This is a genomic window from Microcoleus sp. T3_D1 (genome assembly GCF_036700405.1).
Classification (GTDB): domain Bacteria; phylum Cyanobacteriota; class Cyanobacteriia; order Cyanobacteriales; family Microcoleaceae; genus Microcoleus.
Window position 1 is genome coordinate 1 of sequence record NZ_JAUBOV010000007.1, and the last position, 50766, is coordinate 50766.

Consider the following 50766-nt stretch of genomic DNA (forward strand, 5'->3'; position numbering starts at 1 on the left):
ACCATATTTTGTAGGGGCGGGTTCCACCAAAAATATCTAACAATTACCAACAATTTAGATAAACCCGCCCCCACACCACGAATAATTCACTTTGCTTTTTTCTGAGCAGCCGCATAATGCTCACTCATCAACTGATTAACTTCTGGATTGTAAATCCGCAGATAATTCCAGTAATTCTCAAACACCGATTTCACGTATCCTTTCGTTTCAGGAAACGGAATCTTTTCCGCAAAAGCATCCGGATCACTAAAACTAAACCTCTTCAACCAATCTGCTACTGCATTTGGCCCGGCATTGTAACTCGCCACAGCTAACATCGAGTTATTCTTGTACTCGTCGTGAGTGTGATCCAAATACCACGTACCGAGTTTAACGTTGTCGTCCACATTCTCCAATGAATACTTTTTGAGGCTGATTTGTTGAGCAACCCAAGCTGCTGTTTCCGGCATTACTTGCATTAAACCGGTGGCGCCAACTGATGATTTTATGGCGGGCATAAAGCGCGATTCTTGGCGGATTAATGCTGTTACTAATACTGGATTTATTTTGCGATCTTGCGACCATTTGACAATGGTTTCTAAGTAAGGAAAAGGATAAAGTGCTTGCCAATAAATCGGTTGCTGTCTGAGCTCCAGGTATTGGGTTCTATCATCGGGTTTATCGCGCTGCCGCAAACTCCCAACCATCCACAAACCGTCTAAATTGTCTCCGACTGCTACTCGCATTAAACCGTCGGTAAACTGTTCGGCAATACTTGGTTCTACGCGGTCGATAAATTCTACTTGCCACAGCGTCCAAGCATCTCTATCTTGACCTAATTGATAGAGCTCTTTCAACGCAGGAGAACCGGCGGTTGGTTCGGGGCGCTGAGGCGGCCGCACTACATTGGGAGACAAATCTCGGACTGTGGTAAAGTCGCCTACGGGCCAGCCGAGAAGTACAGCCGATCGCCACGCAAAATATGATTCTGGATAGCGTAAGATCGTGTAGTCAAATGCAGTCTTAGCGTCTTGTTGGCGGCCGAGTTGCTGTGCCCATTTCCCGACCCAAAATGCTGCTTCTGGAGCTTGTTCGCTGTCGGGATTGTGGGTGGTTAATTCTCTCGCCCACTGCCAAGCTGATTTTAAATCTCCGCCTTTGGCAAACTGCTGGGCGATCGTCCACCGCAATTCGCCTGCTTTATCAGAATTATTGTATTTTGTCAATAGCAACTTGCGGGTATCTGAGGCGGATTGACCGCTGCCTGCTTTGTCGAGAAGTTGGGATTTATCTAACAAAGCTTCGGGGGCATAATTGGGGAATTTGCTAATAACTCGATCGAGCAAAACGATCGCTTCTTTGGGTTCGCTCAGCCGCGACAGGCGAATTAAACCCAAACCAGTATCTTCGGCATCGGGAAACTCGCGCACTAATTCTTGATAGGCAATTCTCGATTCCGGGATTTTTCCGTCTAGCCACAAACCGCGAGCTTTGCGGTAAAGATTTTTGGCGTTGCGGGGAGCTTTCCCGTAAGCAATAGCTCCTTTGCCGTAATTTTGTTTTTCCCAATAGCCAAAGGCAATTTCTTCCCAATCTTCCGGTTTCAAAGAGGCGCTGTTTCGCTGCACCAGTTGTTCCAAAATTGTCCCGTAATCTTTGACATAATGACCGTGTTTTGCTACGAGCAGCATCAACTTCGGCTGATTGGGATTTTCTTTTAACTTGCGGAGGGCAATTTCTACGCTGCGGGGATGACCAGGAAATTCAGTAATTGCCTGTTGCCAATATTCCGGTTTTGACTGGCCTAAAACATATAAAGCTTCTGCTGCTACCGGGTCGTTCGGATAGTTTTTGAGCAGTTCCTGCCAAGCTTTTTGAGTTTTGCCTTTGTCGCCGCTTAATTGGTAAGCTTGCGCCCTTTTTAGGGCAATGTGAGCAGCTAAAACCGGATATTCTTGCTCTAATTTGTCCAATAATTTTAATGCTTTGGCCGCATTTCCTTGCTGGATTAAATCGCTGGCAAGCAGGTAGCGGGCGCGGCTTTGAGGGGAGATTGGCTGCTGCGGGTTCGTACTTGCAGACTGACTAGCTGCGAGTTCAACTAATTTCGCCGATCGCTCGCTCGGTGACAGCGACACCAGCATCTTGACTTCCGATTCGGAATTCGCTGCATTCTGGGGCTGCTGAGCCTTCTGGACCGAGCCAAAACCCATCCATTTCATCGCAGCAACCAAAGAGCCGATCGCAATAACGCAAACTGAAACGCTGATTAAAACAGAAAATCGGGCCCGGCGTCGTTTTAGCATGGGAAAATTTAAGAGAATAAGATATAGAGAACCGATCGTTTGTCAAGAGCCATCAGAGGCAGGATGGGTGTTCTACGCCATCACAGGCAGGATGCCTGTTCAAGGAGAAATAAATGTTAATAGTGGGGCAAAAACGGACAGCCGACCCCCAAACAGATGATTGAGATTGGTGGAAGATCCGATCGCAGGCGGACTTGGCTGATATAGTAGCAGAATTTATTTCGATGCGGAGCGGAGAATTTGTGCGATCGATCTATTTCCCCGCACCAAGAAAAAAGCCCAAACCACCCAGTACAAAGTACAATCAAAAATCTAAAATCTAAAGTGTAAATCAAAACATGGAATTTCTAGTCACCGATACGCCCCGCTCTGTTTGGACAGGAGACGCCCTGGCAATTGGTCTATTTGAGGACGGCTTGGAACTCACCGGCGAGCTGGCACAATTAGATGAAAAGCTTGCAGGCACTTTGAAAGAGCTGCTACTGGAAGTAGATTTTAAGGGCAAAGTGGGCACAAGCGCCATCACCCGCGTCGGCGGCAATAATCCCATTCGCAAAATTGCGATCGTCGGTTTGGGCAAAACAGAGGACTTAAAATTAGACACCGTGCGGCAAGCTGCGGGCGTTTGCGCCAAGTTAGCCAAAAAAGAGAAATGCAAAACCCTCGGAATTAGCTTTCCGGTGTGGAAAAACGCGCCGGATTCTACAGCAAGCGCCATCGCCGAAGGTGTAGAACTCTCCCTGAATCAAGACAACCGTTTCAAATCGGAAAAGGAAGACAAAAGCCCGCAACTCGAACAAATTCATTTGCTCGGTTTTGCCGGTACCGAAAGTGCGATCGCCCGCGCCCGCCAAATCACTGCCGGAGTCATTTTAGCACGGGAATTAGTCGCAGCGCCGGCAAATTTTGTCACCCCGATTACAATGGCAGAAACCGCTCAAAGTCTAGCTGCCGAATGCGGTTTAGAATTAGAAATATTGGAGCGGGAAGACTGCGAAAAACTCGGCATGGGAGCCTTTCTCGGCGTTGCCCTAGCATCGGATTTACCGCCTAAATTCATCCACTTAACTTACAAACCAGAAGGCACACCGCGCCGCAAAATAGCAATTGTGGGCAAAGGATTGACCTTTGATTCTGGCGGTTTGAACATCAAAGGTGCGGGCAGCGGCATTGAAATGATGAAAGTAGATATGGGCGGCGCTGCGGCTACTTTCGGAGCGGCAAAGGCAATCGGACACATCAAACCCGATGTGGAAGTTCACTTTATCAGCGCCGTCACTGAAAACATGATCAGCGGCCGCGCCATGCGCCCAGGAGACATCCTCACAGCTTCCAACGGCAAAACAATTGAAGTCAACAATACCGACGCTGAAGGTCGTTTAACCCTGGCTGATGCTTTGGTATTTGCTGATAAATTGGGAGTTGACGCAATTGTAGATTTAGCAACTCTAACCGGGGCCTGCGTAATTGCTTTAGGCGACGATATCGCGGGTTTGTGGAGTCCTCAAGATAGCGTCGCCGGCGAAATAGTCGCCGCCTCAGAATTGGCCGGCGAAAAATTTTGGCGAATGCCGATGGAAGAAAAATATTTTGAAGGCTTGAAAGCATTGCACGCCGACATGAAAAACACAGGCCCGCGTCCCGGCGGTTCGATTACGGCGGCGCTATTTTTGAAGCAGTTTGTAAAGGATACTGCTTGGGCGCATTTAGATATTGCCGGCCCGGTTTGGACTGACAAAGAAAATGGCTACAATGGCCCTGGCGCTACCGGTTTTGGAGTTCGCACTTTGGTGCATTGGGCGCTGGGCGGTGCTTAATTGTGGATTGCCAGCGGAAAAATTGAGATTTTCTCTGCCTTAAAAGTCTGCTAGTCCATCTGTGAGCCAGGGGTTAAAAACCCCTGGCTCACTGCTTAAGTCATCTAAAAGAAAATTTAATAGCGATCATTAACAATTTAAATGTTTCGGAAGCAATAAGTAGGCGAACCTATGTATTCCGTCACAGGGAGCAACGTCAGCGTTGCTAGCCGTGACCCTCCCCATTGCTCATACTTGGGCAAAGCTTCCTTCCCAGGGCCCCACCTCGACAGTTTTGACATTTCCTGAAAAAATAGCTGTTTCATAAAAAATGAAAAAAGTATATAATTATGTAAATATTTCACTAGCCGAAATCAAATAATTAGATTTGCTCAGATTTGCATTGGTACAGATAATTTTTTCTTGAACTTTATGCAAGAACAATTAACAATTTTTTTTTCAACACTTGCTTTATCTTCTACACTAGCCTCCAACGTGGTGCCGGAGTTGCGACTGTACGCTGTTTTTGACTCGCTGACGGCACTGGCTTATTGCTCGATCGCCCTATCTTTAGTTTTTTTTACCCGCCAAGGTTCTCACCGCAAGATTTTCCGGCTGTTTGCGGTTGTTTTTTTTGCCTGGGGCGCTGCTAAATTGACGGAAGTTTGGACGCTTTGGCATTCCATATATTGGCTGTCGGTAACTCTCAAAGCTACAAGTGCTTTGATTTCTTGGCTTTTAGCCGCAATCGCCCTCGCCCTCATGCCAAAAGCACTTGCCGAGTCTGGTTTAAATCAAAAAGAAAAATTTCCACAAATCTCGTTAAAACAGTTAGAACAAAATCAGCCCCAACATGATATCGAGAAAGGAGAATTGGCAAAACAATCGATCGATCTTTACCCTTCAGATACTATTGTCGATCGCACTTTAGCTCTTAATTCGCTTAACCAACAGTTAGAAAAAGAAATTGCCGATCGCCACCGGGTTGAGGAAAAGTTGCAACTGACTCAATTTGCGATCGACCGATCGGCAGATGCGATATTCTGGATCGGGCCCGACGGTAAATTTTTGTACGTCAACGACGCTGCTTGCACTTCATTGGGATATTCTGAAGCAGAATTGCTCTCGATGACGGTGCACGACATCAATCCAGATTTTCCCCAAACTGCTTGGAGTTTGCACTGGAAAGTCTTAAAACGCTGCGGTTCGGTTAATATTGAAGTTCACCACCTCACTAAGTACGGTCGCATTTTTCCGGTAGAAATTACGATCGACCATTTGGAATTTAACGGCAAAGAATATCAGTGCGCGTTTGCTCGCGACATTAGCGAACGCAAGCGGATTGAGGCAGCTTTGCGAGAAAGAGAAGAAGAATTTAGGTCATTAGTTTCTAACATTCCCGGTGCGGTTTATCGGTGCAGTGCTGCAGGGCGATCGATCCTAACTTTTATCAGTAATGGCATAGAAGCTATTTCCGGCTATCCTGCTGCTAACTTTATGCAAAAACCGGTGCAGGCTTTTCCGAGTATAGTTCATCCCGATGACGTTGAGCAGATCGAGACAATTATCGCTCAAGCTATTAAGACAAAACAACCTTACATCATCGAATATCGCCTAATTCACTGCGACGGAAATGTGCGGTGGGTTGTAGAGAAAGGTCAAGCCATTTTCAACGCAGACGGTAAAGTTTTATCCCTCAACGGCGCCATTTTTGACATAACAGAGCGCAAAGCAGCGGAGGATGCTTTGCGGCTCTCCGAGGCGATCGCCAACAACAGAGCCCAGCAGCTAGAAATCGCTCTCAAAGAACTTCGAGAAACTCAAGCTCACCTAATTCATACCGAAAAAATGTCAAGTCTCGGTCAAATGGTAGCGGGAGTAGCTCACGAAATTAATAACCCTGTCAGTTTTATCTACGGCAATATTTCCTACGCCAGCCAATATATCCGAGATTTGTTGCAGCTTGTGGAACTTTACCAAAAACACTATCCTCAGCCCGTGGTAGAAGTTCAAGAATGTATTGACAATATCGATTTAGAATTTCTGAGAGAAGATTTACTCAAAATATTATCTTCGATGAAAATGGGAGCCGATCGCATTCGCGAAATAGTTCTGAGCTTGCGAAATTTCTCGCGTTTAGACGACTCGGTAAAAAAGCCTACCAACCTTCACGAAGGCATAGACAATACGCTCCTAATTTTGCACAACAAACTGCGCGCCAGAGGCGACTATCCCGAAATTCAAATAATCAAAAATTATGGTAAAATCCCTTTAATTGAATGTTATGCAGGTCAGCTAAATCAGGTATTTATGAACCTGCTTAGCAACAGTATTGACGCCTTGGAAGATGCTTGCAACCAAAAAAGGCGAGCGGCAGCCGTCGGCGACGATTGGAAACCAACTATTAGCATTCGCACAGAAGCCCTGAACGAAAATAGTATTTGCATCCGCATTTCCGATAATGCGATCGGCATGACAGAAGACGTGCGTAGCCGATTATTTGACCCGTTTTTCACGACAAAACCGATGGGAAAAGGCACTGGTTTGGGGTTAGCCATCAGTTACCGAATTGTCGCGGAAAAACACGCCGGAGCCTTGATCTGCCGTTCCACCGTAGGAGAAGGTACGGAATTTGCGATCGAGATTCCTTTATGAATTAGTGCGACGGAAGAATCAAGAATTTGGCAAAAGTTATCGCTCCCTATAAATTGTAAAGTGGGGTGTAAAAAACTTTTAAGTTTCAAGAAAAATCCCCAAATTGGCTATAATATCAAATCCGGTAGCATCGGAATTATTCATCTCTGTATTCTCTCCCTCTGCGTTCTCTGCGCCCTCTGCGGTTAAATCATTCCGATGCAACCGGAAACGATATAAATTACCAAGGTAATGCTCAACATGGCAGTGAAATTATAAATTCTGTACCTCTACCTAAAGTTGAGTTGACTTCGAGCATACCAGAGTGTTTCTCAACTACAATCTGCCGTGCGATCGCCAAACCCAATCCCGTGCCTTTACCCACACCTTTCGTTGTAAATAAGTGGTCAAAAATATGACCTTTTATCTCATCTGCTATCCCTGGGCCGTTGTCATAAATGCGAATTGTTACCCACTCCTTAGACTGTCTTTCTGTGCGAATCGTGATGCAATGGGCTGGGGCTTTAATCTTCTCTAAACTCGGTTCCCGATTTGATTCTTCCAGTGCATCAATGGCATTTGCCAATATATTCATAAACACCTGATTTAATTGTCCGGGGAAGCAATCCACTGAGGGCAAGTTCCCGTAGTCTTTGACAACTTCAATCGCTGGACGCTGTTCGTTCGCTTTCAATCTGTGTTTGAGAATCAAAATCGTACTGTTAATTCCGTCATGAATATTGAAAGGAACTTTGTAATCTTTGTCGGCGCGGGAGAAGGTACGAAGACTGGTGCTGATACCTTGAATGCGATCGCACCCGACTTGCATCGAATTCAACATTTTGGGTAAATCTTCTAAGAGATATTCGATATCGCTCTCTTCAGCTTTTTCTTCAATCTCCTCACCCGGACTGGGAAATTTTTCTTGATAGAGTTGCAAGTATTCTGTAATATCTTTGACGGCGGCGATCGCTTCATGAATATTGCCAGAAATAAATCCGACGGGATTATTAATTTCATGGGCAACCCCGGCCACTAAATTCCCCAACGCCGACATTTTTTCGCTCTGCACTAATTGCAGTTGTGATTGTTCCACCTGGTGGGCGTAGTCCTGGGCTTGCTGATACAATCGCGCATTTTCTAAGGAAATGGCAGCCTGAGTGCAGAGGAAGTTGAGGATGAGGAGACGATCGCGAGTAAACACTCCTTTTGTCGAGCTATGTTCGAGATAGAGTATCGCAACTAAGCTCCCGCGATCGAGAATCGGAGTACATAGCATACTCTGAGAGTGATACTGGAGCGTACAGTCATTCATTAAACCGGGAATATCGGTCTTGCCACCTTCAATAACCACAGTTTCCAGGGTGTGTTTGACATAATAAACCAGCTTGAGGGGAATCACCACCGAGCCATCTAGAGGTTGGGTTTGCAGCAGGGTTGTGGGTAACTCGTTATCTGGATTGATGTGAGTTATTGCCCGGATTTGCCATTCATCCCGATTGGGGAGTAGCAAAGCACAAGTTTCGGCCCCAGAAGTTTTCAAAATAATTTGGTTGAGGGTGTCGAGCAATTCATCAATCTGAATTTTACTGGATAAAGCTTGAGCAGCTTGCACAATAGATGCGAAATCCAGGGCATCGGAAATACTGGTGCTGCTATTACTGGAAGTCTGCGAAGAGTGGCTAATCGTTGCCAGCGTCTCTAGAGGATTAAAGCGAAGTTTTGGCTGATTCAGGATAGGCTGAAGTAATTGGCGATAGCGTTGTTCTAAGTCTTCAACCTTGGCTAGTGCTCCCCAACGGGCATAACAGTAATATGCCTCCTGCATATAGCTTGCAGCAACTTTTTCTTTGCCCCAGTCAAGGTAGAACTTGGCAGCTAATTCGTTGGCGAGGGCTTCTTCTTGAAGATATGCGTTTTCTTTGGCTCCTGCGATCGCCAGGTCATAGAATTCTATGGCTTCTGTTTTTTGATGGAAAACGCGATGTTTTTCAGCTTCAACTAAATAGTATTTATGGTCGTAGTTCATCGGAGCGTGCTGCATCCAAAGCTGCATTTTTTCCTGATTGGCATCAACCTGACTTAGGTAGTGCGATCGCTCTTCCGAATCGACGTTAGAATAGTTCGCCAGCAGTGCCAGCGATTGGTATAAGTGCAGGGTGACAAAATATTCAGCGCCTGCGCCTGCGCCAGAGTGTTTGACTCCATTAGCGGCACTATCAACTGCTCGGTCGAACTCTTCCAACAAATAGAACAAAATTGTCTTGGCTAAATAGCCCATAAACAGGGCGTAGTGGCTGTTCTCGGCATGGAGGCGGGGAAACATAGTTGATTCATCAAAACTCTCACCCATTAACTTGAGTGGATTTGCTGCCTTCCCCAACAGATTTAACAACAGTTGATGCCATATCTGAGACAAACAGATGGCGTGTTCCTGTTTCAACTTCAACAACAAGTCTTGGTATTTTACCTGTTCTTGTTCAAGCGTTTCCAAGTTTTCTCCTACCAAGAATTTGTAGAAGCAGTAGTTGGTGGCACAGTAGCCAGCATATTCGTTGTTTCCGCTTTCCAGACCGCTCTGGAAGCCCTCAACGAGGGGAGATAGGCTTTCTCGTACAGGCTCCTTCCAGTGCTGGATGAAGGAATAGAACATATTGTAGGTGACGACTTTGTTATCCCTAGCATCAAGCAGTTGCAGCCCCAGTCGCCCTGCCTGATATCCGAGATCGATATTGCCAAGCCCGCCACACAGCAGGGTGCCGTACCAGGCATAGGTACTTGATGCCAGCGGAGAGTAACCGTATTTGATACACAGTTTCACTTGTGTCAGGACTACTGGCAGCAGAATTTGCGGTCTACCTGCGAAAACGGAAGTCAAACTGGCTTGAAGAATCCGCATGGCTGCTAGTTGTGCCCGATCGGTCATTATCGGGTAATCTTCCAGCTCTTCTATAGCGGGCAGTTCCACCAAAAAGTCCTGCTCGTTCAGATTAACGGGGTAGCCTAGTAGTTCTAATGCGTGCAATCCCGTGTCAATGGCATCGTTAAATTGGTGTTGCGCGATGTGAACTTGCATCTTGAGTTCGTAAGCTGGGATGCGATCGAGCAGCGTTTTTCCCTCCTGCAACACCAATTCAAATAAAGTATTGGCGGCAGCGAAATTGATATTGAGATATTGGGCCTCTGCCGCTTCTACAAAGATGTCTAGGGTCAAATCATACTGAGTTTCCCAGCGATCGCCTGAGAGCAAATCCATCGCCATACTTAGGTATTTCACTGCTGCTGCATAAGCTGTGGAGGCTTTTGCTTTCCGTCCTGCCGTCAAGTTCAACCGCGCTAGTTCTTCGAGTTCCGCTGGTTGAAAAATTAACTCCCATCCTATATTCAATTGGTTGACAATAGCAAAAATCTGCTCTTCCCGTTCTTGAATTGGGGTATTTTGGAGCAACAGTTGCCCGATTTTCAGGTGAGTTGCCTGTTTTTGGTCAGCAGCAATTAAAGAATAAGCAGCTTGCTGGACGCGATCGTGCAGGAATTTGTAATTGGCATTAGCAGCAATTTGGTTGACAGTGGCGATATCGTCACTTTGGGTGAAGAATTTATAGACTTCGGTGGTGGGGATAAGCAAGCCTTCTTGCAGGGCTTTCCACAAATCAGCCGCCGTTTCTTCGGGTGATTTTTCTGAAACGATCGCTAAAGTATCTAAATCAAACTGCGCTCCAATACAAGCCGCCAACTTCAGTACAGCCTGAGTTGCGATCGGTAGCTTCTGCAATTGCAGTGCCATAAACTCTACCACATCATCAGTGATAGCTAAAGCTTTGACTTGAGCAATATCGCATTGCCAATACCGTATATTCTCATCAAAGGTAATCAGGCGATCGTCATGTAATGCTTTGAGGAACTGGGTGGCAAAGAAGGGATTACCCTTAGTTTTTTGATACACCAATTCTGTCAAAGGTTGAGCCAGAGGCAAATCGCAAATCAGCGTATGTGCCACCAACTGATTCATATCCGCTAAACCTAACGGTTGCAGCGTAATAGTATTCACCGTCGCTCCAGCTTTGACAATCTCATCCACCGTCAAGATAAACGGGTGAACGGGGGAGACTTCATTATCTCGATAAGCACCCAACACCAATAAATGCCCCGTATCCTCCATCAACAGTTGTAATAACTTCAAAGATGCGCCATCCGCCCACTGTAGATCGTCCAAAAACATCACTAAGGGATGTTCGGCTGTGGTAAAGACTTGCACAAATTTCTGCATTAGCAGATTGAAGCGATTCTGTGCAGCACTTCCCGACAATTCTGGTGCAGGAGGTTGAATGCCAATGATGCGTTCTAATTCAGGAATTACCTCGATCAAGACTTGCCCATTGTCTCCAACTGCTGACAAAATCTTGGTTTTCCAAGTTTGTAACTGAGCGTCCGATTCTGATAGCAACTGCCCCATCAAATCCCGAAATGCTTGCACAAAAGCCGAAAAGGGAATATTACGCTGAAATTGGTCGTATTTGCCTTTAATAAAATAACCGCGTTGACGAACGATCGGCTTATGAACTTCATTCACCACTGCCGTTTTGCCAATGCCAGAAAAACCTGCCACTAGCATCATTTCTGTATTGCCTGCGCTGACTCGTTCAAATGCCGCTAATAGATTAGCAACTTCAGTTTCTCTGCCATATAGCTTTTCGGGGATGAGGAAACGGTCTGTAATATCCCGCGTTCCTAATACAAACGTCTCAATGTTACCCGTTTCTTGTAATTGAGCCAGACAAATTTCTAAGTCATGCTTCAATCCCAAGGCACTTTGATAGCGTTTTTCGGCATTTTTTGCCATCAGCTTCATGACAATATCCGACACCCCCTGCGGGATTTCTTTGCTGTTTATTGCAGGAGGTTGTTTGGCAATATGGCAGTGAACCAACTCCATCGGGTCGTCACATTCAAATGGCAGTTTTCCTGTCAGCAATTCGTAAAATGTGGCTCCCAGAGAATAAAAGTCGGTGCGGTAGTCGATGCCTCGGTTCATTCGTCCCGTTTGTTCGGGAGAAATATAGGCGAGGGTTCCTTCTAAAACGTTGGGATTTTGAATTTCTTGAGTTTCTCTCGGAAGTAGGGAGGCGATGCTAAAGTCAATCAGTTTGACTTGTTTAGTTTCGGGATGTATTAGGACGTTCGCTGGCTTAATATCTTTGTGGATGACTCGATACTGATAGAGTCCATGAAGAATGTCAGTTATTTGAATGGCAATTTCCAATATTTCTGCCAGAGTCAGCGAGTGCTCTTGGGCGTACTCTCGCAGAGAAATACCGCCAAAATCCTCCATTACTAGGGCATAGCTGTGGCGATAGGACTCCAAATTGTAGGGTTCAACTACTCCAGGCAGACGTAGGTTTTTGGCGATGGTATACTGGTTGCGGAATTGCAGCAGTTCGCTGAAGCTGGGATAGTCTCGATTTAATAGTTTGATGACAACCGGAAGGTGGTCTTTTTCTCGGATGGCTCGATAAACTAGGGTTCTCGAACCGCAGTATAGTTCCTCAAGCAGATGATATCCTGAAATTCGGTTCGTTAAATCCACTACTGCATTCATCTGGATTACTCCATCTCAGACATTGACTCTTGTAACTAAGTATACACATTTATTGGTCGAGTCTGAGGAAAATAGAACTGCGAAATCCCTAGCAGACAGACTCTACCGCTTTTATTCTTTTTCACTTTTGAAGAGAAAGATTGCCATCTATCAAGATAGTCTTATCCTTTCATTGGCAAGAAAATTATAAACTCCGTCCCTTCTCCCAATACAGAATTTACCTCGATTGTACCGCCGTGTTTCTCAACTACAATCTGCCGTGCGATCGCCAATCCCAACCCCGTCCCTTTCCCGACTTCTTTGGTAGTAAATAACTCATCAAAAACCTTCTGCCGCACCGTCTCACTCATGCCAATACCGTTATCTTTGATACGAATTATTGCTTTCTGCCGATCTTCCGATAATTCAGTCTTGATAATAATTTGATTAGGATTAATTTTAATTTCAGCATAACTACGTCCAGTATTTGATTCTTCTAAAGCATCGATCGCATTAGCCAACAGATTCATAAATACCTGATTTAATTGTCCTGGATAACATTCTACTTGTGGTAGATTCCCATACTCTTTGATCGCTTGAATGTCTGGACGAGTATCAGAAGCTATGAGGCGATGTTTGAGGATCATAATTGTACTATCAATACCATCGTGAATGTTGCAAGCAATGGGGCGATCGCTATCAGCACGAGAAAATGTCCGCAAGCTGGTGCTAATGTCTTTAATCCGGTTTACTCCTTCTTGCATTGAGCCAATTAACTTGGGTAAGTCTTCGCGGATGTATTCGAGGTCAATCGCATCAATTTCCTCTTGAATTGCCGCACTGAAATTAGCAGATTCTTGCTGAACTAAATCCAGCAATCCAAACAAATCTTTGATATAATCTAAAGCGGGCTGAATATTGCCATAAAGAAAGCCAACAGGGTTATTAATTTCGTGGGCAACACCAGCCACCAAGTTGCCCAGAGCAGACAATTTTTCGCGTTGAATGATTTGGAGCTGAGCTGCTCGTAATTCAGCAGCTTTTTGAGCCACTTGCTGTTCTAAATTTTGAGTCAAGAGACGCAACTGTAAATGAGTTTTCACTCGCGCTAACACTTCTTGTTCTTGGAAGGGCTTGGTAACGTAGTCTACTGCACCAAGGTTAAGCCCTTTAACTTTGTTGTCTACATCAGCCAGAGCAGTCATAAACATAACTGGAATATCGCAAGTTTTGGAATTAGCTTTAAGGCGTTGACAGGTTTCAAATCCATCAATTCCCGGCATCATTACATCCAGTAAAATCAGATCGGGCGGTCGCCGCTCAACTTGTTGCAGAGCGCGTTCGCCACTGGTAGCGATCGCCACCTTATACCCCGCATTACTCAACGCTTCTGAGATGACATCCAGATTGGTGGGGGTATCATCAACGATTAAAATTAAGCCAGTTAAACCCGTCGTCATAGTCATCCTTCAATCTTAAGTATCAGTAAGGTGTTCTTGAATCAATTGCTCGATCTTCTCTGTTTGGAATTGCTTAGCTAATTGTATGACTTCCTGAATAAAGGGCTGATAGCGCTCATCCTTTTGCCCAATTTCTGCAGCGGTTTCTGCCAGTTCTCTCAGCAGACCATCCTGTGCTAGTTCCAGTAAAATTTGCAAGTCCGCCGCCGATGGGGGAATTAGTTCTGTAGCGGATACTTTATTATCGCTTGTGCTTAACTCAGTTGCGTCATATTTCCAGATGAGTTGTAAATGCTTGGCCACCAACATCAACAACTCCTCTGCCTCAACGGGTTTGGTCAGAAAATCATCCCCTCCTGCTTCTATACTCATCTGTTGATCTATTTGCGCTACTGATGCTGACGATACAAGCACTTTCAAGTGTTTTAACTCCTGTGAGCTGCGTAATTTTTTGAGGAGTTCAAAGCCATCCATTATCGGCATCACTAAGTCAGTGATGACCAAATCCGGCAGTTTTTCTCTAGCTTTTTCTAAGCCTGCTTGACCATTCTCCGCTTCGGTAAATATGAATCCCAGCGGCTCTAGTAGGTTCACCAATACTGAGCGATTTTCCCAGCGGTCATCCACAATTAGAATATGACGCGATGCACCTTCATAGCCGATGATGGTGCGTCCGTCTTTGACTGAACTTTTTTGTGCCCAGTCTGTGGCGATTGGCAGTGCTACCTCAAAGTAGAAGGTGCTGCCTACCCCAAGCTGACTCTCAACTTGAATTTCTCCGCCCATTAATTGCACAATTCTTTGGCTGATGGCTAAACCTAAGCCTGTGCCTTCCGATTGGCGTTTGCGATCGCCTACTTGTTCAAAGGCTTGGAATAGTTTGTTTACTTGGTCAGATGCGATGCCGACTCCTGTATCTATCACTTGGAATTTGAGCCGAGGCAATGGCATAGTGGCATTTGGTTCTATCGCTTCTACTTTGAGGGTGATGCTGCCTTTGTCGGTGAATTTAATTGCATTTCCTAGGAGATTGAGCAGCACTTGGCGAAGTCGTTTTTCGTCAGTTTCAATCCCTGTGGGTAAGTTGGGATCTGGTTGATAAATGAAATTGATCCCTTTTTGGTCAGAACGCACTCGACAGATTTCTACTACTCCTTGCAGGAAGGATGGTAAATGAATGGCTTTGGGGGTAAGTTCGAGTTTACGGGCTTCGATTTTGGAGAGGTCTAAAATGTCGTTGATTAATGTCAGTAAGTGAGAGCCGCACTGGTGAATAATATTCACACCGTGACGTTCTTTCTCGGGGATAACTTTGGAGCGGCCCAGAATTTGGGCATAACCGAGAATCCCGTTGAGAGGTGTGCGGAGTTCGTGGCTCATGTTAGCTAAAAATTCGCTTTTAGCTTGGTTGGCCGCATTGGCATAGTCCTTTTTTGCCTCCAAATCGCGATAAGATTCTGCTAACTTGACAGTCATGCGGTTGAACTCGCTGGCTAATTGCTCGACTTCATCACCAGTCTGGATGTCTAATCTGTAGTCCAGATTACCCTCTCTAATTGTCGCTACTCCTGCCTGAAGTTTTTTGATAGACCAGACAGCAGGCAATAGAATTAAGAAAAACTGCCCCGTAAGAATTAGCAAAGTAAAAACAAGGATTCCCCACTTGACGATTTCCTCGGTTTGATTGAGATTTTCCCCTTCTTTAACGGCTTGTTTTTGCTGTTCTTGAAAAATTTTAATAATCTTAGAAGTAAAAAAATTAATGTCTCTGTTAAAAGTGTTGATAGATCTATAGTCTTCCTTAACCTCTGCTAGAGGTCGAATCTTTTGGGCAATAACCGATTGACTAATTTCGGTAGCCAACCGATCAAAAGTTTGATATCGACGATACACAATATCTAATTCTTTAGTGGCGGGACTGATTTTTTGCATTTCATCTAATATAGATAAAAATTGTTCCTTCTCCGTTTCATATTCGGCAATTTTGACTTGAGGATTTTCTAGCACTAACAAATCTTTTAATGTAATAATTTGACGCGCTAAGAGAGAATCTATAGTTTGAGCATTCCCCATCAACTTCAGGCTTTTATAATGTGCCTTTTCTACCACATTACGTGCGCGTCCCAGCACTATGTTACTCATTCCTAGGGCAATGACAATCATCCCTAAAGTTATTACCGAAGAACCAAAAAATTTTTGCCAAATTTTCATTTTTTATTACCCAATTTTTCCTCTAATTGTTTTTTGACTTGCTTGACCTGATAATAGTCCGAGTCTTGCACTAGGGTATATCCATTAGAAGGAGTACTATTAAGATTCAGCATTCCAACAGGGGCGCTGAGAAATGCCTCTTTCAATTCATCAATAAGCTGGGGAGATAGTTTCTGAGAAACAACAATAGGAGATTCGGGAATTGGTTCCGATTCCCAAATGATCTGATAAGAATCATTAATTGTGCCAGCTTCTTTAGTTTGATTATAAACGTCTAAATTAATGGCTATGGCATCAACTTTCCCATCTAGCAGCGCAGCTAAGGTGTTCTCTTGACTTTTAAAGAACTGAACCGAGGCAAAATCGGTATCAAAGGTGAAACCTAGACCTAACAAGTGAACTACAGCAAACATATAGCCTGATGTTGATAGTTTACTGACAAAGCCAAGCCGCTTGCCCTTAAGATCGTCGAGGGTTTTGATCCCATTCGCAGAATTAGCGACAATAGCTGATTTATACCAAGGCCGGCCCGTACTTTTATTGATATGGGCAACGATCGGCTCGATTTGCGGATTCCGTTGCTTTGCCTCAATATAAGAGAGTGGCCCTAATACGGCGACTTGCACCTTTTCTTCTACCAAGAGGTCAACTGTACGATTGTAGTCTTTGATCCCTTGGATAGATACAGGTCGTTTCAGGGTTTTAGTTAGGTATTCAGTTAAAGTTCGTAGTTGTTCCTGTTGCTGTTTGTCATTCCTTGAAGGGATAGATGCGATCGTTAAAGTTGAGGGCAGGCTTTCAGCGCTAACTTGGCTAGTTGCCGTTGGCTGAGGCTTATTGTTAATAGAAGTTTTAGTAGTGCAACCTGTACTAATCACTATTAATGTAGGGAGGGTTAAAGCAATAATTGCAATTTTTCCCTTAATCAATGAATGGAGTTGTTGCTGTAAATATGCTTGCATAGCTGGACGCTCCTTAAATTGGATATTAATACTAATATTTGGGAGGTTTAATTAAGCGGACATTAAACATCTGGTATAATTAGTAACTTTCTCTATTGCATAGCACGTTATCAGAGTTTTGTCAAGTATAAAAACATACAATCACAGCAATTTTATCAACTTAATCTAATGTTAAGGAATTGGTAATAACTCATCTTGTGTTCGCTAGTTTTTTAAGGGTAGGACGATCGCAAACTCCGTCCCTTCTCTCAATACAGAATTTACCTCTATTGTACCGCCGTGTTTCTCAACTACAATCTGGCGGGCGATCGCCAATCCCAACCCCGTACCTTTCCCGACTTCTTTGGTAGTAAATAACTCATCAAAAATCTTCTCTCGCACGGCCTCACTCATGCCCACACCGTTATCTTTAATGCAAATTATCGCTTGTTTTTTGTCGCTCGAAATGTCGGTTTTAATGGTAATTTGATTGGCAATTTCTGCAGAATGTCGTCCTTGATTTGATTCCTCCAAAGCATCGATCGCATTACCTAACAAATTCATAAATACTTGATTCAACTGTCCGGCATAACACTCCACGGGTGGCAAATTCCCATATTCCCTAATCACTTTGATTTCGGGACGAGTATCGTTAGCCTTGAGGCGATGTTTCAGGATCGTAATGGTGCTATCGATGCCATCGTGGATATTGCAAGCTACGGGATAGTTAGTATCCGCACGGGAGAATGTCCGTAGACTGGTACTAATATCCCGAATCCGCTTCACGCCTTCCCGCATCGAACCTACTAATTTCGGTAAATCTTCCCGGATGTATTCCAGATCGATGTTCTCGATTTCTTCTTGAATCTCTGGATCGAGTTGCGGATATTTTTCTTCATACAAATCGAGCAATCCAAACAAATCTTTGATATAATCTAAGGCGGGTTGAATATTACCAACCAGAAAACCAACGGGATTATTAATTTCGTGGGCAACCCCAGCTACTAAGTTTCCCAATGCTGACATCTTTTCGCTTTGAACTATTGTTATTTGTGCCTGCTTGAGAGCTGTAAGTGCTTGTTGAGATTCTTGATACAAACGGGCATTTTCTAAGGAAATAGCAGCTTGAGAAGCCAGCAAATTTAGCACTTCAATGCGATCGCTCGTAAATGCCCCAACCGTCAGGTTATTTTCTAGGTATAAAACTCCTATCAACTGCCCCTGATTAAGAATTGGAATACAAAGAATACTGATCGGCTGGTGCTGTTCAATATAGCGATCGCTCCCAACCTGGGAACTTACCCTAGCATCAACTATTACCACAGGTTTCAAACTGCGCTTGACAGTGTTAACCAAACTAATTGCTACATCCTTAGTGGATTCTAGAGGTATTGATGGTAATAGCTCAGGTTCCTGTCCCTCTGCTACAAGCGCCGCTACCTGTAAATACTGTTTTTGTTTGAGCAATAAGACACACTTAGTGGCGCCAGCATTCGCGATCGCTATTTTTAGGAGAGTAGTCAGGAGTTTATCTAGTTCAATCTCCCCAGAAATGGCTTGAGAGGCTTGCATCAGAGTAGGCAAATCTAGAAAATCAGAGTTGCTGCTAGAAGAGTGAGTAGAAGTAATCGTTCCCCGGGCGATCGTTTCCTTAAAAGAACTAAAGGATTGAGCTTGCTGAAGGATAATACCGAGTAGGCGAGGATAACGTTTTTCCAAATCGTCTATTTTGGCTTTAGCTCCCCATCGGGCATAACAATAATACGCTTCAATCATGTAGGCTTGAGCTACTTTTTCTTTGCCCCATTCCAAGTAGAATTTCGCTGCGAGTTCGTTGGCGAGGGCTTCTTCGTTGAGGAAGAGATTTTCTTGAGCTAGTCGGATGGCGCGATCGTACATTTCAAGTGCATCTGCCTTGTAACCCAAAACCCGCTGCCGTTCTGCTTCCACTAAATACCACTTATGCAGATGATTCATGGGAGCATTTTGCGCCCATTGATGCAGAGTGGTTTGATGGGTTTCCACGAGGGCAAGAGTTTCAGCTTGCTCGGTTTCGGGTTGTGTGGAAAACACTGCCAGGTACGTCAGGGCTGCATAGAAATGGAAAATGGGAACATGAGCCAATCCCGATAATGCCATCAAATACGGCTTGACTTGGCAAATATGGTTTAAGGCAGCCGGATAATTGCCGCCTAAGTAGGCAAGCAGCAGTTTGTAAATATATACAAGAGCGATCGCACTGAATTCACGATCCTGATAGTGCTTAGGAATCATCACCGTTTCATCATAGGCAGTTCCCATTAAGCAATCCGACAGAGTACGAACTTCCCTCAAGTTATGCAACATCTGCTGCTCCATACGCAAATAAGTCTGAGCAGAATATTGCTTCACCTGAGCCAAGGTAGCACTGTAGACTGCAAGTTCCGGTTCCCAAGTATCCAGTTCTACCCCACCGTAAAAGTTGATGTAGCTGTAAGTAGCTATGTTGTAGCCAGCGTTGAGAAAATCCCCAGTTTCCATGCCAGCCATAAAGCCCTCTTTCAGCGTTGGTAGCCCTGCCCTCATAGCATTTTGATGGTGCTGAATAAATGCCCCAAACATATTATGAGTAATGCACTTAAATTCTCGTGCATTTACCCGATCGAGCAAATTCAATGACAATTTACCAAAGCTATAGCCCGTTTTTGCCTCTCCCAAAAAGGCACTTAATACAAGTCCGTGAATCGCATAGCCCACCGTTGATGCGGGTGCATTCCCAAAGGAGAGCGATAAACTTACCATTGTGGAGCTAAGTAGGGGTACTAAGCCTGGAATTCCCTGAAGAATGGGTGCAAATAACATGGCCAATATTGGCATAGCTGCCTGAGTCTGAGGATCGCTCATCACAGGCAGATCGATTAGTTCCTCAATCTTTCTGCCGCCGAGGGAGCCCGCAAGGCTCTGTAGCGCTTTACCAATCAAGGCTTCGTCAGCTTCGGTGGGGAGTTCAACCCCCAATTGCCAGAGTGCATCTCTGGCTACTGCAATGGCTTCTAACGTCTTACTCTGTGCTGTCTGTGCGACGATTTGAATTTCGTAAATTTTGATTTTGTCTAAGATTGTCTGTGCATTCTGTAACACCCGTGCGCCCATCTGTTCCATGCCATCAAAGTCAGCATTCAAATAGGCGACTTCAGCAGCCGCAACATAGAGGTTCAGGGTTAATTCATACTGGCTTTGCCAGCAGTTGGCTGTTAGTAGATCGATGCCTGTTTGCAGATAAACTCTGGCTGCCGTGTAGGCGGTAGAATTTCTGGCTTTACAACCGGCTTCTAAGTTCAGTTTAGCTAAGGCTTCTCGTTCGCTCGCTTGGGTGATTAACTCAATTCCTCGATTCAAATGCCCGACGATATCAAACAGTTTTTCCTCTAGCTCTATTTTTGAAGAATTTTGCTGAAGTAATTGTCCGATTTTGAGATGCGTTGCTTTTTTCTGTGAATCGGGAATTAGCGAATATGCGGCTTGCTGGACGCGATCGTGTAAAAATCGATAAGTTGGATTAGCTGAAGCCTTGAAAACTTCATCACTATCCGATTCCGTAAAGAACTTATAGATTTTGGTCGTGGGAATCACCAAACCTTCCTGTAATGCTTTCCATAAAGCGGTAGCCAGCACTCCAGCAGATTTCTCACTGACAATTACTAACGTATTCAAATCAAACTGCGATCCTATACAAGCAGCTAAGGTGAGAACATCCTGGGTTTCTCTGGGCAACTTCTGCAATTGCAATGCCATGAATTCAACGACATCATCAGTGATAGCTAAGGCTTTGACTTGGGCAATATCACACTGCCAATGCCGAATATCCCAATTAAAGCTAATTAGCTGATCGTCATGTAATGTCTTGAGAAACTGAGTTGCAAAGAAAGGATTTCCCTGAGTTTTTTGATATACTAACTTTGTCAAAGGTTGGGCAAGTGATGATTCGCTAGTCAGCGTATCCGCCACCAACAAATTCATATCTGGTTGGCTTAAAGCTTGCAAAGTAATCCTATTCACTGTTGCCCCCGTTTTAACTATCTCATCCACTGTTAAGATAAATGGATGCACGGGCGAAACTTCATTATCTCGATAGGCCCCCAATACTAATAAATATCCTGTATCCATCATCAATAATTGTAGCAAATTCAGGGAGACTGAATCCGCCCATTGCAAGTCATCCAAAAACATCACTAAAGGATGTTCTTTGCTCGTGAAAACTTGCACAAACTTCTGCATTAGCAGATTAAAGCGATTTTGGGCGGCACTTCCTGACAATTCTGTTGCAGGGGGTTGAGCGCCAATTATACGTTCTAACTCAGGAATCACGTCAATCAAGACTTGTCCGTTGTCTCCCACTGCTGCTAAAATCTGGGTTTTCCATGTTTGCAGTTCGGTATCAGATTCTGATAGCAATTGACCCATTAAGTCGCGGAAGGCTTGCACAAACGCACTGAAGGGAATGTTGCGTTGAAATTGATCGTATTTGCCTTTGATAAAATAACCGCGCTGACGGACAATGGGTTTATGAACTTCATTGACAACGGCGGTTTTCCCAATTCCAGAAAAACCTGCTACTAGCATCATTTCGCTGCTACCTGTGCTGACTCGCTCAAAGGCAGCTAATAGTCGATCGACTTCTTTTTCTCTACCGTAGAGCTTTTCCGGGATAGTAAAGCGATCGCTAATATCTCGTTTTCCGAGTTCAAAAGATTCTATCTTGGCTGTTTTTTGTAACTGAAATAAACACTTTTCTAAATCGTGCTTTAGTCCTAATGCACTTTGATAGCGTTTTTCTGCATTTTTCGCCATCAGCTTACTGACAATTTTCGATAAAATTATGGGAACTTCTGGATTTGTTAGATGGATCGGTTTCGACTGTTGAGCGAGGTGACAATGCACCAATTTCATCGGATCATCAGAGATAAATGGCAACTGTCCTGTTAACAATTCATAAAAAGTCACACCCAGGGAATAAAAGTCACTACGATAGTCAATGCCTCGATTCATCCGTCCTGTTTGTTCGGGGGAGAGATAGGCTAATGTTCCTTCTAAGATATTAGGGTTCTGAATTTCTTGGGTTTCTCGTGGTAGGAGGGATGCAATACTAAAGTCAATTAGTTGAATTTGTTTGGTGTCTGGATTAATGAGAATATTAGCGGGTTTAATATCTTTGTGAATGACTCGGTTTTGGTAGAGATAGTGAATAATGTCTGTTAGTTGTATGGCGAGTTGGAGAAATTCTGCTAAAGGTAAAGCTTGAGATGGTTGGGTTTGATTTGTTGGTGTTTTGAGATAAGTAGATAGGGAGACTCCGCCAAAGTCCTCCATTACTAGGGCATAGCTATTCTGGTGTACTTCCAGCGTCAAGGGTTTGACGATGTGAGGGAAGTCGAGATTTTTGGCAATAGTATATTGGTTGCGAAACTGGATGAGCTCGTTGAAGGAGGGGTATTCGTTTCGCAGCAGTTTGATGACGACTGGGTATTCGTCACGGGTACGGATGCCTCGATAGACTAGGGTACGTGTACCTGCATAAAGTTGCTCTGTAATCTGATAACCTGACAAATTTGCGATCGCATCCATAACTCGTTTATACAACAGTTAAATTAAAACCTTCTCTTCCATTGTATTTTATTATTTGACAAAGATAGCGATCGCAAACTCTGCACCCTCGCTAGGGACAGAATTAACTGTAATTTTTCCCCAATGTTTATCAACTATTATTTGACAGAAAGCAATTTGGTCCGGGGCCCCCGGATTCATCCGTGGATATTTGAAAAAATCTCCGCATCCCGATCGCAAGTCCCGAACTCATCCGTGGGAGCAATCTCAAATATCAAATCTCCAATTTCCCATTTCAAATCGCATGACGTGCGATCGCTAATCCTAAATTAGTTTCTTTGCCTACTCCGCACTATTTGCGCTATGTTATGTATAGTATGGTTGCGTAATTTCTGATAATATCAGAAAACAATAATTTGTAATTTTTCCCGCCAATATACGCAGATAAACCAGCATATAAACTTGATACTATCTGCGTACATTAGCCTGCATCTGCGGTTGTATTATGCTTTATTCCCCGTAGTGGCCGCCGACAACCTTACCCCGAAACACAACATAATTGTAGATGTTGTAAAAAATCATAATCGGGATCAGAATGCCCATAAACACAATCATAAATACCAGGGCGCTGGGCGAAGCGGCGGCTTGGTAAATCGTGATTTGCGAGGGAATAATGTACGGAAAAACAATCAATCCCAAGCCGATGAAAGTCAGCAAAAAAATCAGAATCGTCCAGATAAACGGCGTTCGTTCTTCCTTGCTTGCGAGACTTTTCAGCAGCAGTCCCACCAACAGCACTCCCAACAAAGGAATCGTGGCAAAGACATAAACTAGCGGTTTCTCGAACAACCTGGATCTAGCACTTTCGTAAAAAATCGGAGTGGCAATTGTAATTAAAATCGCTCCGATTAAAGTTGTCACCGCCGCAATTTTAGCCGTGCGATAGTGATTTGTTTGCAGTTCGCCCTCCGTTTTCATAATTAGATAGGTTGAACCGATCAAAACATAGCCTTGAATCAGCGTCAAAGCAACCAAGATCGAGATCCAATCCAGCCAATCCCAAGTAGTCCCCACAAAGTGACCGGCTTCATCAACCGCAATGCCTTCGAGCACCGCACCTAGGGCAAATCCTTGAGCTAAAGCTGCTAAAAAACTGCCAGCACCAAAGGCATAATTCCAGAATAATTTGCGATTAGAATGCTCGCGAAATTCAAAGGCTACAGCCCGAAATATCAAACCAAAAAGCATCATGCAAATCGGTATGTACAGCGCTGTCAAAATCGTGCCGTAAGCGAGAGGAAATGCGCCAAATAAAGCGCCTCCCATTAAAACCAGCCACGTTTCGTTCGCGTCCCAAACGTTGCCTAAACTCGTCATTAAAATGCCCCGGCGTTCCTCGTCGGAAGCAGTCAGAGAGAGGATGCCTACTCCTAAGTCAAAACCGTCTAGCATGACATATAGCAGGAGAAACAAAGCCAAAACTACAAACCAAACTTGTGGGAGAAAATGCTCCAAAGCTTGCATAAAATCTCCTATTGTTGTGCTTCTAAGGGACGTTGATCGGGAATGTGTTCTGCGGGTTGACTTTCGATTGCAGGTTCATTGTCTAAACCTGGCACAGGCAGACTTAAATTAGGGCCTTTGCGGATAATTCGGCTGCCAAAATACAAGGCACAAACAAACAAAAAGCTGTAAACAACGGCAAAGAAACTGAGAGAAGTTAAAACATTGCTGGCGGGGATGTTTGACACCGCGTCAGCAGTGCGAATTTGCCCGTATAAAGCCCACGGTTGTCTGCCGACACAGCGCACAATCCAACCCGATTCTACAGCAATATATCCCAGGGGAGCAGCTAATACCCAAGCGCGCATCAGCCAAGGTTGACTGCTAATATTTTCAGCAGAAAGTTTGCCTCGCAGCCACTGAATTATACTGAACAGCATCAGTCCTAAAAAGAAGAATCCAATCCCGGACATGATACGAAAACAATAGTAGATTAAACCCACCATCCGGGGTCTATCTTCTGGCTTCCATTCCTTCAATCCGAGTACGGGTTCGGAGAGTTTTTGTTTGAATTCCAGAACGTATCCTAAGCCATTGGGAATGCTAATTTCCCAGTCATTTTTTTGGGCTTTTTCATTAGGCAAAGCTAGCAAAGTCCAATCTGCTGACTCTCCCGCTGGTGAAGTTTCCCACTTAGCTTCGATTGCTGCTAATTTAGTGGGTTGATAGTGATAAACTTGTTCGGCGCTCAAATGTCCGATGTATATCTGCAAGGGTGCAACGGCGATGGCTGTCGCTATGGCAATTTTTAAAGACTTGGAAAAAAAGGCTTGGTTGCGCTTATTGAGAATGTACCAAGCGCTAATTCCGCCAATGACAAACAGCGAAGTTTCTAACGTCGCAAAAAACATATGGAGAATGCTGTTTAATGCGAACGGGTTCATAATTGCTTGAAAGTAATCGCTGACAATAAACTTGCCATTGACCATTTCTCCGCCTGCAGGAGTTTGCAGCCAAGAGTTAGCGACTAAAATCCAGACTGTGGATAGGTTTGCGCCGAAGGCTACCATGATTGTAGCGAAATAATGGACGATCGGGTTAACGCGCTCCCAACCAAACAGCATAATGCCTAAAAAGCCGGCTTCTAGCATAAATGCCATTGAAGCTTCAAAGCCTAAAATGCTGCCAAAAAAGTCACCTACTGCTTCGGAAAATGGTGCCCAATTCGTGCCAAACTGAAATTCCATCGGAATTCCTGAAGCTACTCCAATACCGAAGTTGAGGACGTAGAGTTTAGACCAAAAACGAGCGTGATGGTAGTAGTCAGGATTGCGAGTTTTCAGCCACATTCCTTCAACAATTACCAGATAAATTCCCATTCCCGTAGTCAGAACTGGCCACAGCATATGGAATATGGCGGTTAGCGCAAATTGCATCCGCGATAGGGCCACGGTGTTAGATAAGATATCCATCGTTATATCCTTTGCTCAGTTCAAAAGAGGTTAGCTTGCACAAATTCCATAATGGACACTGGTTATAATGTAGTGTAAAAAATTGTGACATTTTGTAGAGTTGGCAATTTTTAAGGTTTTATACAGATTTCGGTTGTATTTTCTTGTATGTTAAAATATGTAGATTATGATTTGCCGTTGGGTGGGGGCGGGTTTATGAGATTGTGGGTTTTAGGCATTTATTTTCGGTGAACCCGCCCCTACAAGATTTATGTTCGGTGATGGAAAGATTATCTTAGCGAACCGTGACTGTATAAGTCAGTTTAAAGGGTTTAAAATTAGCTTTATTTTTGGCTGTTCCGGTCAATTCAAGTTCGTACATCCCACCATTGGGAAACACGATATCACCTCCCGGTATTCCTTGATATTTTTCCGCAGATATGGCTTTTAAAGGCGGCTGCATCAGCGGCTTATCCCCATCTTTACGATTTTTCGGATAAACCGCTAATTTGCAATTACACTGCTCTAGTGGGATAATTTGACCGCCCCTGCGAGTTAGCGAAAACCACACTCTCGCAGGCTGTCCGGCGCGGGGGTTGTGGTTGGGTTCTAGGTGAAAGGTAGCGGCTACATCTCCGGATACTTCGACTTCGTGCGCCAAAACTGAAATCGAATTTAACAGCAGCGCACTGGGAATTGCTGCTTCAACTAGCAATCCCAAAAAAACTAACAATCCTAAATTTTTACTTTTGTTTGACAGGCGAAACATAGAACTTCTCCAGTGATAAAATTGACCAAAATAAACGCGATCGCACAAACATAACTAACACCACAACCACCGCTAACACCGCTGTCAGCAGTTGATTGTGCAACTTCCATTCAAAACCGCCGAGATAGTGGGAACCGATGAGTGCCGCGTGTACAGCGCACAGCAAGAAAGCTGGAACGCTTAACAGGTGAAGCATTCGCCACAGTTGGCCTAAATAATTTTGAATGCGATCGCAACTTGTAACCGCCGCCGGCAACATCAACAGCAGCGCCGTCATCCCAGCCGCCATTCCCAACTGATGCTGTGGCAACATGAAGGACACAGCATCCAAATTCCATTTCAGCGTATGATCCAGCATATGAAACGTGTGGGCGACTGCGAGGACAAACGCGCCCACACCCAAGGCGCGGCGGTAGCGCAGCATTTGCGGCAAAAACTTGCTCACCGGACGCGCCAACAGTGCTAGCATCAAGCACAGCAGCGCTGCGTGGCCAGTAAAATCAACCATTTCATCGGTTCGCAGCAAGGTAAGAATCCCGATCGCCACAGTCACCCAACCACCCGCACGAAACAGTTGACTGCGCTTGTCCGCGCTCAATCTGCCAGCAAAAAAACCCACTCCCAGCATAGTTGGCAATGTGCCCAGTCCAAAAGCCAGCATCGTCGCCGCACCCAAAACCGGGTTTCCGGTTTCCGCCGCCTTAATCTGCGCCGCGTAGAGGAAACCGCAGGGAATCAAACCCCAAAGCAAACCCAAAGCAACCGGCACCCACCAGTTTTTTTGCGCCGAAAGCTTGCTCATTGCTTGTCCGACTCGATCGTGCGACATTGGGTGCAGCAGTGGCAATCCCGGCAGCAAACCCGGTTTAATTTGCACTACTCCGAACCAAATCAGCATCGTGCCCGTCAGAAGTGCGATCGCCCGCCGCAATTCGCTACCCGTACCTGCCAAAAGTCCGCCAGCAATTAACACCGAACCCAGCCCGCCAATTGCAGCACCAACCAAAGCGTAAGCAGCAATTCTTCCCAAATTCAGCAGCAGGTGAAAGCGGAAAGCAGCTAATTTATCGTTGCCGGAATTAGAAAGAGAAAACGCCATTGTCAGCGGGCCGCACATCCCCGCGCAGTGACCGAAACTGCCGAGAAATCCCAAAGCGCTAATTAGCAGCAGGTCTAGCATTTTGAGTCAGTAGTCAGCAGTCATTAGTTATTAGTTTTTTTACTGCTGATTGATAATTTATTAGTGTTGATTATCATAAATGCAGCCTATCAATTTTGTCAAAAGATTGTCGGTCAATCGATTTTCGATTTTCGATTTTCGATTTTCGATTGACTTGCGCGAGATAAATGCTCTTTCTTGAGGATTTTAGATTTTAGATTTGGGATTGATTCCACGGATAAATCACGTGGCGGGTACCACCTTTGAAATTCGTGGTCAAATTTATCTCCATCAGAGGGGCGGGTTTATTTATCCCCTGAGTTAGTTACAACTATTTCTCGTGAACCCAGCCCCTACAGACTAATGACTAATGACTAATGACTAATGACTAATAACTACTTTTGTGCTGGACGCGCGGCAGCCGGCGAAGCTGCACCCATTTGATTTATAGCAGCAATTAGCTGATAAAGCCGCCCTAAATCCCGCTGGTTGAAATGCAAAGTCAGGCGCGGCAGATCGAAAGTTGCATCTCCTATTTCCGGTGGCAAAGCTTGACTTTTTTCAATTTTTCCGGTGACAACAATATCGCTAAAATCAGTATTTAGCAGATCGACATTCTCCTCAGAAAGCTCTGTTTTCAAGCGAATTACCAGTTTTTCGCGCACGTAGCGGCAGGAGTGATAAACCAGATAAAAACTACCGATCGCCTCGCAAGCGACATTTACATCGTCAGTAATCGTATACAGGCTGCGATCGTCGGCTGAAATCAAACCCCGGCCCCGCAATTGTTTTTGCACAAAATAATTCCAATCATGCCAATAATCTCCTCCCGGTCGATCGATCAATACCAAAGGAGCCGGCCCGAACTTGCCAGTTTGAGTCAAAGTCAGACACTCAAAAGCCTCGTCCAGAGTGCCGAAACCGCCCGGAAACAGAGCTAAAGCATCGCTCTCCCGGAGAAAAAATAACTTGCGAGTGAAAAAATATTTAAAATTGAGCAATTTGGGATCGCCGGCAATGAAAGGATTAGAACTCTGCTCGAAAGGTAACTGAATGTTCAGCCCAAAAGAACGTTCAGCAGTCGCCCCCTCGTTCCCCGCCTGCATAATTCCCCCGCCGCCGCCAGTAATCACCATAAACCCCTGCTGGGCCATCGCCCGCGCAAAGTCTCTGGCCATCAAATATTCCGCTGATTGCGGTGACACCCTTGCCGAACCAAAAATCACAATTTTGCGAACGTGGCGGTAAGGATAAAACATCTCAAAAGCGCTCTCCATATCTCGGAGCGACGCCGCAATAATCTTCAAGTCTAGCCGATCGAGATCCTCTCTGGCCATTTGCACTATAGTAGAGAGCGATCGTTCGATCCACTCAGAGTGCTTCAACATTGGCAAGCGATCGAGCAAATCCATCACTTCAGCTTGGAGGGACTCAAAACCTTGACCAGACCCAGAAGGAATCATGAATTTTTCCGAAACGGTAACAATTTGTCGCTAAAAAAAATTAAGGGGCAAGCCCAAGTTAGAAGCCAATAGCCACCAGCCAATTGCCTTGCTGGCCACTAATAACTTTTCCAGTAGCTTTGCCCCGGTTCTGAAGGGAGTTAGCTTTCGCGGCCCAAAAAGAACAGCGCGAAACCGCTCGCAGTTCAGTTAAATGTACTTTTCCAGAGTGTTGGCCAGAGTAGTTTTCGGAACGGCCCCAACCACCATATCCACACGTTGACCGCCCTTAAATATCATCAGCGTCGGAATGCTGCGGATACCGTATTGGCTGGCCACGTTAGGATTCTCGTCGGTATTAACTTTTACTACCTTGACCTGCCCTTCATATTGCTGGGCAATTTCGTCTACGACGGGAGCCACCATCCGACAGGGCCCGCACCAGGGAGCCCAAAAATCCACTAGAACTAAAACTTCGCTATCGAGCACTTCCTGCTTAAAGGTAGAGTCGGTTACTTGCGCGGCTGCTGACATCCCTAGCCATCCTTGTAAATACTATTTCTCGGATAACAAGTTTAGCAAAAAGTGTAACCACTTGCGTCAACGATTTTAACAGAATGCTTCTCAAGGAAGAAGGAAGACGGTAGAAGGAAGAAGGCACAAGGTTTCTGAAGGAACAAGGCACTTATGTTTCCGAAGGCACTTATGTTTCCGAAGGCACAATGCACTTATGTAGAAGAAAAATTCTCGCCATCCCAGACTCTCCCACTCTCCCACTCTCCCTAGGGCTGTTTCATTCTCTTGTAGGGGCAGCAAAGAGTGGCTGCCCCCATGTCGCTCTTGTAGGGGCTGCCCCCATGTCGCAAACGCCTGCGATCATCGTCTGTGGGAGGGGTAGGCACGGGGGCACTACCCCTACAAAAGCCTGATTTTCGTGAGAATGAAACCGCCGTGCCCTCTTCCCCTCTCCGGAGCTAAAAGCCTCAATTCTGTATCTAGTAAGCAAGAGCCAAGATTTCCGGCAAAAAAGGAACCGCCCGAACAGTAGTCCGGGCGGAGTGTGGTGTGAGGAGTGAACGGAAACATGCGTCTCCGCTTCTTCTATTGTGACATCTCCTTCTCGATAATTCCACAATATTCTGTAAATTTCGAGACTGTGGAACAAATTTTGTCAAGGTATGCTGGTATTCGATCGGTAAATCTACTTACCCATGCCCAACTGCTGAGCTTTTTGATAGACTTTACCCTCAGTCAGCAGAGAAGGAGCAATGACCACTTCCACTTGCTGCATCTCCTTAAGATCCTTAGCGCCCAAGGTGCCCATGCTAGTTTTCAGAGCTCCGAGCAAGTTGTGCGTACCGTCATCTAGGAGGGCGGGCCCGCGCAAAATTTGCTCCACAGTACCCGTAGTCCCCACGCGAATCCGAGTGCCGCGCGGCAAAACCGGGCTGGGAGTCGCCATCCCCCAGTGAAAGCCCCGGCCGGGAGCTTCGGCGGCCCTGGCAAAGGGCGAACCAATCATCACTCCATCGGCACCACAGGCAATGCACTTGCAGATATCGCCGCCGGTAATTAAACCGCCGTCAGCAATCACCGACACGTATTTGCCAGTTTCGCGATAGTAGTCGTCCCGCGCGGCGGCGCAGTCTGCTACCGCTGTGGCTTGGGGAACCCCGACACCCAATACGCCCCTAGATGTGCAAGCAGCCCCCGGCCCAATGCCCACGAGAATGCCCGCAGCGCCAGTTTTCATTAAATTCAGGGCGACTTCGTAGGTGACGCAGTTGCCCAAAATTACTGGTATCGGCATCTCTTGACAGAATTGAGTTAAGTCTAGAGGCGCGATCGACTCAGGGGAAAGGAAAGCTGTCGAGACTACTGTTGCTTGCACAAAAAATATATCGGCTCCCGATTCAGCAACTGTTGAACCGTATTTGCTCGCAGCGGCCGGTGTACCGCTGACGGCGGCAATCCCTCCTCCAGCTTTAATTTCTTTAATTCTCAGGTCAATTAATTCTGGCTTGATGGGTTCGGCATAGAGTTCCTGCATCAGGGAAACAAATTCGTGGTTCCCCACACTCGCGATGCGCTCTAATATTGGCTGGGGGTCGGCATAGCGGGTTTGAATTCCTTCTAGGTTGAGCACCCCCATTGCTCCCAATTCCGACAGCAAAATCGCCATGCGGACATCGACTACTCCGTCCATTGCGCTGGCGATAATCGGGATTTCTCGATCGATCCCGCCAATCTGCCACTTGGTATCTGCCAAACTCGGATCGAGGGTGCGCTGTCCTGGTACGAGCGCGATTTCATCTATGCCGTAAGCTCGGCGAGCACTTTTGCCCCGCCCAATTTCAATATTCACGCTGTTTCACTTCCACAATGTATTTAAATTAGAGTAACAAAATCGTAGCCTGTCGGCAGGTAGCGATCGCGCAAATGAGTTTAACTACCAGCCGGGAAGTCCCGGACGTATATTTAGAGGGGATTAATCTGAGCGCTGCGCGAACTACCCCGTTGGGAATTACGCCCGCGTGATGAAAGGCTCGTCGGGTTTCGGTACCGAAACCGACAATTATTCTTTTATACCCCAAGATGCTCGGGAAATACTCTGATACTATATTAGCAAGTGGGGGTGGAACTACCTCACTATAAAAAGCCTGAGAAAAAAAAGGAAAAAGAAGCCTGCGGTCTAACTGTACTCAGTTGACCGTCAGGTTTGTTCACGTTGGTGAATGATGATACAGCAGATTGCAGGTTTATGAAATACACCTGGGATCGCTCCCCGTAGGGAAACGGCCCAGGGCATTGGTGACAACTTAAGCTGTCAGTCCGCCAAGTCCGCTAGTGGGCCCGCCAGTCCTTAGCGGTAATGAATTCCACGGGGCTTATAGCTAAAGTCCTCGCTATGAGGACTAATGAGTTTAAAATTTTTCTTCTCAGTCCTCATAGCGAGGACGTTCGCTTTGAGGCAGGGAATTCATTCCCTGCCGGACTATTGGTTGTATGTTAAGTTGACACGAGTGGGCATGGTGCCGTGTCCCTACTGCACTTCATAAACCCGGTTTCTGGGTCAGATTGCGTAAGCGCCGTTTATCCTATTTGATAACACGCCGTTGGTTCTGTTCCATCATTGACTTTAATGCCGACTGTTTTAAGTCTGTAAGATCGCGGATGGTAATTGAGCAACCGTCTCCCAATTTAACAGCAGTGAAATAATAGCATTTGCCAAGGTAATCACTTTCTAGATGAACCTCTCCTTCAAGCGATTCTCCAGTCTCAACAACTTCTACTAATAAATCAAACACTCCAGGACTCAATTGATTAAGCAGTTTTTTCAGCACTGGTTCGCTCGCGAAATCTGTTCGTTTTTTCCCTAAGAGTCTGGCAAAGACAGGGTTAACTACCAAGCAGCGAAAATCTTCAATTTCTCCAGCGATATCTCCCCTCACCGCCTCCACCGCAGCTATGCCATCCAGAGATGAGTTTAGCAAATTTGCCAGCAGGCTGCGAGATTGGTAGGCAATTTCTGCGGTTTGCTGGTGTCGCTCAATTGCTTCTTTAAGCTGGCGTTTTTGGTTCTGAATAGTGACCTGAGTTTCGAGGCGAACTACCACTTCTTCCAACTGAAAAGGTTTAGAGATGTAGTCAGACCCCCCTACCTTAAAAGCTTTAAGTTTATCAAAAACTTGGTCAAGTGCGCTTAAGAAAATAATCGGAATTTCTGAGGTGTTTTCATCGGATTTGAGGGCTTGGCAGACTTGATAGCCGTTCATGTCTGGCATTTTAATATCCAGCAATACAACATCGGGGGGATAATGGCGAACAGTCCTCAAGGCCATCGCACCATTGGTGACGCAGCGAACTTTATACCCCTCCTTAGTGAGAATTCTTGTGAGAAAACGCAGATTCTCTGGGAGATCATCCACAATTAAAATGTTGCCTTTGTAAGTTTCTAATTCATTGAGGTCACTTTCTCCTACCGAAGCCATCGTCATAGGTTCCCCTTCGAGTTTGGCCTCGGCGAGATCAGTTTGGGTGCTTTGCTTCTCTAGCAGAGAGCGGAAGTTATTCTTAGTAACTTTTTCCCCCATTACGTCTGAAATGCGCTGCCACAGGATGGAAGATAAATCTTTGATATGTCCTACACTGAGGTACAAGCTGTCAGCAACAGCACTATAAGTTGCGTTTTTCCAAGCAGCTTTTAAGATTTCCTGATCGAGCAAACTTAACGGTTTACTGGTTGGGGACTCTAAGGCTGATTCGAGAAATTCTAGGGCTTCTTCAAAAGTCATATACAAATCAATCTCATCGGGTAAGGTTTTTCAGTTTTGCACCCTAATTTTGAGTTATACACCGTAGTAAGTCGGTGGAGAAATTCCTAATAGCTATTATGACAGACTTATTGACACTTACGCTCCGGGACGATCGCCCCCGATCCTGATTCCACCTTGTCGAAACCCGAACAAGGGGATGGCCGCCGCCTAATTATGTGTGAGGGCGATCGGCTTAAACCCTTGTCAGCACAAGGCTTTTAAGTTGCTTGTCACCCCGTCAGCTATTTGAGTTTGTTCGCTTAAATTTTTGCCCACCTCTTTCTTCACCAGTCTTGGAGGCACTCCCACCAAAGAAACCGGGTTTTTTACCTTGGGTGCGGGCTGCAACCTCTGTATTTTCCTAAAAAAACACAGGTGATGGGCCCCCATGCGTAAGCCCTTTTCACATAACGCTCCAAATGATCCGACTTTTCCGACTTTACGATCCGACTTTTCCGACTTGCTTTATGCCGATCGCGCAAACATACTATTGAATAGCATCCACCAAAAGACAGAGAACAGTACCAGTCATGCTGTGATCTGCTCTATCTAAAGATAGTAAAACCAGGGCGTCCGACTTTTCCGACTTTACGATCGGACTTTTCCGACTGACAGGGGCGGGGGAGGGGAGCCAGGATACAGACATGGAAAGGATGCAGCCTCAAAAAAAGAGTAACTGAATCCAATCTTTATCCGCATAAATACTCAGACCACACTGAGCTAGATGTTTGCGGGATTGGGGTGCAACGAAAAAAGCAACAGAGGAATGTTCCTTCACCTTTATCTTTCACCACTTTTAAAATCATGTCAAATTCTCAATCCGTTATTGCAACAGACATTCGGACTTGTCCAGAAGATATAGAGAAAGCATTTTGGCAGCTATGGCAGCAGAACCGAGATTATCTTTACCGTTGCTGTCTCAGGTGGATGGGGGGGAATCCTACTGATGCTGAAGAGGTGCTCAGTCGCGCCATGCTCAAAGCTTTGGATAAATTGCCAGACTATGCCGAAAAAATCACCAATCTCCGAGCTTGGATCACCCGCTTAACCCATAATCTAGCTATAGATATACACCGAGAACGTCGCCGGAAAGCAATGCAGATGGAGGATATTGAAGAAGTAGCTGCTACAGGAAATTCAGCATTTATTTCTGGTTTGAACTCTCCTGAAGAGGCACTTCTACATCATGAGTTGGGACAGTACATTCGCCGCGCTATTGATACTCTTCCTTCTCGATTACGCAATCCGTTTATCCTGCGTTACTGCCACCAGATTGCCTATCAAGATATTGCCCAACAACTTGCTCTCTCGCTCAATAACGTTTACAAGCGCATCCAACAGGCACGAGATATTCTGCAAAAGCGTTTGAGCAGGTATGTTTCAGGGTTGGATGATGCTTTGTTAGATTCCTCCGAGTCGTCTAAAAAGGGGGACGTTGCCTCGATCGCAGATGAATTTACTGTAGGGGTAGTGCCCCCGTGCCTACCGCGTCAAGATTCTGGGGCAACTACGAGTGGGGCGATTCCCTACGGGATAGCTTCGCCGCGCGCGGGGGGATTGCCCCTACAATCCGATGAAACGATCGCATCCGACTCGATCGCCCCCATCCCTCAGAACATGGGCGAGACAATTAATTATCAGGTAACAGCAATATGTCTAGAAACACTACACTCCGGGTGGTATCCCTCACTCAGTCCTCTGGGGTGGAGTTGAATGCTTACCTGGTTGCAGACTCCAAGCCAACCCGACAAGAGCAGAAGCTGAAAACATTATCAGTAACCCGTGATTTTGAAATTCCTCAAAGACGACTATCCCACACCAGCCTAACTCTACCGATATCAGCAAGAATACGAAATCACTAGCAGTCTCAACATAGTTCGACGGGCATTAGCTAGCAACGGACAAATTATTCTCAACAATTTGAATTTCCTCTGCTGTCAATTCGTACAACTGATAAACCAGTTGATCTATTTCTTTTTCTAATTCTGTGGTGTCTGCTTTTGGTTCGGATTTTTTGGCGGTAAGGATTTGTTCGACTATTGATTCAATTCGTATTACAAGTTTTTCATTGTCAAATTTAACGGGTAAATTCTTTAAGATTGTTGGTTTAATTTGTGCCAATGTTCTATTCACTTCCATAGATAACAATCTATAGAAATAAGTTAATAATTTTGAGTTCAAAACTCCAACAATCAATTTATTGGAATATCTCCCATTACTCGCCATTACATACAATCCATCTGTCGGAAATATTTGATTAAAATCTAATCCCACAATTATTCGGTCTCCAGTAATTACACCAATAATCTTTTCTTGTTTAAGGAAAATATCTTTATTTCTTGGTCGATGCAAAGACCAGAAAGGATGTTTACCTTCCTCAACCTCTTGACAAGTTATCTGATCCTTAAACGTTTGTAGATAGCTGACAATATTAGGAATAGATTGATAATCGTCTGTTTTTTGTGTATAAATGATTTTTTTCCCCACATCTTGAACTAGATATTTTTTGAGATCTCGACCACCTGTAATCGTAGAAAAAATAAAATCTTTTTCTAATAAACATTTTTGAATAATTTGATCGTCAACAATAAAAGCATCTTTAAAATCAGGACTGATGCCTCTTTGAATCTCATCATGATCTACTAACTCAATCAATCTGGTATGTTTATATTTATTAATTATTTGATAGCCACTAATGTTTTTTGTAGGAATAGCTTTATTGGGAATATCCTCGAAAAAAGATGTATTGATTTCTGTTAGTAAAATATTAGATAGCTTGTCAGATTTGCCAACAAAATATTCGCCAATCAAAGAAATATTACTAATGTTAGATGTGAGGAGTATGATGCAAGAAGGTCTTGAGACATCTTCAAAAACTGTATCTCCTAAATTCAAAGCTATCTCTAATTGAGATTTATTGAATATTTTTTCGCGCAACTTTTCATTGTCAATTTGATATAAAATCACATCAGGAATAATTTGACAGACAAGACCGAATTTTGATTTAATGGAAAATGTTAAATTAATAAAAAACATAAAAGAATCTACCATCCTAACAACAATGTCAGAATTCATAGCTTTTATATGTTTTAGCTGATTAGGATCTATATTTGCCCCCCAAGGCGGATTCCCAATCACCACATCAAAACCCACAAAATCACCATCATTATTCAGCACTTCAGGAAACTCAAACCGCCATTCAAAGGCATTTTCGTAAATTTTGCCACTTTCTATTTCCTCAATTTCAACTTCTAACTTATCAATCTCATTACTTAACTTATTGATTTTCTTTTCCCGTGCCTTTTTATCCGTCGTTGATTCCTGAAATAACAACATTTGATTCTCTAAATTATAACGCTCACCCTCAATATTTCTCAATTTAGTCTTTTTCGGATCAATTCCTTGAAGTGTTGTGCGAAAATTTCCCTTAATAGATGAGATTATGCGTTCCATTTCCCGCTTCTGCTCTTTACTCTCAGCATTGCGGTAAGTTTGCACAGCATTTTTGTAACTATCAATATCACATTTACCCTTCCTTAAAGCTTGTCGCAAATCAACATCCAACGCAAAACGACTAATTAAAGAATTACCACATTTGATATTGATATCAATATTCGGCAAAGTTTCTAATTCAGTGGATCGATCGGGTTTGTAATACGCATTTTTCAAAAGTTCAATCCATAAACGTAACCGACAGATTTTGACGGAATTTGGGTTGATGTCCACACCAAATAAACAGTTTTCAATAATTGTTTGCTTTTCGTGAAATAGCGTTTCCTGTATGCGTTGGCTTTCCTGACTTTTTGGATTATATTCAAATAATTTTCCATCCTCATCGGTGACAATCAACTCATCATTTACAACTTCTACTTGATGATCTCTTAAAGTTTTCCCTTGTCTGTCAATCAAGATTTTTAGTTCACTTTTAATCGCAATAATTTCATTGAGTGCTGAAACTAAGAAGTGTCCAGAACCTACGGCTGGATCGCAAATTCTCAGACTGTTGATAATCTGGTTGGCTGCTTTTTTGTTGGTAATTTTGTCGTACAACTCATCGACAGTTTGGCATTCCCAGCTATTAGTTTGATTGAATTTGTGTAAAACTGCCCTGCGAATAGTTTCGCGGCACATATACATCGTAATGAAGCCTGGGGTAAAGAAAGAGCCATCTTTATAACCATTGATTTTCTCAAAAATTAACCCCAGCACAGAAGCATTAATCAGCCGTTTATTGTCTTCCTGAATTTCTGATGAACCTTCGCTGCTGAAATCGTAGGCATTCAGAAATTCAAAGAAATATTCCAAGCCATTAAGTTCGCCTGTGCGCTTTTTCCCGTTGCTATCTTTCAAGATGCTAGATGAGAAAATCGGCAGATTTTCATCCCGGAGATTGCTAATAGAAATAGTTCGGTGTTCGAGTTCGCTTAGCTCAAATAATGAACTGTTTAAATAAGGAACTTTGGCGAAAATATTTTGGATACTACTACTTCTTTCCTGTGGTTTGCGCGCCAAAACGCTAAAGAAAAGGCTATTCAAATCGTCATAGTTCTGTACTTTGCTTAAATTCAAAAATGCCAAGGATTTGTCGCCTTTGTGATATTTAATTAACTGCGCTTCTAATAATTTCAGGAAAAGGATGCGATTTACCCAAGTGATTGCTAATTCTAAGCCAACATTAAATAGTCTGTCTTGGTCAGTATCACCAAACTGTTCGGGTTTTTCGAGTCGGGAGATTTTGTCTAAACTATCAAGTTGATCGATCGCATTTTCAAGCAGTGAACCAATATTGCGATCGGCTGTTTTCCGCCCGATCAGTTTTTTGCCGCCTGCTTTGGTTTCCGTCAAACCGATGATGTGCAGTAATTCGCTGTAAAATGTTTGATCCAGACTGTTGCTATCGTTCGCAAACGGTAATTTCAATAAATGCTCTGGTGAAAGCAGCTTAAATAGTGAAATTAGTTGATTGTCATCTGGCTTTTCGGTATTCCTTAAAGATTGTTCGTAGTCTCGAATATCGAAATGGGTAAAAGTAATCTCGTCTTGGATTGCTTCAATAGCAGGTGCCGCAATTTCTTGATAGAAAAAGTCAGTTTTTTGGCCGGTTAGTCTTCCTGCTTCAAAATCGGTAAATAGCTTTACCAGTTCTTGATTCTGAGCAAATGTTTTTTCAAAAGTGCCAGCATCAAAGATGAACCATTCGTAAACATTGGTTGCAACTAAGTATTTGATTTCAAGATTTTTCCCCGAAATGCGATCGCGCAAAAAATAAAGTACCAATTCCTGAAAGGCTTTGCTATTCAGATTGTCAACCTTCACCATCTCTCCTTGGTTGGTTGGCTTTTTAGCTTCCAGAATTACACCAACGGTGTTTTTGGCATTTTTTCCGTTATGAATAACTAGGTCATTACGCCCTTTTGTGTTGATGAAATAATTGCCTTCATAATAAGTTTCACGCAAAAACTGTATCACGAGATTTTTATGAAATTCCTCCGATTCTGCTTCGTTGATGTGGCTGAGCAATACACTCAGATTGTGTTTGAATTTTGCAAAATTATCTCGATTTACTTTAACTTTCAGAAATGCTTTATTTAATGCTTTTATCGGCAGTATTTTATTTTTGTTCATGTGTTTTAAGTTTTAATTTATCTATAAAAATTTAATTTAACTATAAAAATGGAAGTAGATAAAACTCAAAAGCTTTCTATATAGGATTCGCCAAGTCGCTTTGCTTATTGTTGCCACTCAGCTTCGGGTTGTCGTTCCCTTCGACCCTTCGACCCAACGACTACGCTCAGGGCGACGATTCGCTGACTGAACCGGGTAGTCGAAGGGTAAGTCGAAGAGTCGAAGGGAGCAATGACCAAGGTACGTTAACAGCCTTGGCGGTTGCTATCAGTGAAGACCAAGGAGAAAACAGATACAATCAAGTAAAGCACAAAAATAAAATTTGTAAATATGAAACTAAAACGATTGGGACACGTAGCCGTCTGCGTGCAAGACATAGAGAAGTCTGCTGAATTCTACCGCAACTTGGGTATGGAGTTAGTCTGGAAAGATCCAGACTGGGCTTATTTGAAAGCAGGAGAGGACGGATTGGCGCTGTTGAGTCCGAGTTACGACCAAGCAGGGCCGCATTTTGGGTTTGTATTTGACGATCGTACCGAAATGGAATCCGCCTACGAACAACTCAAAGCCGAGGGTGTTTCCGTCACCCACATCCACGAACACCGCGACGGTACTGCATCCTTCTACGGCAGAGATCCAGACGGTAACGGCTTCGAGTACCTTTACGAACCGGCCTGACGATTCTAGGGCTTACGAATCAAAACCCAAGAAACCGGGTTTTTAGCGGTTTCTGCGAGTTGTAACGCCTCTTCTCGACAAAAACCCGGTTTCTGACCACGTGCGCGAACTCAATTAAGTAAGCGCACAGAAAAAAATAAAATACCCAGATACCCGGTTGGGCGTTCCTTCTTCCGTTCCCGGAACCTCGCTACAACTCCCCGAATAATCTGAGGTACTCAAACCGATGCTTCTAAAGTAAGGTGCAGACTCTGAATCCGAAATATATCCACAACTTCCGAAAATCGGCTCGATAATCTAAAATCTAAAATCTAAAATCTAAAATCCTCATGTTGCAGAGAATACAAGTCAGAAACCGCTGGAAATCAATCTTCAAACCCTGGGAAGAAGCAGACCCTTGGCTGTTTGGCGCTTGCATCGCCCTCACCATCTTCGGGGGAATCATGATCCACAGCGTGGAAATTAATCAGGGACTCATCAACTGGTGGCGGCACTGGGTAACTGGGGCCGTTGGTTTGTTCCTCGCCATCATCATTTCCCGCTGTCGTTACCAAATACTGATTGAGTGGAAATGGCCGATTTACATATTAATCAATTTGTCCCTGATCGCAGTGCGTTTTATCGGTACTACAGGACTCGGCGCCCAGCGGTGGATCAACATCGGCGGCTTTTACCTGCAACCGTCAGAATTTGCCAAAGTAGGCATGATTGTCACTTTAGCAGCTCTCCTGCACGACAAGACTGTTCCCACGGTGGGTAATATGTTGAGGATGCTGGCGATTATGGCTGTACCCTGGGGATTGATCTTTGCCGAACCAAATTTAGGTACTTCCTTAGTCTTCGGCGCGATCACAATTGGGATGTTTTACTGGGGTAATGTAAATCCCGGCTGGCTAATATTGCTATTCTCTCCTCTAATTTCAGTTCTCTTCAATAACCTGTCTACACCGATTTGGATAGCCTGGGTAGTTGTTGCGGGTATTATCGCTTGGCGAACCCTGCCTTGGCCGTGGTTGGGGACTTTCGGTGCTGTGTTGGTGAACGTTGTTTCTGGACACCTCGGACATATTTTTTGGAATGTACTCAAGGATTATCAAAAAATGCGCCTGACAGGGTTTTTAAACCCCGAGAAAGACCCTTTAGGCAGCGGATATCACTTGATTCAATCTCGGATTGCTATTGGGGCGGGGGAACTGAAAGGCAGGGGTTTGTTTCACGGAACGCAAACTCAGCTTAACTTTATTCCCGAACAGCATACGGACTTTATCTTTTCAGCTATTGGCGAAGAATTGGGGTTTATTGGCTGCATTTGCGTGCTGTTGGTGTTCTGGATAATGTGTTTCCGGTTGGTGACGATCGCTCAAACTGCTAACGATAATTTTGGTTCTTTGCTGGCGATCGGCGTACTGTCAATGTTGATTTTTCAGGTGTTCGTAAATATTGGAATGAACATTGGCTTGGCTCCGGTTACGGGCATTCCGCTGCCTTTCCTAAGTTACGGGAATGCGTCGCTGCTGAGTAATTTTCTCGGCCTGGGACTGGTGGAGGCTGTAGCAAGCCAGCGACAGCGCAAGAAGCGTTGGAATTAGGTAATTGGTAATGGGTTCTGGGAATGCGATCGCCCTTTTGATTTCTTTCGAGAGATTCTGCGGGCGATCGTATTTTTTGTCGATCGACCAAGGCGCATCTAAATTTTACGCTTCCTGAGCCGAGCCTTGATGACTGCCAAGTTTGATAAAATTCTTCTGGGGTGCGCGCGAGAACCCGCCAAAAAATAAAATTTAGAGACCCAACAGCTTAAGTATATCAACTTAATTAAACCACTCCTGATATAAAAAATAAATGCTTTTGTGCGCTATGGGTAAGCCACCCTCTGTGCAGTAGATGCCCTATTGAGGACGTTATTAATGCCTGAAACAATTGCTATTATTACATCTTTTCTTCTTCCTTCCTTCTTCCTTCTTCCTTCTTCCTTCTTCCTTCTTCCTTCTTCCTTCTTCCTTCTTCCTTCTTCCTTCTTCCTTCTTCCTGACATCCATTACATCCGTTACATCCGTTACATCCGTTACATCCGTTACATCCGTTACAAAATCCGTTGCCGAACTTCCTTCGCCTCTGATTACTCGTTCATATTCTTGTAGGTAGCAACAGCCGAAGGCGAACTCCGGTTTAAATAGCGAAATATCCAATACTTAAATACAGTATCCAATATCACTGGAAACGTCGCAATGAACAAAAATATGAACTGCCTATTTTCTGGTAGTCCCAAATGCCTCGATAAACCTTCAAGAATTACTTCCCAGCCATGAGGCGAGTGGAATCCCACAAACACATCTGTAAACAAAATAATTACGAAAGCTTTCGCACTGTCGCTGAGGCCGTAAATCACATCATCCATGAAAGACTTTAAAATCTCAATCTCTTTCTTGTTAGTGACGATAATCGCGGCAAAGGCTATGCAGGAAATCAAATCAGCAAAAATATTTTTAATGGCTCCACCACTTTCAGCGCGGTATTCCTCCGCTAGTTCAACTGCTTTCTCGGCAATCTTCTTTTCCGTTTCCTCTAAAGAAAGCGACGGAGCAATGCCTATTAACCTTTCAAATTTGAGGTGTTGCTCAAATCTTTCCAGTTCTTGGAATGCTTCTTCTTCCAGGTTAACATTTAGGAAAACTGGAGCATTTTCTTTGCCCCTAAAATGGTCAACTACCGGGCCGACTAGAAAGTTTTTTGCAATTTGATTCGTCAACAGCGGAACTAAAATCAAAAGCAAAATAAATCTGAGAGAAATAATTGTTTTTACTTTGGAATTGCGAAAATTCTTGACTACTTCTTTTTCCGCTTCCGGGTCTAAATCTTTAGTAATTCGATTCAAAGTTCCCAGAAGCGATCGCGGTAATAAATTCACTTCTTCATAGTTAGTGTCAACCTCACCATCGTGAATTTGAACATAATTAGCTGAACCTTTATTTTTGGGGTCAGGTGGAGAGCTGCTATTTGTAGATTTTGCCTGCCGATTTACTGAACTGACAACCGGAACAATTGCCGTCGATCTACTATTATTAATATACTTGTCGATGACTCCATCAATAAACTCTAGCTTCTCAAATATAAGGGAGGCTCTATCTTTATTGTTGAGATGTAATCCGTGCTGGTGATGATCCGCGCTGTACCCCGTTTTCGGTTTGGCCCCCACTCGCTCCGGCAGTTCCAAAAAAGAACGGCTAGCATTAAACTCAACCATTCGGGTTTGGATGACCTTGAGGTATTTTTGCAGCTCGGATTTAAAGTAAGACAGGGTGCTCTGTCCGTAATCTCCCGACGATCGCTCAGAGATTCCTTGACCGCCAAAATGCTCGTCTTCGATCGCCTTAATTGCTAACGCAGCATCGTAGGCCTGTTCTAGAGCCCTCTCAGGCGTTTCTCGATACCATTGGTGAAGGCTGTAGAGATATTTTACAATCCTGTTCCACGGAGAAGTATTCATAGCTAAAGCGGGTTAGTTGGCTGTAGACATTAGTGATTAAAGTATTCACGGTATGGTAACAAATTTACATAAATTGAGAACGGCCACCGAAGATTCAATTTGGATTGTCGGATCTGCCCGCAGCGGCAAAACCACTCGCTTAGTCGAGCAGTTCTGCATTTGGAGCAAAACTGTCAAGCCCTTGCCCACAACAGTTTCAGGGCGATCGAGTTCCGGGCGGCGGCGGGCTGGACAAACTGCCCCAGCAATTTTAGTCTTAGCAGCTAACGGAGACAACCGGCTAGAATTAGCCGATCGCATCGCCGTCGCTACCGAAGGAAAATATACCTTTCACTCCACAACGCCCTTCGGTTTTTTTGAGCAGGAGGTATTGCTATTTTGGCCCCTGCTAGTTCAGTCGCTGGATTTGAGGGCTCAATTTCCCCTGCGGCTGCAACCTGAAACAGAACTGGAACTTGCCGCGAGACTCTGGCGTCGCGAACTAGACGAAGGCATTTTGCAACAAACAGGGGTAAGCCCAAACCGAATGGTGCGTCGAACACTTGACTTATTACAACTTGCTGCTGTCAGCGGTACGCCCAGAGAAGAGATTCCCAGCATTCTAGAACAGGGATTTGCTGGTGACGGCGGCTCGAACAACCTGTGGACTAGCATGGGAGAGTTGCTCGAAAGGTGGTGCGACTGGTGCTTGACGCGGGGGTTCCTGACTTACGGGATTGTTTGCGAACTCTACTGGCGCTATTTGTTGCCGGATGCCACCTACCAGCAGCATTTGGCCTCTAGATACCAAGCTGCGATCGCAGACGATGTTGACGATTATCCCGCGATAAGTCGCCATTTGTTCGATCGAATGCTCGACTTCGGTGCAGCGGGGGCGTTCTCCTACAACCCAGATGGAGGAGTGCGTTTGGGCTTGGGGGCTGATACGGAATACCTAGCCAGACTCGAAGACCGCTGTCAAAGCGTGGTAAATTTGGACGAAAAAGCCGGTTTAGCCCTAGAGATTGGAGATTTAGCGGTAAGTTTAGCAGTTAATACTGAGGGTTTTTATCCTTTAGGCTTGAGTTTGCCCGGTAAAGTTCGATCGCTCCAAACCACTTCCCGGGCTCAACTGCTGCGAGAAACCGCCGAAATCATCGTGGATGCGGTGAAGTCACAAGCCGTGGAACCCCAGGAAATCGCCGTAATTGCCCCTGGGATGGATGCGATCGCCCGTTACAGTTTAACGGAAATTCTGGCGCGAGATAATATCGCCGCCGTATCTCTCAACGATCAGCGGCCGCTCTCGACTACCCCAGAGATTCGAGCTTTACTCACTTTGTTAGCCTTAGTTTATCCGGGACTCGGCCGTTTAGTCGATCGAGATGGCGCAGCCGAAATGCTGGTAGTGTTGGGCAGCCAGAAACACAGTTCATTGGAAACAGAAGATTCCAACTTGACGTTCAATCTAAAATCTCAAATTCACAATCAAAAATCGATCGACCAAGTGAGAGCAGGTTTAATCGCCGATCACTGTTTTTGTCCAGATATCGATCGACCTCAATTGCTGGCAATTACAGCTTTTCCCCGGTGGGACAGAGTGGGACACCGAGCAGCCAGGGCCTACGAGCAGATTGTGGAGTGGATCGAACAACAGCGATCGCAACAGCAGGAGCGGCTGTTGCCGAGCCCAATTGCCCTGCTCGATCGAGCCATCCAGAAATTTCTCATGAACGACAGATACCTCCCCTACGATCGGCTAGCAGCCCTGCGCGAGTTAATGGAAACCGCCACCCACTACTGGGAAATTAACGGGCGAATGCAGCGCGTAGAACCCACAAACGGCGGCGACTCAGAAACGATCGCCCGGTTCATCCAGTTGTTGCGCCAAGGAACCGTCACCGCCAACCCCTTTCCAGTGCGTCCCGAAGGCCCAGCAGCCAGAGCCGTCACCCTCGCCAACATCTTCCAGTACCGCAGCAGCCGCCGCGCCCACAAATGGCACTTTTGGCTGGATGCCGGCTCGCCCCTGTGGCTGAGCGGCGGTGCGGCGACATTGTTTGGCGCTCCCTTATTTTTGCGATCGCAACTGGGGCGCCCCTGGGAAACCGAAGAAGAAACGGCGGCTGACCAACAGCGACTGCGGCGAATTCTGCTAGATTTGTTAAGTCGCTGTTCCCTGCTTTACCTTTGCCACAGCGAACTATCCGTCAGTGGACAAGAACAAACCGGGCCGCTTCTGCCCCTAATTAACAGCTCTGTTTCTTGTCAGCAGTCAGCATAAGGCATTCGCTTCTGCAGGCAAGAGGCACATCTGTTTTCAGCATTGAACATTCGGAAAGAAAAAATTATGACGGCGAAGATTTTTATTTTTTCGGATTCTGGATAAATACACCGGGCTGACTCCAATCCCGACTTCTAGGTTCTATCGAAATAGCGCGATATTAAAGTATACCCAAGATAGGCAGCAAAACGTGCAATCATTAATATTTTGAAATCAAAAGATGCCCGGCTTAAAAAATATCTATAGCCGTTGCATTTTGGATTTAGTATGTTAGAAATGATGGGGTTATTAATCAATTTTAAGCCAGATTTGTGGCAACAAACTGCCGTCGCAAAGTAAACGATTTCTTAGAAATTCTTTGTAAATCCTTGTAAAACCTTATATTATGTATTGACAACAAAAATACCACCTAGCGATGACCAGATATGTCACACCGCCAGAAGCTTGCAAAATCCTGCAAGTCTCAGATAAAACCCTTAGAAACTGGGAACTTGCCGACAAAATATCAGCAATCAGAACTCCCTCCAACCAGCGACGCTACGACATCGACAGCGTTCTCGGAACCGGACACGACCGAATTACAGCCATCTACGCCAGAGTCAGCAGCTACAAACAACGAGAAGACCTTGACAGACAAGTCAGCTACCTCCAAAGTCTCTACCCGCAAGCTAAAGTCTTCAAAGACATCGGAGGTGGACTCAACTTCAAAAGAAAAGCCCTGCTTGCCCTTCTGGGACAAGTCATGTCAGGAGATATCTCAACAGTTGTGGTGGGACACCAAGACAGACTGTGCCGGTTTGGTGGCGATCTCATCAAATGGATCTGCGAGCCAAACAATTGCCAACTCATGGTTCTGGGCAGAAACGAGCTGTCTCCAGAACGATAAATGGTTGAAGATGTGCTTGCCATCATCCACGTCTTTAGTTGCCGAATCTACGGCTTGCGAAAATAAAAATCTGCTATCAAAGAAGATTCGAGTTTACCCGGAAACCAAGCTAGCAGCCAAATGGAGGACTTGGATTGCAGCAAGTAGATGGTGTTACAACCAAGCAATTGCTATCCTTAAAGACGAAAGAATTGGCAAGTATGAATTAAGAAAAAAGGTAATGGGCTTGGCTCCCACCTGGGTTTCCGAGCAACCTTACAACCCGCGACAAATGGCAGTCTTTCAAGCTTTTGAAGCACACAAGGCAGCTAAAAAGACAAAAGGAACGGCAAAATTCAGAAGCCGTTTCGATACATCTGAGACTATCCGGTTTCAAACATCTAATTGGAAATTGGGGACTTTTTATCCAACTTCTACTAAAGGGCTAACCTTTAAAGCCTCGGAACCTATCATCGAGGTAATGCAACACGAACCAACACTCAGCTTGATTAACAGGCAATGGTTTATCTGCTATGCAATTGATGTACCAAAAATCAAGCCGATTGATAGCGATTTGGTGATAGCTTTAGATCCGGGCGTTAGAACTTTCCTTACTGGTTTTGACGGCAGTGGCTTTGTCGAAATAGGAAAAAACGATATCGGTCGCATCTATCGGCTAGCAAGACATCTAGACAAATTAATGTCCCGCATTGGGGTAAGTAAAGGAAGGCAATTCAAGCGGCTGAGGTATGGCCTGCGAAAATCAGCAGCAAAAATTAGAATCAAAATCAAAAACTTAGTCAATGAATTGCATAAAAAAGCTGCAAAATATTTGACAGGCAAGTACAAGTTAATTTTCTTGCCAACCTTCGAGACGCAACAAATGGTCAAGAAAGGTAAGCGCTCTTTAGCAACTAAAACAGCTAGGGCGATGGTCACTTTAAGTCATTATCGTTTCAAGCAAATGTTGAAGCATCAAGCCACTAAACATGGTGGTGTTGTAGTAGACGTGACAGAAGAGTACACCTCAAAAACCTGTTCAAAGTGTGGACACATTCATACTAAATTAGGCGGGTCTAAAGTCTTTAAATGTCCAGAGTGCGGACACACTCTGGACAGAGACAAAAACGGTGCTTTCAATATTTTGTTGAAAGCTTTGAGAGATACCTCCTTGATAGGAGAGCTTGCTGCTTTCTCTATCTTGCCATACACGGTTATTCCTGGCGAGCGTCCGGGATTTACCGGGTTAAATGTATCTGATACTAATCAGTTCTTAAAGTTAATCGGGATCGTCGTTTAAAGGAGCCAAAATAATGCCAAGTGCAGTGCCAGCAGTAATTATACCACCAACACCAACACCAGAACCACCTCCAACACCAGAACCACCTCCAACACCAGAACCACCTCCGACGCCGCCAACACCTCCAACCCCAGCACCACCTCCAACACCTCCAACACCTCCCTCCGGGGACGACACAATTGGCGACATAGACGACACAGGGGGCGGAGGCCAAGGTACCTCGCCCGGAATCATCGGCGGCGTAGTCCGTGGCACAGAAACCAACGATTCCTTAGTTGGCAGTCCCGGGCCCGACGTGATTTCCGGGCTGCAAGGCAACGACAACCTCCAAGGAGCCGACGGCGACGATTTAGTATTCGGGGGCGATGATGACGACGTGCTGTTCGGCGCGCCAGGGAACGACGTTCTCGACGGCGGTTCAGGACTCGATACCGTGTACGGAGGCAAAGGCAACGACTGCCTCGACGGGGCAAATAACCCTGACCTGCTGTACGGCAATGACGCCAACGACACGGTAATCGGAGGCGAAGGCAGAGACACGGCTTATGGGGGAAAAGGCAGCGATAGCTTGCGTGGGGGTTCTGGCGACGATAGCTTTTTGGGCGATCGAGGCGACGACATCGTGTGGGGCGACCAAGGCAACGACTCGCTCTTCGGTGGCGACGGCGAAGACTTGCTATTTGGCAACGAAGGAGGCGACTGGCTCTACGGAAACGCCGGCGGGGACACATTTTTTTCCGGCGACGGCGACGACATCGTATTCGGCGGCGACGGGGACGACATCGTGGACGGCGGTGCTGGCAACGACGTTCTTTGGGGCGAAGCAGGCAAAGACATAATCGCAGGAGGCGAAGGCAGAGATGTGTTCGTCATCGGTGCATTCAGTTCCCCCAGCGGCAGCAGCGACGGCACTAACCCGGCATTTGTCACTACAGGCGGCCCCGACATCGCCGATGCCGACATTTTCACAGACTTTCGCCAAGGCGAAGATTCGATCGGGTTAACCGGCGACCTCAAGTTTGAAGATTTGGTAATCTTCCAAAGCACTGAGACGAAAGCCGGCAGTACGATTATTCGCAACGGCGTCAGTGGCGACTTTTTAGCAGTATTGCCCGGAGTAGACAGCAGAACCCTAGGGCGAAGCTCATTTGTAATTGCCCCCACAGTTCCCGGCAGCGCAACTCCGCTTCCCCTACCGACGCCGACAGGAAGTCCGACACCGACAGGAAGTCCGACACCGACAGGAAGTCCGACACCGACAGGAAGTCCGACACCGACAGGAAGTCCGACACCGACAGGAAGTCCGACACCGCCCACACCGACAGAGCCACTGCCGACGTTCCCGACGCCAACAACAGGAAGTCCGACGCCGACAGGAAGTCCGACGCCGACAGGAAGTCCGCCGCCGACGTTCCCGACGCCCATCTTTAACCAACCTCCAAGAGCAGTTAACGATAACTTCACCACGGTTGCGGGTCAAGAACTCAGTTTCAACGTTCTGTTGAACGACACTGACCAGGAACAAAGCGCTCTGACTGTCACGACTTTTGCTCCAGCAAGCAAAGGGAGCCTGGTTCCCGTGGGCGGCGGCGTATTCAAATACACCCCGAATCCCGGCTTCTCGGGTACTGACAGCTTCAGCTACTCGATCGCAGACGGCAGCGGCGGCACAAGTAAGGCGGTAGTAACCATCAACGTCAGTAGCCCGCCGCAGCTAAAAATTAACGAGGGTGTGGTGGTTGCCAAAAGTAATCCTATCGGGACAATCACTGCCGCCGATTTGTTAATCACAGATCCCGACAACAGCCCCTTGGAAATCGTTTACACGATTACTAAAGCCCCCGATGCTACCAGAGGTTTTGTCCAAAGGGGTAGCACATTTCTCAACGTGGGCGGCAAATTCACCCAAGACGATATCAATAACAACATCGTCAAATACAACTTGCTGGCAGCAGGTGGCAGCGACACTTTCACGTTTACAGCCTCCGACGGATCTGCAACTATCGGGCCGGCATCCTTTAGCATCACGGTGGTAGATAATATTGTCGATCGCAGCGCACTCCCGGCCAGCAGCTTTACAGGCAGCAACCTCAGCGACTTCATCGTCGGCGGGGCCGGCGACGATACCCTATCTGGGGGCGACGGCAACGACCTGATCGATGGTAATGGCGGCAACGACCTGGTATTCGGTGAAGCAGGCAACGACTCGGTGGTGGGTGCGATCGGCAACGACACCGTTGACGGCGGACTGGGCAACGACACCGTTGACGGCCAAGACGGCATAGACTCGCTGATCGGCGGGCTGGGCAACGACCTGATGTTCGGCGGCAATGACAATGACAACCTCTTGGGCGGTGACAACAACGACACCATTGACGGCGGAACAGGCAATGACTCGATGTTGGGAGAATCCGGCGACGACTCGATACTTGGAGCAACCGGCAGCGACACCTTACTTGGTGGCCTTGGCGACGACTCCCTCGACGGCGGTGCAGGCGACGACATCCTCGACGGTGGACTGGGCAGAAACTTGCTCGACGGCGGTATCAATAACGATTCCATCTTGGGCGGCGACAACGATGACACGATGTTGGGTGGAGGAGGCAACGACACGGGACTAGGAGGTTCGGGCAATGACTACGTGTTGGGCGAGGCCGGCAGCGACTCCCTCGACGGCCAAGCGGGCGACGACACTCTCGACGGCGGTGCCGGCAGCGACTGTCTCAGCGGCGCCTTCGGCAATGACTTGGTATTGGGCGGCGATGACAACGACTCGCTTTCCGGCGGTGCAGCCAATGACATTTTGGGTGGCGGTGCCGGTTCTGACTTGCTCACGGGCGATGCTGGCAATGATTTCTTCTACTACGAAACTCCCAGCGAAGGCGTGGACGTGATTGCTGACTTTAACGCTAACGGCAGCGAGACCGACAGATTTTTGTTCAGGTCGTCAAATTTCGCAGGTTTAACCAACTCAGGAACTACTCTCGATTTCACCAGTTTTATCGTCAGGAATATCGGGTCTAGCGGCGACGACATCAGCAAGCAATCAGTCATTTTGTTTGAATCTAAATTTGATAACGCTCAAGCAGTAAATGCAGTGTTGAAAAATCAAAAGGGTTCGAGCAAAACGGGAGCTTTCTTCGTGTACCTGAACAATACTTTTAACAAGTACGTTCTCGGCTTCGACCCGAATGTGGCAGATGACAGTCTCCCAGCTTTCGATTTGGCAGTGTTGAATTCTATTCCTACAGTGCCGGGAGCCCTGAGCACCGTCATTACTGCATCTGACTTTAAGTTTATTTAGTAGTTTTTGAGTAGCGTCGCAAGGAGTCGGAACAATGCCAAGTGCAGTACCAGTAGCTTTTCCCCCACCGTCGCCGTCCCCGGCACCGTCGCCGTCCCCGGCACCGTCGCCGATGA

The 50766-nt window shown here is 45.5% G+C and carries 25 protein-coding genes and 1 pseudogene; 9 read left to right on the forward strand and 17 right to left on the reverse strand.

The window, feature by feature from the left end; translation table 11 throughout:
• Positions 1-86: 86 nt before the first annotated feature.
• Entirely contained in the window at positions 87-2285 is a 2199-nt protein-coding gene (locus tag QT992_RS05205) for a transglycosylase SLT domain-containing protein (protein ID WP_333314822.1), read from the reverse strand.
• A 338-nt stretch (positions 2286-2623) separates the two neighbouring features.
• On the opposite strand from QT992_RS05205, the gene QT992_RS05210 reads away from it, so the two are divergent.
• A complete protein-coding gene (locus tag QT992_RS05210) occupies positions 2624-4102 on the forward strand; it encodes a leucyl aminopeptidase (protein WP_333314825.1) in 1479 nt (492 codons plus the stop codon).
• Positions 4103-4513: 411 nt separating this feature from the next.
• A complete protein-coding gene (locus tag QT992_RS05215; protein ID WP_333314827.1) occupies positions 4514-6736 on the forward strand; it encodes a PAS domain S-box protein in 2223 nt (740 codons plus the stop codon).
• Positions 6737-6971: 235 nt separating this feature from the next.
• On the opposite strand, the gene QT992_RS05220 is transcribed toward QT992_RS05215, so the two are convergent.
• The 13 genes from QT992_RS05220 to QT992_RS05280 all read right to left on the reverse strand — a co-directional run bounded on the left by QT992_RS05220 (position 6972) and on the right by QT992_RS05280 (position 33107).
• On the reverse strand, positions 6972-12314 hold the full coding sequence (locus tag QT992_RS05220; protein ID WP_333337910.1) for an AAA family ATPase: 5343 nt from the start codon (positions 12312-12314) through the stop codon (positions 6972-6974).
• A 161-nt stretch (positions 12315-12475) separates the two neighbouring features.
• Positions 12476-13753 (reverse strand): response regulator, encoded by a 1278-nt coding sequence (locus QT992_RS05225; RefSeq protein WP_333337907.1) that lies wholly within the window; start codon positions 13751-13753, stop codon positions 12476-12478.
• 15 nt (positions 13754-13768) lie between these two features.
• Complete coding sequence (locus tag QT992_RS05230; protein ID WP_333314834.1) at positions 13769-15964, reverse strand: ATP-binding protein; 2196 nt, start codon at positions 15962-15964, stop codon at positions 13769-13771.
• On the reverse strand, positions 15961-16926 hold the full coding sequence (locus tag QT992_RS05235; protein ID WP_333314836.1) for a phosphate/phosphite/phosphonate ABC transporter substrate-binding protein: 966 nt from the start codon (positions 16924-16926) through the stop codon (positions 15961-15963). Before QT992_RS05235 ends, QT992_RS05230 begins: the two co-directional genes overlap by 4 nt.
• 204 nt (positions 16927-17130) lie before the next feature.
• Positions 17131-22509 (reverse strand): AAA family ATPase, encoded by a 5379-nt coding sequence (locus tag QT992_RS05240; protein ID WP_333337916.1) that lies wholly within the window; start codon positions 22507-22509, stop codon positions 17131-17133.
• Positions 22510-22998: 489 nt separating this feature from the next.
• Positions 22999-24012, reverse strand: coding sequence for a cytochrome d ubiquinol oxidase subunit II (gene cydB, locus QT992_RS05245; protein WP_333337903.1), 1014 nt, complete (start codon positions 24010-24012; stop codon positions 22999-23001).
• A gap of 8 nt (positions 24013-24020) precedes the next feature.
• A complete protein-coding gene (locus tag QT992_RS05250) occupies positions 24021-25463 on the reverse strand; it encodes a cytochrome ubiquinol oxidase subunit I (protein WP_333314842.1) in 1443 nt (480 codons plus the stop codon).
• A gap of 274 nt (positions 25464-25737) precedes the next feature.
• Positions 25738-26211 carry a hypothetical protein gene (locus tag QT992_RS05255; RefSeq protein ID WP_333337900.1) on the reverse strand — a complete coding sequence of 158 codons (474 nt, stop codon included), beginning with the start codon at positions 26209-26211 and terminating at the stop codon, positions 25738-25740.
• On the reverse strand, positions 26186-27391 hold the full coding sequence (locus QT992_RS05260; protein ID WP_333153378.1) for an urease accessory protein UreH domain-containing protein: 1206 nt from the start codon (positions 27389-27391) through the stop codon (positions 26186-26188). The genes QT992_RS05255 and QT992_RS05260 overlap by 26 nt, the downstream gene beginning before the upstream one ends.
• 374 nt (positions 27392-27765) lie before the next feature.
• A complete protein-coding gene (locus tag QT992_RS05265) occupies positions 27766-28833 on the reverse strand; it encodes an LOG family protein (protein ID WP_333337896.1) in 1068 nt (355 codons plus the stop codon).
• 189 nt (positions 28834-29022) lie between these two features.
• Complete coding sequence (gene trxA / locus QT992_RS05270; protein WP_333337892.1) at positions 29023-29346, reverse strand: thioredoxin; 324 nt, start codon at positions 29344-29346, stop codon at positions 29023-29025.
• 667 nt (positions 29347-30013) lie between these two features.
• The gene (locus QT992_RS05275) at positions 30014-31177 is read right to left on the reverse strand and encodes a GuaB3 family IMP dehydrogenase-related protein (protein WP_333314846.1); all 1164 of its coding nucleotides are present in this window, start codon (positions 31175-31177) and stop codon (positions 30014-30016) included.
• A gap of 733 nt (positions 31178-31910) precedes the next feature.
• Positions 31911-33107: a response regulator gene (locus QT992_RS05280; protein ID WP_333314848.1), complete on the reverse strand. Its 1197-nt coding sequence runs from the start codon at positions 33105-33107 to the stop codon at positions 31911-31913.
• A gap of 825 nt (positions 33108-33932) precedes the next feature.
• On the opposite strand from QT992_RS05280, the gene QT992_RS05285 reads away from it, so the two are divergent.
• Positions 33933-34841 (forward strand): sigma-70 family RNA polymerase sigma factor, encoded by a 909-nt coding sequence (locus tag QT992_RS05285; protein WP_333337888.1) that lies wholly within the window; start codon positions 33933-33935, stop codon positions 34839-34841.
• Positions 34842-35015: 174 nt separating this feature from the next.
• Here the strand turns inward: QT992_RS05285 and QT992_RS05290 are convergent, their stop codons facing one another.
• On the reverse strand, positions 35016-38753 hold the full coding sequence (locus tag QT992_RS05290; RefSeq protein WP_445305790.1) for a DUF7149 domain-containing protein: 3738 nt from the start codon (positions 38751-38753) through the stop codon (positions 35016-35018).
• Between the two features lie 330 nt (positions 38754-39083).
• On the opposite strand from QT992_RS05290, the gene QT992_RS05295 reads away from it, so the two are divergent.
• Both QT992_RS05295 and rodA read left to right on the forward strand, forming a co-directional pair.
• Positions 39084-39431 (forward strand): VOC family protein, encoded by a 348-nt coding sequence (locus QT992_RS05295; RefSeq protein WP_333314853.1) that lies wholly within the window; start codon positions 39084-39086, stop codon positions 39429-39431.
• Positions 39432-39760: 329 nt separating this feature from the next.
• The gene (gene rodA / locus QT992_RS05300) at positions 39761-41020 is read left to right on the forward strand and encodes a rod shape-determining protein RodA (RefSeq protein ID WP_333314855.1); all 1260 of its coding nucleotides are present in this window, start codon (positions 39761-39763) and stop codon (positions 41018-41020) included.
• Between the two features lie 266 nt (positions 41021-41286).
• Here the strand turns inward: rodA and QT992_RS05305 are convergent, their stop codons facing one another.
• A complete protein-coding gene (locus QT992_RS05305; RefSeq protein WP_333337880.1) occupies positions 41287-41466 on the reverse strand; it encodes a hypothetical protein in 180 nt (59 codons plus the stop codon).
• An 84-nt stretch (positions 41467-41550) separates the two neighbouring features.
• Positions 41551-42918, reverse strand: coding sequence for a proton extrusion protein PcxA (locus tag QT992_RS05310; RefSeq protein ID WP_333337877.1), 1368 nt, complete (start codon positions 42916-42918; stop codon positions 41551-41553).
• Positions 42919-42970: 52 nt separating this feature from the next.
• Between QT992_RS05310 and QT992_RS05315 the strand changes: the two genes are divergently transcribed.
• The 4 genes and pseudogenes from QT992_RS05315 to QT992_RS05330 all read left to right on the forward strand — a co-directional run bounded on the left by QT992_RS05315 (position 42971) and on the right by QT992_RS05330 (position 50650).
• On the forward strand, positions 42971-45181 hold the full coding sequence (locus tag QT992_RS05315) for a recombinase family protein (protein ID WP_333337875.1): 2211 nt from the start codon (positions 42971-42973) through the stop codon (positions 45179-45181).
• A 415-nt stretch (positions 45182-45596) separates the two neighbouring features.
• A pseudogene (locus tag QT992_RS05320) lies at positions 45597-46133 on the forward strand (IS607 family transposase).
• A complete protein-coding gene (locus tag QT992_RS05325; RefSeq protein ID WP_333317509.1) occupies positions 46078-47346 on the forward strand; it encodes a transposase in 1269 nt (422 codons plus the stop codon). The pseudogene QT992_RS05320 and the gene QT992_RS05325 overlap by 56 nt, the downstream one beginning before the upstream one ends.
• A 13-nt stretch (positions 47347-47359) precedes the next feature.
• A complete protein-coding gene (locus QT992_RS05330; RefSeq protein WP_333376661.1) occupies positions 47360-50650 on the forward strand; it encodes an Ig-like domain-containing protein in 3291 nt (1096 codons plus the stop codon).
• The last annotated feature ends 116 nt before the right edge of the window (positions 50651-50766 follow it).

Bases quoted from the DNA above. Each gene is read 5' to 3' on its own strand.
- QT992_RS05285 (WP_333337888.1), top strand. From the start codon at position 33,933: ATGTCAAATTCTCAATCCGTTATTGCAACAGACATTCGGACTTGTCCA.
- rodA (WP_333314855.1), top strand. From the start codon at position 39,761: ATGTTGCAGAGAATACAAGTCAGAAACCGCTGGAAATCAATCTTCAAA.
- QT992_RS05250 (WP_333314842.1), bottom strand. From the start codon at position 25,463: ATGGATATCTTATCTAACACCGTGGCCCTATCGCGGATGCAATTTGCG.
- QT992_RS05290 (WP_445305790.1), bottom strand. From the start codon at position 38,753: ATGAACAAAAATAAAATACTGCCGATAAAAGCATTAAATAAAGCATTT.
- QT992_RS05295 (WP_333314853.1), top strand. From the start codon at position 39,084: ATGAAACTAAAACGATTGGGACACGTAGCCGTCTGCGTGCAAGACATA.
- QT992_RS05205 (WP_333314822.1), bottom strand. From the start codon at position 2,285: ATGCTAAAACGACGCCGGGCCCGATTTTCTGTTTTAATCAGCGTTTCA.
- QT992_RS05265 (WP_333337896.1), bottom strand. From the start codon at position 28,833: ATGATTCCTTCTGGGTCTGGTCAAGGTTTTGAGTCCCTCCAAGCTGAA.
- cydB (WP_333337903.1), bottom strand. From the start codon at position 24,012: ATGCAAGCTTTGGAGCATTTTCTCCCACAAGTTTGGTTTGTAGTTTTG.
- QT992_RS05315 (WP_333337875.1), top strand. From the start codon at position 42,971: ATGGTAACAAATTTACATAAATTGAGAACGGCCACCGAAGATTCAATT.
- QT992_RS05325 (WP_333317509.1), top strand. From the start codon at position 46,078: ATGTGCTTGCCATCATCCACGTCTTTAGTTGCCGAATCTACGGCTTGC.
- QT992_RS05220 (WP_333337910.1), bottom strand. From the start codon at position 12,314: ATGAATGCAGTAGTGGATTTAACGAACCGAATTTCAGGATATCATCTG.
- QT992_RS05215 (WP_333314827.1), top strand. From the start codon at position 4,514: ATGCAAGAACAATTAACAATTTTTTTTTCAACACTTGCTTTATCTTCT.
- trxA (WP_333337892.1), bottom strand. From the start codon at position 29,346: ATGTCAGCAGCCGCGCAAGTAACCGACTCTACCTTTAAGCAGGAAGTG.
- QT992_RS05230 (WP_333314834.1), bottom strand. From the start codon at position 15,964: ATGAAAATTTGGCAAAAATTTTTTGGTTCTTCGGTAATAACTTTAGGG.
- QT992_RS05310 (WP_333337877.1), bottom strand. From the start codon at position 42,918: ATGAATACTTCTCCGTGGAACAGGATTGTAAAATATCTCTACAGCCTT.
- QT992_RS05255 (WP_333337900.1), bottom strand. From the start codon at position 26,211: ATGTTTCGCCTGTCAAACAAAAGTAAAAATTTAGGATTGTTAGTTTTT.
- QT992_RS05240 (WP_333337916.1), bottom strand. From the start codon at position 22,509: ATGGATGCGATCGCAAATTTGTCAGGTTATCAGATTACAGAGCAACTT.
- QT992_RS05280 (WP_333314848.1), bottom strand. From the start codon at position 33,107: ATGACTTTTGAAGAAGCCCTAGAATTTCTCGAATCAGCCTTAGAGTCC.
- QT992_RS05235 (WP_333314836.1), bottom strand. From the start codon at position 16,926: ATGCAAGCATATTTACAGCAACAACTCCATTCATTGATTAAGGGAAAA.
- QT992_RS05305 (WP_333337880.1), bottom strand. From the start codon at position 41,466: ATGTCAGGAAGAAGGAAGAAGGAAGAAGGAAGAAGGAAGAAGGAAGAA.
- QT992_RS05260 (WP_333153378.1), bottom strand. From the start codon at position 27,391: ATGCTAGACCTGCTGCTAATTAGCGCTTTGGGATTTCTCGGCAGTTTC.
- QT992_RS05225 (WP_333337907.1), bottom strand. From the start codon at position 13,753: ATGACGACGGGTTTAACTGGCTTAATTTTAATCGTTGATGATACCCCC.
- QT992_RS05210 (WP_333314825.1), top strand. From the start codon at position 2,624: ATGGAATTTCTAGTCACCGATACGCCCCGCTCTGTTTGGACAGGAGAC.
- QT992_RS05330 (WP_333376661.1), top strand. From the start codon at position 47,360: ATGCCAAGTGCAGTGCCAGCAGTAATTATACCACCAACACCAACACCA.